Source organism: Arthrobacter stackebrandtii, from assembly GCF_017876675.1.
GTDB lineage: Bacteria > Actinomycetota > Actinomycetes > Actinomycetales > Micrococcaceae > Specibacter > Specibacter stackebrandtii.
In genome coordinates, this window is the sequence record NZ_JAGIOI010000001.1 from 802,354 (window position 1) to 860,024 (window position 57,671).

At 66.6% G+C, this 57,671-nt stretch carries 45 protein-coding genes, 1 tRNA gene, 1 pseudogene and 2 riboswitches (1 of these 49 running past the window's edge); of the genes and pseudogenes, 22 read left to right on the forward strand and 25 right to left on the reverse strand.

Features of this window, described 5'->3' with window-relative positions; genetic code table 11:
* From sucC to JOF48_RS03345, 4 genes are all read right to left on the reverse strand, one after another.
* Positions 1-713: the 5' portion of an ADP-forming succinate--CoA ligase subunit beta gene (gene sucC / locus JOF48_RS03330; protein WP_209677279.1), read on the reverse strand. 457 nt of this gene lie to the left of the window's left edge; only the first 713 of its 1,170 coding nucleotides appear in the window; it begins with the start codon at positions 711-713; its stop codon lies off the left edge, out of view.
* 486 nt (positions 714-1,199) lie between these two features.
* A complete protein-coding gene (locus JOF48_RS03335) occupies positions 1,200-5,327 on the reverse strand; it encodes a beta strand repeat-containing protein (RefSeq protein ID WP_209677281.1) in 4,128 nt (1,375 codons plus the stop codon).
* Positions 5,328-5,415: 88 nt separating this feature from the next.
* Entirely contained in the window at positions 5,416-7,965 is a 2,550-nt protein-coding gene (gene pcrA / locus JOF48_RS03340) for a DNA helicase PcrA (protein WP_245346385.1), read from the reverse strand.
* Between the two features lie 73 nt (positions 7,966-8,038).
* Positions 8,039-8,887 carry an inositol monophosphatase family protein gene (locus tag JOF48_RS03345; protein WP_209677283.1) on the reverse strand — a complete coding sequence of 283 codons (849 nt, stop codon included), beginning with the start codon at positions 8,885-8,887 and terminating at the stop codon, positions 8,039-8,041.
* A 32-nt stretch (positions 8,888-8,919) separates the two neighbouring features.
* Between JOF48_RS03345 and JOF48_RS03350 the strand changes: the two genes are divergently transcribed.
* The 3 genes from JOF48_RS03350 to rarD all read left to right on the forward strand — a co-directional run bounded on the left by JOF48_RS03350 (position 8,920) and on the right by rarD (position 10,721).
* On the forward strand, positions 8,920-9,546 hold the full coding sequence (locus JOF48_RS03350; protein WP_209677285.1) for a hypothetical protein: 627 nt from the start codon (positions 8,920-8,922) through the stop codon (positions 9,544-9,546).
* A gap of 50 nt (positions 9,547-9,596) precedes the next feature.
* A tRNA-Arg gene (locus JOF48_RS03355) sits at positions 9,597-9,668 on the forward strand.
* 135 nt (positions 9,669-9,803) lie between these two features.
* Positions 9,804-10,721: an EamA family transporter RarD gene (gene rarD, locus JOF48_RS03360; protein WP_209677287.1), complete on the forward strand. Its 918-nt coding sequence runs from the start codon at positions 9,804-9,806 to the stop codon at positions 10,719-10,721.
* On the opposite strand, the gene JOF48_RS03365 is transcribed toward rarD, so the two are convergent.
* Positions 10,702-11,466 (reverse strand): NUDIX hydrolase, encoded by a 765-nt coding sequence (locus tag JOF48_RS03365; RefSeq protein ID WP_209677288.1) that lies wholly within the window; start codon positions 11,464-11,466, stop codon positions 10,702-10,704. The genes rarD and JOF48_RS03365 overlap by 20 nt on opposite strands.
* Positions 11,467-11,568: 102 nt before the next feature.
* Here JOF48_RS03365 and JOF48_RS03370 point away from each other — a divergent pair, with 102 nt between their 5' ends.
* The 5 genes from JOF48_RS03370 to JOF48_RS03390 all read left to right on the forward strand — a co-directional run bounded on the left by JOF48_RS03370 (position 11,569) and on the right by JOF48_RS03390 (position 14,962).
* Positions 11,569-12,579 (forward strand): SPFH domain-containing protein, encoded by a 1,011-nt coding sequence (locus JOF48_RS03370; RefSeq protein WP_209677290.1) that lies wholly within the window; start codon positions 11,569-11,571, stop codon positions 12,577-12,579.
* 57 nt (positions 12,580-12,636) lie between these two features.
* On the forward strand, positions 12,637-13,515 hold the full coding sequence (locus JOF48_RS03375; RefSeq protein ID WP_209677292.1) for a diacylglycerol kinase catalytic domain-containing protein: 879 nt from the start codon (positions 12,637-12,639) through the stop codon (positions 13,513-13,515).
* Positions 13,516-13,602: 87 nt separating this feature from the next.
* Positions 13,603-13,938 (forward strand): YnfA family protein, encoded by a 336-nt coding sequence (locus JOF48_RS03380; RefSeq protein ID WP_209677294.1) that lies wholly within the window; start codon positions 13,603-13,605, stop codon positions 13,936-13,938.
* Positions 13,939-14,120: 182 nt separating this feature from the next.
* Positions 14,121-14,480 (forward strand): iron chaperone, encoded by a 360-nt coding sequence (locus tag JOF48_RS03385; RefSeq protein WP_209677296.1) that lies wholly within the window; start codon positions 14,121-14,123, stop codon positions 14,478-14,480.
* Positions 14,481-14,554: 74 nt separating this feature from the next.
* Positions 14,555-14,962, forward strand: coding sequence for an NUDIX hydrolase (locus tag JOF48_RS03390; protein WP_209677297.1), 408 nt, complete (start codon positions 14,555-14,557; stop codon positions 14,960-14,962).
* Here JOF48_RS03390 and JOF48_RS03395 read toward each other — a convergent pair.
* Together JOF48_RS03395 and JOF48_RS03400 are read right to left on the reverse strand one after the other, a co-directional pair.
* Positions 14,959-16,149: a M20 metallopeptidase family protein gene (locus tag JOF48_RS03395; RefSeq protein ID WP_209677299.1), complete on the reverse strand. Its 1,191-nt coding sequence runs from the start codon at positions 16,147-16,149 to the stop codon at positions 14,959-14,961. The genes JOF48_RS03390 and JOF48_RS03395 overlap by 4 nt on opposite strands.
* Positions 16,150-16,321: 172 nt before the next feature.
* Positions 16,322-18,223, reverse strand: a complete 1,902-nt coding sequence (locus tag JOF48_RS03400) for an ABC transporter ATP-binding protein (protein ID WP_209677301.1) — start codon at positions 18,221-18,223, stop codon at positions 16,322-16,324.
* Positions 18,224-18,541: 318 nt separating this feature from the next.
* Here JOF48_RS03400 and JOF48_RS03405 point away from each other — a divergent pair, with 318 nt between their 5' ends.
* Genes JOF48_RS03405 through JOF48_RS03415 form a run of 3 tightly spaced genes read left to right on the forward strand, consistent with a single transcriptional unit; the run spans position 18,542 to position 20,902 of the window.
* Positions 18,542-19,366, forward strand: coding sequence for an amino acid ABC transporter substrate-binding protein (locus JOF48_RS03405; RefSeq protein ID WP_209677303.1), 825 nt, complete (start codon positions 18,542-18,544; stop codon positions 19,364-19,366).
* Positions 19,367-19,413: 47 nt separating this feature from the next.
* Positions 19,414-20,073 carry an amino acid ABC transporter permease gene (locus JOF48_RS03410; RefSeq protein ID WP_209677311.1) on the forward strand — a complete coding sequence of 220 codons (660 nt, stop codon included), beginning with the start codon at positions 19,414-19,416 and terminating at the stop codon, positions 20,071-20,073.
* Positions 20,060-20,902, forward strand: a complete 843-nt coding sequence (locus JOF48_RS03415) for an amino acid ABC transporter ATP-binding protein (RefSeq protein ID WP_209677313.1) — start codon at positions 20,060-20,062, stop codon at positions 20,900-20,902. Before JOF48_RS03410 ends, JOF48_RS03415 begins: the two co-directional genes overlap by 14 nt.
* A gap of 168 nt (positions 20,903-21,070) precedes the next feature.
* Here JOF48_RS03415 and JOF48_RS03420 read toward each other — a convergent pair whose 3' ends face one another.
* Both JOF48_RS03420 and JOF48_RS03425 read right to left on the reverse strand, forming a co-directional pair.
* Positions 21,071-21,613 (reverse strand): TetR/AcrR family transcriptional regulator, encoded by a 543-nt coding sequence (locus JOF48_RS03420; protein WP_209677315.1) that lies wholly within the window; start codon positions 21,611-21,613, stop codon positions 21,071-21,073.
* Positions 21,614-21,717: 104 nt separating this feature from the next.
* On the reverse strand, positions 21,718-24,180 hold the full coding sequence (locus JOF48_RS03425; RefSeq protein WP_209677317.1) for a PEP/pyruvate-binding domain-containing protein: 2,463 nt from the start codon (positions 24,178-24,180) through the stop codon (positions 21,718-21,720).
* 227 nt (positions 24,181-24,407) lie between these two features.
* On the opposite strand from JOF48_RS03425, the gene JOF48_RS03430 reads away from it, so the two are divergent.
* A complete protein-coding gene (locus JOF48_RS03430) occupies positions 24,408-25,358 on the forward strand; it encodes a DUF559 domain-containing protein (protein ID WP_209677319.1) in 951 nt (316 codons plus the stop codon).
* A 101-nt stretch (positions 25,359-25,459) separates the two neighbouring features.
* On the opposite strand, the gene fdhD is transcribed toward JOF48_RS03430, so the two are convergent.
* Positions 25,460-26,293: a formate dehydrogenase accessory sulfurtransferase FdhD gene (gene fdhD, locus JOF48_RS03435; protein WP_209677321.1), complete on the reverse strand. Its 834-nt coding sequence runs from the start codon at positions 26,291-26,293 to the stop codon at positions 25,460-25,462.
* A gap of 65 nt (positions 26,294-26,358) precedes the next feature.
* Here fdhD and JOF48_RS03440 point away from each other — a divergent pair, with 65 nt between their 5' ends.
* On the forward strand, positions 26,359-28,689 hold the full coding sequence (locus JOF48_RS03440) for an FdhF/YdeP family oxidoreductase (RefSeq protein WP_209677323.1): 2,331 nt from the start codon (positions 26,359-26,361) through the stop codon (positions 28,687-28,689).
* 48 nt (positions 28,690-28,737) lie between these two features.
* Here the strand turns inward: JOF48_RS03440 and JOF48_RS03445 are convergent, their stop codons facing one another.
* Positions 28,738-29,409: a TetR/AcrR family transcriptional regulator gene (locus tag JOF48_RS03445; RefSeq protein ID WP_209677325.1), complete on the reverse strand. Its 672-nt coding sequence runs from the start codon at positions 29,407-29,409 to the stop codon at positions 28,738-28,740.
* Between the two features lie 91 nt (positions 29,410-29,500).
* Between JOF48_RS03445 and JOF48_RS03450 the strand changes: the two genes are divergently transcribed.
* Positions 29,501-31,036: an MFS transporter gene (locus JOF48_RS03450; RefSeq protein ID WP_209677327.1), complete on the forward strand. Its 1,536-nt coding sequence runs from the start codon at positions 29,501-29,503 to the stop codon at positions 31,034-31,036.
* A 338-nt stretch (positions 31,037-31,374) separates the two neighbouring features.
* Here the strand turns inward: JOF48_RS03450 and JOF48_RS03455 are convergent, their stop codons facing one another.
* From JOF48_RS03455 to JOF48_RS03465, 3 genes are read right to left on the reverse strand one after another with little or no spacing between them, the layout of a single operon-like run.
* Positions 31,375-32,250 (reverse strand): alpha/beta hydrolase family protein, encoded by an 876-nt coding sequence (locus JOF48_RS03455; RefSeq protein WP_209677329.1) that lies wholly within the window; start codon positions 32,248-32,250, stop codon positions 31,375-31,377.
* Positions 32,241-33,539 carry a molybdopterin molybdotransferase MoeA gene (locus JOF48_RS03460; protein ID WP_209677331.1) on the reverse strand — a complete coding sequence of 433 codons (1,299 nt, stop codon included), beginning with the start codon at positions 33,537-33,539 and terminating at the stop codon, positions 32,241-32,243. Before JOF48_RS03460 ends, JOF48_RS03455 begins: the two co-directional genes overlap by 10 nt.
* An 8-nt stretch (positions 33,540-33,547) precedes the next feature.
* A complete protein-coding gene (locus JOF48_RS03465; protein ID WP_209677333.1) occupies positions 33,548-34,573 on the reverse strand; it encodes an NTP transferase domain-containing protein in 1,026 nt (341 codons plus the stop codon).
* A 157-nt stretch (positions 34,574-34,730) separates the two neighbouring features.
* Between JOF48_RS03465 and JOF48_RS03470 the strand changes: the two genes are divergently transcribed.
* On the forward strand, positions 34,731-35,396 hold the full coding sequence (locus tag JOF48_RS03470) for a TetR/AcrR family transcriptional regulator (protein ID WP_209677335.1): 666 nt from the start codon (positions 34,731-34,733) through the stop codon (positions 35,394-35,396).
* Positions 35,397-35,539: 143 nt separating this feature from the next.
* The gene (locus JOF48_RS03475) at positions 35,540-37,282 is read left to right on the forward strand and encodes an MDR family MFS transporter (RefSeq protein WP_209677337.1); all 1,743 of its coding nucleotides are present in this window, start codon (positions 35,540-35,542) and stop codon (positions 37,280-37,282) included.
* A 179-nt stretch (positions 37,283-37,461) separates the two neighbouring features.
* Here the strand turns inward: JOF48_RS03475 and JOF48_RS03480 are convergent, their stop codons facing one another.
* The 3 genes from JOF48_RS03480 to JOF48_RS03490 all read right to left on the reverse strand — a co-directional run bounded on the left by JOF48_RS03480 (position 37,462) and on the right by JOF48_RS03490 (position 40,542).
* Positions 37,462-38,307, reverse strand: coding sequence for an NlpC/P60 family protein (locus JOF48_RS03480; RefSeq protein ID WP_245346386.1), 846 nt, complete (start codon positions 38,305-38,307; stop codon positions 37,462-37,464).
* Between the two features lie 4 nt (positions 38,308-38,311).
* A riboswitch (cyclic di-AMP (ydaO/yuaA leader) is annotated at positions 38,312-38,521 on the reverse strand.
* Between the two features lie 142 nt (positions 38,522-38,663).
* Positions 38,664-39,473, reverse strand: coding sequence for a M23 family metallopeptidase (locus tag JOF48_RS03485; protein WP_425353699.1), 810 nt, complete (start codon positions 39,471-39,473; stop codon positions 38,664-38,666).
* A 2-nt stretch (positions 39,474-39,475) separates the two neighbouring features.
* Positions 39,476-39,702: riboswitch (cyclic di-AMP (ydaO/yuaA leader) on the reverse strand.
* A 144-nt stretch (positions 39,703-39,846) separates the two neighbouring features.
* Positions 39,847-40,542, reverse strand: a complete 696-nt coding sequence (locus tag JOF48_RS03490) for an iron-dependent transcriptional repressor DtxR (RefSeq protein WP_209677343.1) — start codon at positions 40,540-40,542, stop codon at positions 39,847-39,849.
* A 230-nt stretch (positions 40,543-40,772) separates the two neighbouring features.
* Here JOF48_RS03490 and serC point away from each other — a divergent pair, with 230 nt between their 5' ends.
* Complete coding sequence (serC, locus tag JOF48_RS03495; protein WP_209677345.1) at positions 40,773-41,900, forward strand: phosphoserine transaminase; 1,128 nt, start codon at positions 40,773-40,775, stop codon at positions 41,898-41,900.
* A gap of 249 nt (positions 41,901-42,149) precedes the next feature.
* Here serC and JOF48_RS03500 read toward each other — a convergent pair whose 3' ends face one another.
* Entirely contained in the window at positions 42,150-42,695 is a 546-nt protein-coding gene (locus JOF48_RS03500; protein ID WP_209677347.1) for a DUF3027 domain-containing protein, read from the reverse strand.
* A gap of 11 nt (positions 42,696-42,706) precedes the next feature.
* A complete protein-coding gene (locus JOF48_RS03505; RefSeq protein WP_203312866.1) occupies positions 42,707-43,087 on the reverse strand; it encodes a cold-shock protein in 381 nt (126 codons plus the stop codon).
* Positions 43,088-43,300: 213 nt separating this feature from the next.
* On the opposite strand from JOF48_RS03505, the gene JOF48_RS03510 reads away from it, so the two are divergent.
* Together JOF48_RS03510 and JOF48_RS03515 are read left to right on the forward strand one after the other, a co-directional pair.
* On the forward strand, positions 43,301-43,540 hold the full coding sequence (locus tag JOF48_RS03510) for a hypothetical protein (RefSeq protein ID WP_209677349.1): 240 nt from the start codon (positions 43,301-43,303) through the stop codon (positions 43,538-43,540).
* A 145-nt stretch (positions 43,541-43,685) separates the two neighbouring features.
* Positions 43,686-44,477 (forward strand): class I SAM-dependent methyltransferase, encoded by a 792-nt coding sequence (locus JOF48_RS03515; protein ID WP_209677351.1) that lies wholly within the window; start codon positions 43,686-43,688, stop codon positions 44,475-44,477.
* A 104-nt stretch (positions 44,478-44,581) separates the two neighbouring features.
* Here JOF48_RS03515 and JOF48_RS03520 read toward each other — a convergent pair whose 3' ends face one another.
* From JOF48_RS03520 to JOF48_RS03535, 4 genes are all read right to left on the reverse strand, one after another.
* Positions 44,582-45,379, reverse strand: coding sequence for a maleylpyruvate isomerase family mycothiol-dependent enzyme (locus JOF48_RS03520; RefSeq protein WP_209677352.1), 798 nt, complete (start codon positions 45,377-45,379; stop codon positions 44,582-44,584).
* Positions 45,380-45,389: 10 nt separating this feature from the next.
* A complete protein-coding gene (locus JOF48_RS03525; RefSeq protein ID WP_209677354.1) occupies positions 45,390-46,019 on the reverse strand; it encodes a TetR/AcrR family transcriptional regulator in 630 nt (209 codons plus the stop codon).
* Positions 46,020-46,062: 43 nt separating this feature from the next.
* On the reverse strand, positions 46,063-47,481 hold the full coding sequence (locus JOF48_RS03530; protein ID WP_209677356.1) for a sulfatase family protein: 1,419 nt from the start codon (positions 47,479-47,481) through the stop codon (positions 46,063-46,065).
* A 117-nt stretch (positions 47,482-47,598) separates the two neighbouring features.
* Entirely contained in the window at positions 47,599-48,552 is a 954-nt protein-coding gene (locus JOF48_RS03535; RefSeq protein ID WP_209677358.1) for a sugar phosphate isomerase/epimerase family protein, read from the reverse strand.
* A 150-nt stretch (positions 48,553-48,702) separates the two neighbouring features.
* On the opposite strand from JOF48_RS03535, the gene JOF48_RS03540 reads away from it, so the two are divergent.
* Complete coding sequence (locus JOF48_RS03540) at positions 48,703-50,259, forward strand: sulfatase-like hydrolase/transferase (protein WP_209677360.1); 1,557 nt, start codon at positions 48,703-48,705, stop codon at positions 50,257-50,259.
* Positions 50,260-50,339: 80 nt separating this feature from the next.
* Here the strand turns inward: JOF48_RS03540 and JOF48_RS19980 are convergent, their stop codons facing one another.
* The gene (locus tag JOF48_RS19980; RefSeq protein ID WP_209677362.1) at positions 50,340-53,090 is read right to left on the reverse strand and encodes a chondroitinase family polysaccharide lyase; all 2,751 of its coding nucleotides are present in this window, start codon (positions 53,088-53,090) and stop codon (positions 50,340-50,342) included.
* Between the two features lie 295 nt (positions 53,091-53,385).
* On the opposite strand from JOF48_RS19980, the gene JOF48_RS03550 reads away from it, so the two are divergent.
* A complete protein-coding gene (locus JOF48_RS03550) occupies positions 53,386-54,474 on the forward strand; it encodes an IS110 family RNA-guided transposase (protein WP_209676708.1) in 1,089 nt (362 codons plus the stop codon).
* A gap of 87 nt (positions 54,475-54,561) precedes the next feature.
* Here the strand turns inward: JOF48_RS03550 and JOF48_RS20130 are convergent.
* Positions 54,562-54,972: pseudogene (locus tag JOF48_RS20130) on the reverse strand (chondroitinase family protein); the annotation flags it as partial.
* Positions 54,973-55,200: 228 nt separating this feature from the next.
* On the opposite strand from JOF48_RS20130, the gene JOF48_RS03560 reads away from it, so the two are divergent.
* Positions 55,201-57,570, forward strand: a complete 2,370-nt coding sequence (locus JOF48_RS03560; protein WP_209677364.1) for a polysaccharide lyase 8 family protein — start codon at positions 55,201-55,203, stop codon at positions 57,568-57,570.
* Positions 57,571-57,671 lie beyond the last annotated feature (101 nt).

Consider the following 57,671-nt stretch of genomic DNA (forward strand, 5'->3'; position numbering starts at 1 on the left):
TTGGCCTTGGCTTCCAGCGGGTCGGCAGCAGCGGCGTCTTCCAACGCGGCGTGGTGCGGGTTGCGGAAGTCGGCGTTCTCATCGATGGAGACCTTGCCGTCCAGGGCGACAATGTCGCCGGCGCCGGTGCGGACCAGCGGGTTGACCTCAACCAGGGTTGCGTCTTCCTTCTTGAAGACGTCCCACAGCTTGATGATGGTTGCAGCGACCTTCGGGGCCAGCTCGGCGCTGAAGCCTGCAGCGGCGACGATTTCGTCTGCCTTGGCTGCGTCGATGCCAACGGCCGGGTCAACGGCGATGCGTGCCAGGGCCTCGGGGCGCTCAACGGCCAGCTCTTCAATTTCCATGCCGCCTTCAACCGAGCACATGGCCAGGTAGTTGCGGTTTGCGCGGTCCAGCAGCACGGAGAAGTAGAACTCCTCGGCGATGTCGGCACCCTGGGCGATCATGACCGTGTTGACGGTGTGGCCCTTGATGTCCATGCCCAGGATGTCGGAGGCGTACTGGAACGCTTCGTCAGCGTTCTTGGCTACCTTGACGCCGCCGGCCTTGCCGCGGCCACCGACCTTTACCTGAGCCTTGACGACGGTGACGCCGCCAATCTTCTCGGCTGCTGCCTTTGCTTCTTCAGGGGTGTGCGCCACGATGCCGGCCAACACGGGAACGCCGTGAGCCTCAAACATGTCGCGCGCCTGGTATTCAAACAGGTCCACGGGTTTGTGTCCTTCTACGTCGAAGTAGTGATCTTGAGGGGCGTTGACCCCTTCCACACATTACCGTCTCACAGCTAAAGCACATATTTGGCCATTGCACCACAGTCACAACCGGTTATTCGCCTCACACTCTGCCCCTTTAGGCGCACGACGGCGTGACCTTCCTTGCATTTTCGGCACGCCTTGGGTGGGGCCTCGCCCCATGCGCACCCCGGCAGCCTGGCGCATGCCGGCACGCCGCCGCCCACCCGCGGAAGCCCGCGACCTTGCATATGCGCTTCACCGGGTGCCAGCGATGCGCATCTGTTCGAGTGGCGCAAGTTAGCATCCTTCGCAGGCGCATGCGCAAAGTCGACCGTGGACATGCGCCACCCACGGTATGGGAAATGCGCATGCCCACGGTCGGCCTGAGATTGCCACGGACATGCGCCGCCCAGTCCTTGAACTCGGCGCATGCCCCAGGCTCGGTGCGGTACCGGACCTATGTCAGTGGTTGGCGCGGCGCCGGGCAACTGACAGGACCACGAGACCTCCCAGGACGGCGATGCCTCCGAGCCCCAGCAGCCACATGGTGCCGACTGCGCCCGTCCGGGGCAGCCCTGCCTTGGCGGCTGGACTGGTTGTTGCCGTGGTGGCCGGCACCGAACTTGCCGTTTGCGTCGGGGAGGACGTTACCGTCTCCGTGGGGGTTTGCGTCGGGGCCGGTGATTCCGTGGGGGTTTCTGTCGGGGCCGGCGATTCCGTCGGGGTTTCCGTCGGGGCCGGTGATTCCGTCGGCGTTTCCGTCGGGGCCGGGGCAGCCGGGGCGACCACCAGGTTCAGCGACGTCGTGGCCCTGGATCCCTGTGCGTCGGTCACGGAGACGTCAAAGCTGGCACTGCCGTCGGTTTCCGGAGTTCCGGTCAACAGCCCGCTGGAGCTGAGCGAAAGTCCCCGCGGCAATTCTGAACCCGCCGCGAGGCTGAAGGTGTAGGGGCCGGTGCCGCCGCTGGCCTCGAGCTGCGAGGAGTAGGCCTTGCCCACCTGCCCTCCGGGCAGCCCGCCGTCAAACGACAGCACCGCCGACTGGACGTCGACCGTGTAGCTCTGGCTGGCCGTGACAGGTTCCACTGCCGCGAACAGGTCAGGGGCTGGGGCAGCCCCGGCAGCCCGGAACAGGGCAGGCCCGGTGGGACCGGTGGGACCAAAAACGCCGACCCCGGCGTCGCTGGTGGTGAGTGTGAAGCTGACGCTGCCCACCGCCGTCGGGGTTCCGGAAATCACGCCGGTGCCGCCGTCAAGGGTGAGCCCGGTGGGCAACTGACCGGCCGTGACTGCGAAGCTGAACGGCCCGACACCACCGGCCGGAGTCAGTTGCGCCGAATACGGTGTTCCGGCGGTGGGGACGGGAAGTTCAACCGGACCGAGAACCAGTGGCGCGGGCGCCACAAGCAGCGTGTAGCTCGTGGTTCCGGGGAAGCCGTCCGCATCGCTTGCCGTGACGGTGAAGGTGGAGCTGCCGTGGACGGTTGGCGTTCCGGTCAGCAGGCCGTCGGCGGAGAGTTCCATGCCGTCCGGAAGGGTCCCGGAGGTGACGGCAAATGTATACGGTGCGGTCCCGCCGTCGGCGCTCAGCTGCTGCTCATAGGCTGCGGCAACGGTGGCGTCAGGAATGGCTGCCGGGGCGATGCCGATGTTGGGCGCCACGGTGAGCTGTCCTGTGACGTTGCTGGAGGAGCCGTAGGCGTCGGTCACGGTCAGCAGGAGGTCAAAGGTGCCGGCCTCGTCCGGGGTGCCCGTGATCAAGCCGTTGCCGTCGAGCGACAGCCCGGTGGGCAACGTGGCGCCGGACTGCAAGGCAAAGATGTAGGGCCCGGTGCCGCCGGATCCGGCCAGCGCACCGGTGTAGGCGTCGCCAACATGGGCCTGCGGCAGCGTGCCGCCCAGCTCGAGCGGAACCGCCGGCACCACCAGGGTGTATTCCTGGCTGGCTGTTCCGTGGAACGCATCGACAGCGGAGTCAGCCACACCAACCGTGAACGTGTACCTGCCGACGGCTGTCGGTGTTCCGGAGATCAGGCCGCTGGCCGTGTCAAGGGACAGGCCCGGCGGCAGTTTGTCTGCCGGCACACTCCATGCATAGGGAGCAACACCGCCGGCGGCGGCCAGTTGCGCCGAATACGGTGTTCCGGCGGTGGGGACGGGAAGTTCAACCGGGCCAAGAACCAATGGCGCCGGCGCCACAAGCAGCGTGTAGCTCGTGGTTCCGGGGAAGCCGTCTGCGTCGCTTGCCGTGACGGTGAAGGCCGAGCTGCCGTGGACGGTTGGCGTTCCGGTCAGCAGGCCGTCGGCGGAGAGTTCCACGCCGCCTGGAAGGGTCCCGGCGGTGACGGCATATGTATATGGTGCGGTCCCGCCGTCGGCGCTCAGCTGCTGCTCATACGCGGCACCGGCAATGCCGTCCGGAAGTGCGATTGGGGAAATGCCGATGCTGGGCGCCACGGTCAGGTGCCCGGTGACATTGCTGGATGAGCCGTAGGCGTCGTTCAGGGTCAGCAGGAGGTCGAAGGTGGCAGCTGCTTCCGGGGTTCCGGTGATCAGGCCGTCGCCGTCAAGCGACAGCCCGGCGGGCATGGTGGCAGCGGGCTGCAAGGCAAAGGTGTAGGGGCCGGTGCTGCCGGATCCCGTCAGGGCGCCGGTATAGGCTTCGCCCTGGTGGGCCTGTGGCAGGGTGCCGCTTAGTTCCAGTGGAACAGACGGGACCGCCACGGTGTATTTCTGGCTGGCCATGCCCTGGAAGGGTTCGTCTCCGGCGTCGTTGACGGTGGCCGTGAACGTGTAGCTGCCGACCGCCGTCGGGGTTCCGGACAGCGCTCCCGTGGCGGAATTAAGTTCGAGCCCCGTTGGCAGGGATCCTGCGGAGACCGACCAGGTGTAGGCAGGAATTCCGCCGGCGGCGTTCAGCTGCCCTGTGTAGGCCGCGCCCGCGGTGGGCACCGGCAGGGTGGCCGGCAGGATGGTGAGCGGAACAGGCACGGTCCGGAGCGTGAATTCCTTCGCACCGGTAAAGCCGTTGGTGTCGGTGGCCGTGACGGTGAACGTGGAAGAGCCGTGGGCCGTCGGGGTTCCGGAGATCATACCGCCGGTGCTGAGCTGGAGCCCGGCGGGCAGGCTGCCTATGGAAACCGCGAAGGTATGGGGCGCCGCGCCGCCGCTTGCCGCCAGCTGGCTCGTGTAGCCCACGCCGGCGGTGGCGTCAGGCAGCGAGGGCGTGGTGAGAACAATGGCGGGCGGGGCTATGGAAAGGACGTAATTGGCAGCGCCTGTGCGTTGCACGGTCGGGCTGCTGTCCTGTGCCATGACAGTGATGGGGAAGGTGCCCGCCTCCGTGGGTGTACCTGATAGGACGCCGTCGGAGGACAGCGTCATGCCGGCCGGAAGTGTGCCGGATGGGAGGGAGTACGTGTAGGGCGCCGTGCCCCCGGACGCAAACAGTGCCTGCTGGTAGTCCACATAGGCGGTGCCGGCCGGCAGCGAAGCCAGGGAGATGGTCAGCGAGGGCGCGTCGCCGATGGTTCCGGAGTAGTACCGCGCGCTGCTGAACGGGGCGCTCTGGCCGGTGCTGGAATCCGTGGCCGTGATGTCGATGTTATATGGGCCGGGGGTGGTGGGCGTTCCTTCAAGCAGCCCGGCAGAGGTCAGCGTCAGTCCGGGCGGCAAGCCCGGCGATGAGAAGGAGTAGGGTGCGGTGCCGCCGCGGCCGGTTATTTGCACGGAATAGGGCGTTCCGGCCCGCATCAGCGGCAACGTGCTCGGGGCAATGCCCACGGAGGGCGCGGCGAATACCACCGAGTAGATCGGTGACGCGGCTGTTGCGCCGGCGCTGTCTGCCACCTGGATGCCAAAGCCGGACGTGCCTGCCTGGGTGGGTGTGCCGGAGATGACGCCGGTTGACGTATTGAGGGACAGCCCCGGGGGCAGGGGGCCAGCCAACATGTCGAAGGTGTAGGGCGGGGTGCCGCCGGTGACTGCCACCGTGCCGCTGTAGGCGGTCCCCACGGTGCCGTCGGGCAGATTCTGGGTGGTCATGCTCAGTGGAGCCGGTGCCGCCGGCACCGGCTCCAGCGCAACTGTGCCCTGGCTGGAGGTGATGGATACGCCGGCCGCGACGCCGTCACCCGGGGCGTCGCTTGCCAAAACCAGGTACCAGGGCGTCACAGGCAGCCCCACCACACCGGCATTAGAGTAGCCAAACGTGGTGTTCTTGGCTGCACCGCCGGGTTGGTTCCACCCGGTGATGTAGCAGTTGACCCCGGGGTTGTCCGGCAGGAAGGCTCCCTGATAGATCATGGCCGTGGTGGTGGCGGAGCTCTCAATGTTCAGCGAGAAGTCCACCTGGCCGGTGCCGCCGCTATAGTCGAAGGGGATTTTCACCACGGTGTAGTGGGCCATGGTTCCTGACGGCGTGCACGTGCCTGGGTTCAGGCGCAGCGCCGTGGGGGATGCCGAGGTGATCGACACTGTGATATCAGTGGCCGCCTGCGCGCGGGGCAGCACCGCCCCCACGGAGGCCAGGCTGAGCACGAGAGCCAGCAAGAGGCCCATGACAAATATGGCGCGAAGGCGTGAAACCATGACATCCCCCAGTGAATTGGATACGTATCGTCCAGACTATCCGGAAGCCAGGTAAAAGTCGTAAGTATTTTCTACGTATTTTTGACCGTTATTCTTCTTTCACCAGCGGCGCGTAGCGCAGCAGCAGCCGCTTCTCGCCGATTTCAAACTTCACCTTGGCCACGGACTTGTCCCCGGCACCGGTCACTTCCAGCACGGTGCCCGAGCCGAACATGGTGTGGTTGACCCGGTCGCCCACGCTGACGGAGACGACCTCCTTCTGCGGCTGCACCCTCCCGGCCGTGTTGCGCGTGGAAATGCTGGGCGGCAGCACGCCGGAATCGCGCCCGCCCACTGCAGTCCCGGCACCCCAGGAGGATCCCGAGTAGCGGCTGGTGCCAAAACCGCCGGCCGGCGGTGCCATGCGGGCGGTGCCTTCGCGCTTCCACTCGATGAGTTCCTCCGGGACCTCGTCGATGAACTGGCTGGCCGGGTTGTACTGGCTCTGCCCCCACATGCTGCGCACCTCGGAACGGGTGATGTATAGCCGCTCGCGCGCACGCGTCAGCCCCACATAGGCCAGGCGCCGTTCCTCCGCCAGTTCCTTGGGGTCGGTTGCGGAGCGTGAATGCGGGAACAGGCCCTGCTCCATGCCGGTGAGGAACACGGCCGGGAACTCCAGCCCCTTGGCCGTGTGCAGCGTCATGAGCGTCACCACGCCCAGGCGCTTTGCCTCCTCGACCGCCGCGGCGGCCTCGGCCTCCGAGCCGCCCGGCGCATCCGGAATCTGGTCGGCGTCGGCCACGAGCGAGACTTGTTCCAGGAATTCCCCCAGCGTCCCTTCCGGGTTTTCCTGCCCAAATTCGCGCACGACGGCGACCAGTTCCGCCAGGTTTTCCACGCGCGACTCATCCTGTGGGTCCGTCGAGGTACGCAGCGCCTCGAGGTAGCCGGACTGCTCCAGCACGGCTTCCAGTGCGGTCGCGGGGCTGGACGATGCGGCAATCTCGGCGAGGTCGCCCATCATCTTGGCAAAGGTGTTGACGGCATTGAGCGAACGGGAGGCGATCCCCGGGGCCTCGTCGGCGCGGGCCAGGGCGGCGGAGAAGGAGATCCGTTCCCGCTCGGCCAGGGCCGCGACGGCACCTTCGGCACGGTCGCCGATGCCACGCTTGGGTTCGTTCAGGATCCGCCGCAGGTTCACGTCGTCGTCCGGGTTGACCAGGGCGCGCAGGTAGGCGAGGGCGTCCTTGATTTCCTTGCGCTCGTAGAAGCGGGTGCCGCCCACCACGCGGTAGGGCAGGCCCACGCGGACCAGGATGTCCTCGATGGCGCGCGACTGGGCGTTGGTGCGGTAGAAAATGGCGACGTCGCCGGGGCGGATGTCGCTTTCGTCCTGCAGCCGGTCGATCTCCTTGGCGATGAAGCTGGCCTCGTCGTGTTCGGACTCGGCCACGTAGCCGATGATCTTTTCGCCGTCGCCCTCGGCCGTCCACAACCGCTTTTCGCGGCGGTTGGGGTTGCGGGAGATGACGGCGTTGGCGGCGCTGAGGATGTTTTGCGTGGAGCGGTAGTTCTGTTCCAGCTTGATGGTCTCGGCGCTGGGGTAGTCCTCCTCGAACTCCACGATGTTGCGGATGTCGGCACCGCGGAACGCATAAATGGACTGGTCGGAGTCGCCCACAACTGTCAGCTGGGCCGGCTGAACGCCGTCCTGTTCCTCAACCCCCACAATTTCCTTCACCAGCGCGTACTGGGCGTGGTTGGTGTCCTGGTACTCGTCCACCAGGACGTGGCGGAAGCGACGGCGGTAGTAGTCGGCCACGCCCGGGAAGGCCCGGAACATGTACACGGTCTGGGCGATGAGGTCGTCAAAGTCCATGGCATTGGCCTGGCGCAGCCGCTGCGTGTACCCCTTGTATACCTCGGCCACGGCGGCGGCGAAGGGGTCGTTGAAGTTGGTGTTCATGGAATTCTCATCGTCGTCGATGAGCTCATTCTTCAGCGAGGAGATCTTGTGCATGATGGACTTGGGAGTGAACTTCTTGGGGTCCAGGTCCAGGCCCTTGGCCACCAGCGTGATCAGGCGCAGCGAGTCCGCGGAATCGTAAATAGAGAAGTTGGAATTGAGCCCGATGACCTTCGCCTCGCGCCGCAGGATCCGCACGCACGAGGAGTGGAAGGTGGAAATCCACATGCTCTTGGCGGCGTCGCCGATCAACGCCTCGATGCGTTCGCGCATCTCCGCCGCGGCCTTGTTGGTGAAGGTGATGGCGAGGATCTGGCCCGGGTGGGCCTGACCGGTGGCCAGCAGGTAGGCGATCCGGTGGCTTAGGACACGCGTCTTTCCGGATCCGGCCCCGGCCACGATCAGCAGCGGCCCGCCCGTGTGGACCACGGCTGCCTCCTGCTGCGGGTTCATGCCCTGCAGCAGAGTGTCTGGATCCGGCCAGCGGCCGCCAGGGGCACTGCCGGCCCCGCCGAATGACGGGCCGGCCCCGTTGCCCATCTCCATCCCAAAGGCCGGCCCGCCGGAGACGTGCTCGGGCACGTCCTCGCCGGGATCCTCCTGCTCAAAGGGCTGCCACGGCGGCAATCCGGCGCCTGCGCTGAGCGTTGGCTTGGGTTTCTGGGGGTAAGGGTCAAACAACATATCCATGGTGCATCCAGTGTAGTTCGACCCGCTGACATTCCCCTGACTGCTGCCCACGGGGTCCGGGTTTGCCCAAGGCTCAGCCCAGGGCACCCGATTCCAGGGCCCCGGCCAACTGCGCCACAGCCCCGCGGGCACCTGCCACAAACCAGTCCAGCCCGTTGACGCGCACGACGGCGGTGTCCCCGCCTGCCGCTTCAACGATGCCCTTGCCGGGGAGCCAGTCCCAGGACGGCACGCTGTGCTGGAACCACACGCCCAGTTCGCCCTGCGCCACGCGGGCCAAATCACAGGATCCCGAGCCCAGCATGCGCAGCGTGGCCGGCAGTTCGGCGGCCCGCTGCCACGGCCCGGCAGCGCGGGGCTGCGAGAGCCAACCGGGGTGGATGTAGGTGCCGGCCGCGAGTGTGTCCACGGCGGCAGGCGCCAGGGGTGGCAGCAGCCGGCCGTTCAGCGACGCCTGTTCGGTGGTGCCGCCCAGCCACAGCTTGTCCTCCTCCGGCTGGTACACCGCGCCGAGAAGCACCTCAGCGTCGGCGGGCAGCTCCGCCGTCGTGCCTCCTTTGGTCAATCCGGCCGAAACGAGGGCGAGCGCCGTGCACCAGTAGGTGGATCCGGCGGCAAAGTTGAAGGTGCCGTCGACGGGGTCGATGACCCAGCAGCGGCCCGAGGTGCCGACGTGCCCGGCTCCCTCTTCGCCGAGGATGGAGTCGTCGGGGCGGGCGGCGCGCAGAGCGTTGAAGATGGCCTGCTCGGCGGCGAGGTCTGCGGCGGTGGCGAAGTCCGAGATGCCGCTTTTGACGTGGCGGCCGGCCATGAGTGCGGTGCGGCCTTCTGCGCGGATGGACCGGGCCAGGGCGCCGGCCTCGCGGAGGAGCGTCGCCGCCAATTCGGTGTCGGTGGGCGCTGGTGCTGGTGGGTGTGCCATGCCCCCAGCCTAATCTGGGCGATAATGGGGGCATGGCTAAAACTCCCGCCCAGCGTGCCGCCAAGCATGGTGCCGCTGCAACTCCGCCCAGCACACCCGTCGTCAACACGAGCACGCAGCGCAGCCCGCAAAAGGCGCAGGGCAACGCGAACCTGATCCTGATTGCCGGGGCTGTGGCGAGCCTGTTCCTGTTTTGGTACTTCCACCTGCTGACGCTGAACCAGATGACGGACCTGTCCGGCGGGCTGGCCATGCCGCAGTCGATCGTGTTTGGTTTTGACGTCCCGTACGTGGAGTCGCTGCGGGCCGCCATGGACGCCGACGCCCTGGGCCAGCTGAATTATGTGGGCAAGACGGCCGGAACCCTGTTCCCGCTGATCTTCGCCATCACGGCGCTGACGCTGATAGCCGCCAATGTGGGGAAGAAGGCACTTCGCTGGGCGCTGTGGATGCTGCCGCTGGCATTTGCCGGCATCTCCCTGTGGGCCAATGCCGCCGTTGACAACATGCTGGGCGCCGAAAAGCTGGACCCCGGCGCCGTGTCGCTGGCGTCAGGACTGGTCACGGCGTCATGGATGCTGCTGATCGCCTCGCTGCTGGCCATTGGCCTGGCACTGTTCCTCGGGCGCAGGAAGAAAACCCCGCCCGCGGAGGCCTGACCCGGCCGCGTTTTTTGCTTGGTTGCCAATTCCGTTAGGCTTGGTGACGCGCCTCTGTAGTCCAATGGATAAGACGGCCCTCTCCTAAAGGGCAAATCCGGGTTCGATCCCCGGCGGGGGCACTTTTCATGCCCGCATTCGGCGCATCCTGCACCACTTTCCCGCTCCACCAAAGCTCCATCACCTTCCGGGCCGATTCCGGCAACGCTCCGTCACTTTTCGGGCCGATTGCTGCTCTCGAGAAAGGGGGGCACCCCATGAATTCCGTTCCTCCCCCCGCACATGCCCACTCGGGCCGCGGAGTGGCTGTCATGCTCATCGGCGCCGTCCTCTTCGCCGTGATCTTCCTGATCGCGGGGCTGCTGCCGGCATGGGGGCCCGAGGAAATCTTCGGCTGGCGCGTGGTGCTGACCCTGCTGACGCTGGCCTGCATCCTGCCGTTCATGCCTGCTGCCCGCCGTGAGTCGAGGTCGCTCCTGCTGAGGGTCCGACGGCGGCCATCCCTCCTTCTGCCCGGGGTGCTCGCGGCCGGGATTGTGGGCGTGCAGCTGTGGCTGTTCATGTGGGCGCCGGTCAACAACATGGCCCTGGCGGTGTCTTTCGGCTACTTCCTGCTGCCGCTGACAATGGTGCTGGCGGGGCGGATCTTCTTTGCCGACAAGCTCAGCCCGCTGCGCAAGTGGGCTGTGGCTGCGGCCGCCGTGGGCGTGGCCCACCAGGCATTCTCGGCCGGCGGCCTGGACTGGCCCACCCTGCTGGTCTGCCTGGGCTATCCCGTGTACTTTGTGCTGCGCCGCCGCTTCCGCTTCGACAACCTCCCGGCCTTCGCCGCCGAACTCCTGTTCCTGCTCCCCGCGGGCGTGTTCTTCATCCTCACCGGCCCTCACGGCCCCGGATCCGGCGGCGGCACCGACGGCATCTGGGCGGCCTGGTCCATCGGGATCCTGGGCGGCGTGGCCATGGTGCTGTACCTGCTGGCGAGCAAGTGGCTGCCGCTGTCCCTGTTCGGCCTGCTGGGCTATGTGGAGCCGGTGCTGCTGGTGGGCGTTTCCGTCATCCTGGGCGAGGCACTGGGCTGGTCCGCACTGTTCACCTACGGCCCCATCCTGCTGGCACTGCTGTTCCTCTCGATCGACGGCCGGCGCGGCGCCCGCCCTAGCCTCGCGGGCGCATAAGCGGCGGGTTCAACACGGCCCGGACCGGCTCGCCGGCAACGAATCGGGACTCCGGGGCAAGCCGGAACAGGGCCGCCGGGCGCCCGGCCTCCCCCGCGCTCATGGCCCCGGTGTCCTCCAGGAACCCCGGCGTGCCTGTGGCCTTGCGGTGAAAGTTGCGGGGGTCCAGGCGGGTGCCCCACACGGCCTCGTAAACCGCCCGCAACTGGGCGACGGTGAATTCTTCACCGCAAAACGCAGCCCCGAGGGGCGAATACTCCAGTTTTGACCGGGCCCGTTCCACGGCGTCGGCAATGATCTGCCGATGGTCAAACGCCACATCCAGCACCCCGTCCAGCACGTCGGAAACGGGGTGCCAGCCGGCATGGGCGGCATCGCTCCCGGCGGCCAGCACGGGGAAGTCCGGCGCCAGCAGCAGGTGCGCCACGGTCAACACGTCCCCGCGCGGGTCCCTGCCCGCGGGCCCGTAGCTTTGCAGCTGCTCCAGGTGCCCCGGCAGCCGGGCCACCCCTGTTTCCTCAGCCAGCTCCCGCGCCGCGGCATCCCTCAGGCCTTCCCCCGGCAGCACAAACCCTCCCGGCAGGGCAAGACCCCCCTTGAATGGTTCAATCAGCCGGTTGATGAGCAGCACGCGAAGCTCCCCACCACCCACGGTGAGGGCAACGACGTCGACCGTCACCGGAAAGCGTGCGGGATGCAGATGGGCGTGGGGAGCGGGATCCGCATGGAGATGGGAATGTGGCATGCAGCCAGCCTAGACACTTATCGTCATGTTGACAATAAATGATTGCACCCCCTATGCTTTTGTTATCGTCACAATGACGATAACAATTGCGAGGAGAACACCATGGCCACGATCAAGCGCTTCCCCTGGATCAACCACTTCCTGGGCAGCCCCACTGGATACATCGTGCACCTGCAAAAGGGAAAGCTCAGCCACGAAGGCGTGGGGCAGGCGTTTTGGTTCCGTCCGGCGTCATCGGTCCTGAGCGAGGTCCCCGTGGATGACCAGGAACTGCCCATCATGTTCCACGCCATCACCCGCGACCACCAGGATGTGAGTGTCCAGGCCAACGTCACGTACCGCTTCAGCGATCCGGTCTCGGTGGCCGGCCGCCTTGATTTCGCCCTCCAGCCGGGAGGCGCGGGAACCACTGCCGGCCGGGAACAGGTGGCCACCATCATCGGCCAGTTGTGCCAGAGCCACGCGATCGACCAGATTGCCGCCACCACCCTCGCCCAGTCGCTGGAACGCGGCGTCAGCGAACTGCGCGGCCTGCTGGCCGGGGCGCTTCAGGCGGATGCCCGCCTGCAGTCGACCGGCATTGAAGTCCTGGGCGTGCAGGTCCTGGCCGTGCGGCCGGAGTCGGACGTGGAGCGGGCGCTACAGACGCCGGTCCGCGAGCAGCTCCAGGCCGAGGCCGACCGTGCCACCTATGAGCGCAGGGCGCTGGCGGTGGAACGCGAGCGGACCATTTCGGAGAACGAGATGGCCAGCAAGATCGAGCTGGCCGCACGCCGCGAACACCTCGTGTCGCAGGAGGGAACCAACGCCCGCCGCGAAGCCGAGGAAATGGCCGCCGCCGCACTCATCCGGGCCCAGGCCGAGGCCGAACGCCAGGGCATCAGCGCCAAGGCAGAGGCCAACCAGCTGGAGCTTGTCGGCGAGGCAACCGCAGCACGTGAAGCTGCAACGATGGCCGTCTACAAGGACATGGACCAGGCCACCTTGCTGGCCCTGGCCTTCCGCGAAGCCGCCGCCTCGCTGCCCAACATCAACAACCTGACCATCACCCCGGACCTGCTCAGCGGCGCGCTGGCAGGATTGTTCCAGACAACCACGCCTGCCGGGAAGTAGCCCGGCAGGCGCAGGCTCCGAAACAATCCAGCAGGAACCCACCCGAAAGGCAGCACCATGGGCACGCCCCGACTTGTGATCGTCCACCGTCGCACCGAATTCCAGGAGCTCCTGGACCGCCACGCCACCGCCGGCCAGGCCGAATTCTTCCTCCGGACCCGCGGCCGCTCACTGGCACCCGTACAGGAACAGCACGAGGTCATTGCAGCAGCCCTGGCCCGCGTGCGCGCAGCGGTCCCGGACGGCTGGCGCAGCGCCGAGGTGGAGCGCGGGGACCTCAGCCGGTTCATGTTCACCGCCGATGACGTCGTTGCCGTGGTGGGCCAGGACGGCCTTGTGGCCAACACCGCCAAATACCTCAACAGCCAACCCGTGCTGGGCATCAACCCCGACCCCGCACACAACCCCGGCATCCTGGTCCGCCACTCCCCCGGCGCGGCCGCCGCGCTCCTGGCCCGGGGCGCGTTCCGGTGCAGCGAGCTGTCCATGGTCACGGCCCGGCTCGACGACGGGCAGGAACTCTCCGCCCTCAACGAGATCTTTGTCGGGCACCCCTCACACCAGTCCGCCCGCTACCAAATTGCGACGCCGGACGGCCGGGTTGAGCGGCAGTCGTCCTCCGGGCTGATTGTCTCCACCGGGACGGGCGCCACCGGCTGGTGTGCCTCGATTGCCCTGGAGCGCGGGGGCCGGGCGCTGCCGGCGCCGACGGAACCGCGCCTGGCATGGTTCGTCCGGGAGGCCTGGCCGTCGCCGGCCACCGGGGCGTCGTTGACCGAGGGCCTGCTGGAAGCCGGCGAACCGCTGCGGATCACGGTGGCAGCGGACCAGCTCGTCATCTTTGGCGACGGCATGGAAGGCGACCGCCTGACGGCGTCGTGGGGGCAGGAACTCAGCATTGAACTGGCCCTCCGGCCGTTGCGCCTGGCACAGTAGCCGCCACAGCGGCGATGGTGCCGGGGCGAGCATGGTGCCGGGGCGGCGATGGTGCCGGGGCGAGCATGCGCAGGGGATGATGGACGCATGAACGTCACCAAAACCATCATCTTGTTCGCCCTGGCCGCCGTGGCCGAGATCGGCGGCGCCTGGCTCATCTGGCAGGCCGTGCGCGAAGACAGGGCGTGGTGGTGGGCGGGACTGGGCATCGTGGCACTCGGGGCCTACGGCTTCATTGCCGCCATGCAGTCCGACGCCAACTTCGGCCGGGTGCTGGCCGCCTACGGCGGCGTGTTCATTGCCGGCTCCCTGGTCTGGGGCATGATCGTCGACAAATTCTCGCCCGACCGCTGGGACGTCATCGGCGCACTCGTGGCCCTGGCCGGCGTCAGCATCATCATGTTCGCCCCGCGCGCCGCCTGACGCACCTGACGCTGTCGCAGCAACGGGCCTTTCCCACTGACGCCGGCGCATCAATGGCAGGTTTTTCACTGACCCCATCGCACCTCCGTACGGCCCGATCAAGCGCAGTCCGGACCCGGAAACGGCAACAGGTCCTTGGCCTGTGGAGTCTGGACGGGGCCGGCGCTAGGCTCGTGCCATGAGTGAAAAAGGCGAAGAGCGTCGACGAGTATCTCAGCGCGCTCAATCCTGAGAACCGGGCCGAACTTGAACGCATCCGCGCACTCGTCAAACAGCTCGTGCCGGGCACGGAAGAAACCATGAGCTACGGAATGCCGACGCTCAAATACAAAAACCGGGCGCTGGTGTATTTCACGGCGTCCAGGAAGCACATGAGCTTCTACCCCTCATCGTGGGCGATCGAGGAGCTGAAGGACCGGCTCACGGACTACAAGACCACCGAGCACTCGATCCAATTTACGCTCGACAACATCCTGCCCAGCGGCCTCATCGAAGACTTGGTCCGCGTGCATGTGCGCGAGATTGACGCCGAAAGGGAGTAGTCCGGCGGAAACGCGGACAGCCCGCCCCTGGGGCAGGGGCAGCGCCGCAGGTCCGGCCAGCTAGGATCGACTACGTGAAATCCGTGTTGAAAGTCTCCGCCGTCTGCCTCTACGACCAAAAAGGACGGCTCCTTACCGTCCGCAAGCAAGGCACCAGCAAGTTCATGCACCCCGGCGGCAAGCCGGAACCGGGCGAGACCGCGGCAGAAGCCGGATCACGCGAACTTTCCGAAGAGATCGGCCTGAGCATCGCCCCGGAAAAGCTGGACCTCATGGGCGTCTGGACCGGCACCGCCGCCAATGAGTCCAACACGGACATCGAGGCCACGGTCTTCACTGCTCCCGGCACGTGGGATCCCGCCGCAATCCACCCGGGCGCCGAAATTGCAGAGCTGCGCTGGCTGGACCCTTCACGGGCCTCCGGCCACGACGACCTCGCACCGCTTCTCACCGAATACGTCATTCCCCTCCTGCAGGCCTAGTCTTCCTGCGGGCCGAGGTGGCTCCAAGCCAATGAAGCCAGCGCCGCTGCCTGGTCGCCGAGGACGGCGTCGTCGAACAGTACGCGCGGCGAGTGGTTGAACTCTGCGGTGGCAGGATCCACGCCGTCGGGCGAGCAGTTGAGGAACACGAACGTCCCGGGGACTTCAGCCAGCACCAGTGAGAAGTCTTCCGAGCCCATCAGTGCCGTCTCCAGCGTGAGCACGCGGTCCGCACCAAAATGCCCGCGCAAAACGTCAAGCGTGGCGGCGGTGCTGGCGGCATCATTGGTGGTCACCGGGTAGGTGGTCACGAATTCCACGTCGGCGGTGCATCCGTGGGCCGCGGCAATGCCTTCGGCCAGCCGTTTGGACTCTACGGCGAACGTGTCCGTCGACGCCGCGGAGAGCGTCCGCACGGTGGCGCCCAGCCTGGCCGAATCGGGGATGACGTTCAGGCCCTCGCCGGCGGACAGCTGCGTCACGGAGACAACAACCGGGTCAAAGGCATCGAACTTCCGCGTCGCCATGACCTGCAGGGCCGTGCCGATTTCCAGCAGGGCCGGGACTGGATCCACGGCGGTGTGGGGCTGGGAGCCGTGGCCGCCGGAGCCGTTGACGGTGATGTGCAGTTCGTTGGCGCCGGCCAGGATCGGGCCCGGCTTCGTCATGAACACGCCCCGGGGCCCCGGCCCCACGTGGATGGCGTAGGCGGCGACGGGCTTCTCGCCGGTGGCGCCAAGGACGCCCTCGCCGATCATGACGCCGGCGCCGTTCCAGCCCTCCTCGCCCGGCTGGAACATGAAGACGACGTTGCCGGCGAGTTCATCGCGGCGGGCGGCCAGCAGCCGGGCGGCGCCGATGAGCCCGGCCGTGTGGAGGTCGTGCCCGCAGGCGTGCATGTAGTCGTTGGTCGAGGCGTAGTCCAAGCCTGTGAGCTCCTTGACGGGCAGCGCGTCCATGTCGCCGCGCAGCAGCACGGTGGGCCCCGGGGCGGCCCCGCGCAGCACCGCCACAACAGACGTGGTTTCCCTGCCGAGCGTGATGTCCAGGCCGAGGCCGTCGAGGGCGGCGAGCACCTTACCCTGGGTCCGCGGCAGGTCAAGGCCAACCTCCGGATGCCTGTGAAGATCGCGGCGGACGGCCACCAGGTCCTCGAGGATTGCTGCGCCGGCGTCAATGAACGGCATGATGCTCCTTCTCTCGTCGTGCGGGACGATGCGCCCCCACACCGAAGATACATCCAATGGCGCCCTGCCGGCCCAACATGTACGACGCCGGGCCCCGCCTTCCCAGCCGGCCGGCACCCTGGGTGCGGGAGCGGTTGGGGACGCGCCCGCCATGCTTCACAACTGGATGGTGCTAGCCGGCGTCCGGCGCCTCGGCATCCGCCACGGCGGCGACGGCCTGGGCGAACTGGGTGTCGTGCAGCTCGGCGTAGCGCCCGCCCCGGACAATGAGCTCGTCGTGCGTGCCGCGTTCCACAATGGTGCCGCCCTCCAGGACCAGGATCATGTCGGCGGAGCGGATCGTGGAGAGCCGGTGCGCAATGACCAGCGCAGTGCGCCCCTCGAGTGCCTCACCCAGGGCCGCCTGCACGGCGGCCTCGTTCGTGGAGTCCAGTGCCGCCGTTGCCTCGTCCAGGATCACGACGGCGGGCTGCACCAGCAGGAGCCGGGCAATGGTCAGGCGCTGGCGTTCGCCGCCGGAGAGCCGGTAGCCGCGCTCGCCCACCACGGTGTCCAGGCCGTCGGGCAGCGCCTCGGCAAACGCAGAGAGCCGGGCACGCTTGAGCACATCCCAAATTTCGGCGTCCGTGGCATCGGGCTTGGCCAGCTGGAGGTTGGAGCGGATGGACTCGTGGAACAGGTGCCCGTCCTGGGTGACCATGCCGACGCCGGCGCGCAGCCCGTCAAAGGACAGGTCCCGCACGTCCACGCCGCCGAGGCGCACGGTGCCGGAATCGACGTCGTACAGCCGGGACAAAAGCTGGGCAATGGTCGACTTGCCGGCGCCGGAGGAGCCCACGAGGGCCACGGTCTGGCCGGGCTCGGCGCGGAAGGAGATCCCGTGCAGGACCTCTTCGCCGCCGCGGGTGTCCAGCACGGCCACGTCCTCCAGGGACGCCAGCGAGACCTTGTCGGCCGAGGGGTAGCCGAAGCGGACGTCGCTGAACTCAACGGCGAGCGGCCCTGCCGGCACAGCCACCGTGGTCTCCTTCTCGGCGATGAGCGGCTTGAGGTCAAGGATCTCAAACACCCGGTCAAAGGAGACCAGCGCGCTCATGATGTCCACGCGGGCGTTGGCCAGGGCGGTGAGCGGGGCGTAAAGGCGGGTCAGCAGCAGTGCCAGCACCACGACGTCGCCCGCGTTGAGCGTCCCGCCGATGGCCAGTGCGCCGCCCAGGCCGTAGACCAGGGCCAGCGCCAGGGAGGAGACCAGCATGAGCGCCGTGAAGAACACGAACTGCATGATGGCCGTGCGCACGCCGATATCGCGGACGCGGCTGGCGCGGGCGGCAAATTCGCGGGATTCCTCGGCGGGGCGGCCAAACAGCTTGACCAGCGTGGCGCCCGGCGCGGAGAAGCGCTCGGTCATCTGGGTGCTCATGTCGGCGTTGAGGTCGGCGGCCTCGCGGCGCAGCCCGGCCAGCCGGCGGCCAAAGCGGCGGGCCGGCATGAGGAAGATCGGCAGCAGCACCAGCGCCAGCAGCGTCACGAGCCAGGAGGTGTTGAGCATGACAATGAGCGTCAGGACCAGCTGCACCGAGTTGGACACGATGCCGGAGAGCGTGCCGGAGAAGGCCTGCTGCGCGCCGATGACGTCGTTGTTCAGGCGGCTGACCAACGCGCCCGTGCGGGTGCGGGTGAAGAACGCGATCGGCATGCGCTGCACGTGGTCAAACACGGCCGTGCGCAGGTCCAGGATGACTCCCTCGCCCAGGTTCGCGGAAATCCAGCGAATCACCAGCGACAACCCGGCATCCAGCACGGCCACCAGGGCAATCAGCCCGGCCAGGCGCACCACCACGTCCAGGGCCGATTTCGCCACAATGGCATCAACCACCTGCCCGGCCAGCACCGGCGTTGCCACGGCGAGGGCTGCGGAGACCACGGACAGCACCACAAACACCAGCAGCTTGCGGCTGTAGGGCTTGGCAAAGCGGATCGTGCGGCGCAAGGTGTCCTTGGAGATGCCGCCGTTGGACTTGTCCGAGCGCATGGTGCTCCAAAGTGAGCTCCAGGCCGCGCCTTCCATACTCATGCGTGTGTTCCTTTAACTTAAGAGGGCAAGCTACCAGCCTAAACGCCGCGCACCGGCAGGGGAATTCCTTTGGGCCCAATTCCGCTGCTGGCCCAGCTTTTCGCCCTTTTCCATGGACGACGGCGCGCTGCCGCCACTCGCGCCGCTACGCCACACACGGGGCGTGAGTCAAATCACGCGCTTCATAATTGCGTAACAAAAGGAAATGTTCACTGAAGGATTCGGCCCCTGCGGTGGTAGCGTCCAGTCATGGGCCTCCCGCGGCCCCACCAATCCGCGGGCGCAGTTCACCAACTTTGAAGCAAAGGAATCCCCACCATGAAACGTCGCAGCCTCGGACTCGTTGGCATCCTCGCAGCAGCCACCCTGGCCCTGGCGGCCTGCGGCGGAACAGGCGGCGGCAGCGAAAGCGGCGGCAGCGCGCCGTCGGGCGGAGACACCTCCCTGAGCAGCGTGAAGTCCGCCGGCGAGATTGTCTTCGCCACGGAGGGCACGTACAAGCCGTTCAGCTACCACGAGGGCGGGGCCGGCGAGCTCACCGGCTACGACGTCGAGGTGGCCAGGGCCGTGGCGGACAAGCTGGGCGTGAAGGCCAAGTTTGAGGAAACCCAGTGGGACTCCATCTTTGCCGGGCTGGAAGCCAAGCGCTTTGACGCGGTCGCCAACCAGGTCACCGTCAACCCCACGCGCCAGGAGAAGTACGAGCTGTCCACGCCGTACACGGTGTCGCAGGGCGTCATCGTCACGCAGGACGGCACCACGGACATCACCTCCTTCGCCGACTTGAAGGGCAAGACCACGGCGCAGTCGCTCTCCAGCAACTGGTACACCCTGGCCAAGGACAGCGGCGCCAACGTCGAGGCCGTGGAAGGCTGGGCGCAGTCGGTGTCGCTGCTCAAGGACGGACGCGTGGACGCCATCGTCAACGACAAGCTCACCTTCCTCGACTACCAGCACACCAACCCGAAGTCGGGCCTGAAGATCGCCGCCACCACGAAGGACTCCTCCGAGTCGGCGTTCGCCTTCCGCAAGGGCTCCACCGCATTGACCGACGCCGTCGACAGCGCACTGAAGGACCTCGCCGCCGACGGCACCCTGGCCAAGCTCAGCGAGAAGTACTTCGGCGAGGACGTGTCCAAGTAGTGCGGGGCAACCCCCGGTTCGCGGCAGGCAGGGGCTAGAGTTCAGCCATGGACTTTGACTTGTTTTGGAGTTCCCTCGGGCCCCTACTGCTCGGAGCTGTGAAGGGCACCATCCCGCTGGCCCTGGCCTCGTTTGCGCTGGGCCTGCTGATCGCGCTGCTCATCGCTGTCATGCGCATCAGTTCCAACAAGCTGGCCAACGGGGTGGGCCGGGTGTACGTCTCCATCATCCGCGGCACTCCCCTGCTGGTGCAGCTGTTCGTGATCTTTTACGGGCTGCCCGCGGTGGGCGTGAAGATCGATCCCTGGCCCAGCGCCATCATCGCCTTCTCGCTCAACGTGGGCGGCTATGCGGCGGAGGTGATCCGCGCAGCGATCCTGTCGGTGCCGCAGGGCCAGTGGGAGGCGGGGCACATGATTGGCATGTCCCGCGGGCAGTCGCTGCGCCGGATCATCCTGCCGCAGGCCGCCCGCGTGTCCGTCCCGCCACTGTCCAACACGTTCATCTCGCTCGTGAAGGACACGTCCCTGGCGTCCCTGATCCTGGTCACCGAGATGTTCCGCGTGGCCCAGCAGGTGGCCGCGTTCAGCCAGGAATTCATGCTGCTCTATCTTGAGGCGGCGCTCATCTACTGGGTCATCTGCCTGATCCTGTCCACCGCCCAGACCCAGGTTGAAAAGAGGCTCGACCGCTATGTCGCCCACTAAGTCGGGTTCGCCCGCCGATTCCGGCATGGGCGGCGCCGCCGGCCCCGCCCTTGAAGTCCGCGGCCTGGCCAAGTCTTTCGGCACCAACCAGGTGTTGCGCGGGATCGACCTCACCGTGCCCCGCGGCAAGGTGGTGGCGCTGATCGGCCCCTCCGGCTCGGGCAAGACCACCGTGCTGCGCTCGCTCAACGGCTTGGAGACGCCCGACGCCGGAACCGTCACCGTGGGTGCCTCCGGCGTGTCCGGGCTGCCCGCCCTGACGGTCGATTTCAGTGATGCCGGGGTGCCGAAGAAGGCCCACTCCCGGCAGGTGGCGGAACTGCGGGACCGCAGCGCCATGGTGTTCCAGCACTACAACCTCTTCCCGCACATGACGGTGCTGCAAAACGTCATTGAGGGTCCGGTGCAGGTGCAGAAGCGCCCGCGCGCCGAGGCTGTTGCCGACGCCGAGGCCCTGCTGGCCCGGGTCGGCCTGGCCGACAAACGCGACGTCTACCCCTTTGAGCTTTCCGGCGGGCAGCAGCAGCGCGTGGGCATAGTCCGCGCCCTGGCGCTGAAGCCCCAGCTGCTGCTCTTCGACGAGCCCACGTCCGCCCTGGATCCCGAACTGGTGGACGACGTCCTGGCCGTGATCAAGGAACTGGCCGACGAAGGCTGGACCATGGTCATCGTCACCCACGAGCTTGCCTTTGCCCGGCAGACCGCGGACGAGGTGGTGTTCATGGCCGGCGGCGTCGTGGTGGAGCGCGGCCCGGCGGCGCAGGTGCTGCGCAATCCCCGGGAAGAACGCACCCAGGCCTTCGTCCGCCGGCTCCTCCACGAGCTCTAGCCCCCAACAAACCAACGCCGCATCAGATAAGCCGCCCTATTCCCCAACGCGGCATCACATAAACAGCCTTTTTGGCGAACGCCGCAAGCGCTACATAGCACGCGACATCTTCCGCCAACTCGAGAAGATATTCGCTTGACAACCAACATAAAAGGGTCACATCCGGAGTCACGGCGCGTGCAGCAGCGGCAGCACCACTTCGTCCACAAGTTCGACCAGGAACTCGTCGCCGATGCCGGACTTCATAAGCCATTCATGGCGGATCAGGTTGTGCCCGGCTTCAAGCCGCAGCTCGGAAATGGCCGCACTGGCGAGCTCCCCGCGATCTGCCGCCCGCTCGGCCAGCAAGCGCATGATGGCCAGGTTGCGGCCCCTGGCACGGTTGCTGAACTGTTCCGCCATGGCGGGGTCGCGCAAGGTGTCGCTGAGCATGCCCTTCAGTGCCTTGCCTGCAGGGCCGGAAAGGCCCACCACCAGCAGCCGGTAGTGGTTCAGGATGTCTCCGCGCAAAGTGCCGGTCTGGTGGGGCTCTCCCGGATCCAGCAGGCTCGATTTCACCGCATCGATGATCAGTTCAGCCTTGCCCGGCCAACGCCTGTAGAGGGAGGCCTTGCTGACCTGGGCGCGACTGGCAATGGACGCCATGCTCAACGGTGCGTACCCGGATTCGTCGAGTTCTGCCAATGCGGCGTCGAAGATGGCCGCCAGCAATTGTTCGCCCCTCCGGCGTGGTTTGCCCCGGTGGTCGGCCGCTGGGATTCCTTGGCGGTCGGCGGCCGCTGGATTGCCGCTCCGGGCGGCTGGGGGAACGTGGTTCATGCCAGATCAGCCCCCGACACCAGCCCCGTGGTGCCATCGACGGTCACGCGCTGCCCGTCGCGCAGGACCGAGGTTCCCGTTCCGGTTCCCATGATGGCCGAGAGTCCGTATTCCCGGGCGACTATGGCGGCGTGCGACGCCGCGCCACCCGTGTCGACGATGACACCGGCTGCTATCTGGAACAGCGGGGTCCAGCTGGGATTGGTGTAGGGACAGACCATGATTTCGCCCTGCAGGAGGCGCGAAAAATCACCAGGCCCGCGGATGATGCGCACTGCACCTGTGGCACGGCCTCCCCCGGCCGGCGTGCCGGAGACGAGGCTGCCACCCTTGTCACGGCCGGCCTTCAGCGTTAGAGGTGAGATGAGCGGGGCTCCGGCCAGCAGGGCACGCCGCCGCATCCGGTCCTCGACGAGGGCACGAAGATCGGCCTTTCGTCCCTGCGTGAGCGTGGCCGGTTCCTGGATTCCGGTGACTTCCTCGAGCCTCAAATGGAATACGGCGTCTGCCGACGGGAGAATTCCTGCATCCGTGAGCCTGGCCCCGGCTTCAAGCATGGCGTGGCGGATGGGCGGGACCAGGCGCATGGCGTGGAAGTGGCTGTCTTCACGGAATGCAATGCCGCTGCGCGTGCCCCGGGCCGCGGAAGCAATGGCGGCCCGGAGCCGGCCCGGCACACGCGTGCGGCCCGCCACCCGCAGCTCGGCGACCCCTGCCCGGTCTTCTTGCCCAACCGGTTCGGGCTGGTCAAGCATGGCCCGGACGGCGCCATAAAGCACGGCAGGGTCATCAACCCAGGTGGGCTCCGAAACGAGAAAGGCGCTGGTGGTTTCGCGGTGGCCGAATTCCGCCAGATAGCCGTCAATCTGCTGATGCAGGGGTGCGAACGCCGGGTCGGTGGCAATGAGGTCTCCCAGTTCCCCGGGTGAGTTGTCCAGGACCGCGGTGCGCCACTGCCTGTTGCCGGACACCGCCAGAGCCAGCCCTCGCAGCGCCCGGTTGGCGTCGCCGGTGCGCGTCGCCGTCACCGTTGACAGGGAGGAGAACTCCCGGCCCAGGCCCGTCAGCCCCAACAAGACCTTCAGCCGTGCCAGTTCAAAACCAACCCGGGGCAGGTAGTCGATGCGCAGCGTGATGAACCCGTCAAGGACTGCCATCGCCCTGCGCGGGACGTCCACGAGCTCGGCCCACGCCATTCCCGACACATCCAGCCGGGACAGCTCGGCGGCGTCGCTGTCGAAGGCAAGGAAGCGTGCGTCCTGCATCCAGTTCGAGGGTCGGAAGCGGCGAATTTTCGGCACCAGCCGGAACGGGGCAGTGAGCGTGTGCACGGTCGGGCGCGGGCGCGGCGGCACCATTTCCTGCACCACGCCGCGAGACTCCGGCAGGATGTCCTCGATGGACAGCTCAATTCCCGGAATCTCCGCCATCATCCGGGTCAGAATGCGGCCATGGCCGTGCACGGTCCAGCTGGACATGTCGAGGGGGTACGGACGCACGGGCAGCAGTTCGGCAATGATGCCTGTCATGAGTTTCCGCAGCGGGTTGACCTCCACCGGCGCAGGAGGGACGGCGGTGAGCGGGCGGGCCTGGACAATCCACAAACGGTCCCCGGCCATGGCCCACTCGATGTCCTGCGGGCCGCCAAAGTGTTGTTCGATGCGGGAGCAGACCTCGGCCAGCCGCAGCAGCGCCGACTCTCCCAGCGGGGGCGATTCGGTGCCGCCGCGCTGGGACTCGGTTCCGCCGTCGGGCTTGGACCGGATGACCACCTCGCGCAGGCCGGCCTGGCGGGAGAGGACCCGGCCGTCGCGGGAAAGCACGAACTGGTCGGGTGTCACCAGGCCGGACACCACCGCCTCGCCCAGGCCGGCGCTGGCGTTGACGACGATTTCGCTGCGCACGCCGGTGACCGGGTTGGCTGTGAAGGCAACCCCGGCGGTGTCGGCGTCGACCATGGCCTGGACGACGACGGCGATCTGCACCTGTGCGTGGTCGATGCCCGCCTTGTTGCGGTAGGCGACGGCGCGGTCGGTCCAAAGCGACGCCCAGCACCGGCGCACCGCATCGACGACTTCCGGCTCCCCCATGATGTTCAGGAAGCTGTCCTGCTGACCGGCGAACGTTGCACCGGGGAGGTCCTCGGCAGTGGCACTCGAGCGCACGGCCACGGGGCCGGATCCCAGCCTGCGGTAAGCGTCCAGGATGGCCGCGGCGACGTTGTCGGGGACCGGTGCGGCCGCGATGGCGCCGCGCAAGCCGCCGGCAGCCGTGCCGGTGGCGAGACCGGCCGCGTCGATGGCGGCGCGGTAGCTGGCGGTCAGGACGACGAAGCCGTCGGGCACGGCAAACCCGCCGCGGATCAGTTCACCGAGGTTGGCTGCCTTGCCTCCGGCCATGCCGAGGTCGCCGCGCCCGACCTGCGCGAGCCCCGCCACCAGTGCATCCTGTGTGCCCATGCCAACTCCCCGTTGTGTCCCGGCAGGTCAAACCCGCCAAATAGAGTACCACCAGTACTCTAATTCGCAGGCTTCGGCCCCGTCAATCCCTTCCCTCCCCCAACGCCGCATCAGATAATCCGCGTTTGTCCCCGATCCCGCACCACATAAACGCCTGTTTTCGCGGACCCCGCATCACCTGTGGATAACTTCTGCGGGGATTCCGGGATGGCGACACAATTTAACCCATGGATGCCAACGATGAACTACCCAGCGACAGCACACCCTTCACCCGCGATGAGGCCCTGGCCATGGGCCTCCCTCTGGGCCGGCTCAAGGGCAAACGGCTCAAACACGTCAGCCGGGGCATCTACCGTCCGCCCGATTGGGAATTCAACCTGCGGGAGGCGGCCCGGGCGCTTTCGGCAGCGTCTCCGGGCGGCTGGATCTCACATGCCACGGCGGCCAGGATCCATGGGCTCGTCCTGCCGCCCTGGCTGTCCGATTCCGACGAGCTCCACCTGAGCAAGCCCCGGGAACTGCCGCAGCTGCGCCGCAAGGGCATCACGTCGCACAACGTCACTGCGCGCCCGGGAGAAGTCGAATTCGACGACGGGATATGGATCAGCACCCGGGCCCGTACGTGGCTCGACCTGGCCCGCGTCCTGCCCCTGCGCGACTTGGTCTGCCTGGGCGACCAGCTCATCCGGATGCCCCGGCCGGAGTTCGAAGGCCGCGGCGATCCATTCACCACGCTCAAATTTCTGCGCAGCATGGTTGACTCGCACAAGAACCTGCAGGGGATTGTGCGCGCCCGCGAAGCCCTGGACCTGATGAGGGTGGGTGCCGATTCACCGCCCGAAACCCTGTTGCGCCTGGCCATGGCGGACGCCAACCTGCCCGAGCCAGAACTCCAGCTGAAACTCCGGGACAGCCGCAATTCGCCGTCGGCCGATGCGGGCTACCGTACACTCCGCATCGCCCTCCAGTACGACGGTGCCCATCACCTCAATGAGATCCAGCGCCTCAAGGACCACCACCGGGACAAGGCCTTCATGGCCGCCGGTTGGACGGTGCTGAAATTCACCGACCGTGACCTCAATGAGGGTTTCCAGGATGCCGTCCGGCGCATCAAGGGGGCGTTGCGGCAAGCCCATGTCGATCCCACCGTGGAATCGGGTTTTGCTTCGGGCAGCTGATGCGGCGTGCTGAAAAGCGGCCGTTTATCTGATGCCGCGTCGGGGAAAACAGCGACTTATCTGATGCGGCGTTGGAGCAGGGGTGGGGCGGGGGAAGCTGGTCAGCCGATGCGGCCGGGGTGCGTGTACACGTTCAGGGTCTCGCCGCGGCTGAACCCCACCAGCGTCACCCCGCTGCTTTGGGCCAGTTCAACAGCCAGGGACGACGGCGCACTCACCGCCGCGAGAACCGGCACCCCCACCATCGCCGCCTTTTGAACGAGCTCAAAGGAGGCGCGGCCGGAAACCTGCAGGACGGTCTCCGACAAGGGCAGTCGCCTTTCGCGGAATGAGGCACCCACCACCTTGTCCACGGCGTTGTGCCGGCCCACGTCCTCGCGCAGCATGAGCAGTTCGCCGTCGGGGGCAAACAGGCCCGCCGCGTGGACTCCCCCGGTTTTCTCAAACAGCTTCTGTTGTTCGCGCAGGGTTTCCGGCAGCGCCGCCAGCACATCCGCAGCGATAAGCACCTGGTCCACCGGTGCCGTGACGGCAAAGTGGGAGGACTTGTGGACGGCATCGATGGACGCCGTCCCGCAGATCCCGCAAGCACTGGAGGTCGTGACGTGGCGCTGGGCTGCCGGCAGCGGCATGGCCACATCGGGGCGCAACTGCGCCTCCACCACGTTGAAGGTCTGCTGCCCGTTCTCGTCCTCACCCGCACAGAAGCGCAGCGAAATGAGCTGGTCGGGGTCAAAGACGATGCCCTCGGACACCAGGAATCCCGCCACCAGGTCAAAGTCGTCACCCGGGGTGCGCATCGTCACCGTGAAGGACTCGTGCCCCAGCCGGATCTCCAGTGGCTCCTCCACGGCGAGCGCCTCCTCGCGGACAACACGGCGGTTGCCGCCCACATCGATCTTGGTGGCCTTGACCCTGCGAATAAGCCGTCCCATGAAAACCTCCCAAATACCAAACCGTCTATCATCAGACTAGATGCTCCACGATGAAGGGACCCATCATGGCTGGCAAAGCGCCCCGGGAAAACATTGACGAACAGCAAATCACGATTGGCAGTGCGCAAAAGAAAGCCGTGGGAATCCCCGGCATCCTGCACTCCATGGAGGTCTCGCTCAAGCAGATGGGCCCGGTCCGCACGGCCCAGACCCTGCTGAAAATCAACCAGAAGGACGGCTTCGACTGCCCCGGCTGCGCCTGGCCCGAACCGGACAAGCGGCACACCGCGGAGTTTTGCGAGAACGGGGCCAAGGCGGTCGCCGAGGAAGCCACCAAAAGGCGCGTGCCGCCGTCGTTCTTTGCAGAGCACAGCGTGCGCGAGCTGCGCGAATGGGACGACTACCGGCTGGGCCAGCAGGGCCGCCTGACCGACCCCATGTACCTGGCCGAGGGCGCCGAGCACTACGTTCCGGTGTCGTGGGAGCGGGCACTGGGGGTCCTGGCGGACGAGCTCAAGGCGCTCAAGAGCCCCGACGAGGCCATTTTCTACACGTCGGGCCGCACCTCCAACGAGGCCGCGTTCCTGTACCAGCTCATGGTCCGCGGGTTGGGCACCAACAACCTGCCGGACTGCTCCAACATGTGCCACGAGTCGAGCGGTTCCGCCCTGACGGAGACCATTGGGATCGGCAAGGGCTCGGTGTCCCTGGAGGACATCTACCAGTCGGAGCTGATCCTGATTGCCGGCCAGAACCCCGGCACCAACCACCCCCGCATGCTCACCGCGCTGGAGAAGGCGAAGAAGAACGGGGCGGTGATCGTCGCGATCAACCCGCTGCCCGAGGCCGGGCTGATGCGTTTTGAAAACCCGCAGACCATCCGCGGCCTGGTGGGCGGCGGCACCCCCCTGGCCGACGACTTCCTGCAGATCAAGCTCGGCGGCGACCAGGCGCTGTTCCAGGGGTTGGGCAAATTCCTGTTGGAAGAGCAGCGCCGCCCCGGCTCCCCCAACGCCGGCCGCATCTTCGACACCGCGTTCATAGACGACCACACCACGGGATTCGAAGAGTATTTGGCACAACTGAGCCACGTCAGTTGGGATGAGATCGTCACAGCCACCGGGCTCACCGAGGCGCAGATCCGCGCCACCGGCGAACGCCTCCTCGCGTCCAAGGCCACCGTGGTCTGCTGGGCCATGGGCCTGACACAGCACAAGCACTCGGTGGCCATGCTGCGCGACATCGTCAACGTGCTGCTCCTGCAGGGCAACATTGGCAAGCCCGGCGCCGGCGTGTGCCCGGTCCGCGGCCACTCCAACGTCCAGGGCGACCGCACCATGGGCATCTTCGAGCGCATGCCGGCCGCCTTCCACGACGCCCTGGACCGCGAATTCTCCTTCACCTCCCCGCGCCCCGACGGCTTCGACACCGTCGCCGCGATCGAGGCCATGCGCGACGGCCTGGCCGGCGTCTTCCTTGGCATGGGCGGCAACTTTGTCCGCGCCACACCGGACTCCGCCGTCACCGAGGCCGCACTGAACAAGCTCTCCCTGACGGCGCAGATCTCCACCAAGCTGAACAAGTCGCACCTCATCACGGGCCGCTCGGCCCTCATCCTGCCCACCCTCGGCCGCACCGAGCGCGACACCCAGGCCACCGGAGACCAGCGCGTCACGGTCGAGGATTCCATGAGCGCCGTGCACGCCTCGCGCGGGCGCCTTGCCCCGGCGTCGGACAACCTGCTCTCCGAGGTGGCCATCGTCTGCCGCCTCGCCAAGCTGCTGTTTTCCACGGACGACGGCGGCACCCGCCCGGGTGCGCCCCTCGCCGACTGGGACGCCCTGGCAGGCGACTACAGCCTGATCCGCACCCACATTGCGGCAGTGATCCCCGGCTTTGAGGACTTCGAGGCAAAGATTGACGTGCCCGGCGGCTTTGTTTTGCCACACGGCCCCCGCGACTCCAGGACATTCACCACCGAATCCGGGCTGGCCCATTTCACGGCCAACGAGCTCGAATACCCCAAGGTGCCGAAGGGGCGGCTGCTGCTGCAGACCCTGCGCTCCCACGACCAGTACAACACCACCATCTACGGCAAGGACGACAGGTACCGCGGCATCAAGAACGGGCGCCGCGTGGTGTTCGTAAACCAGAAGGACCTGGACGCGTTCGGCATCGCCGACGGCGCCATGGTTGACCTGGTCTCCGAGTGGAAGGACGGCGTGGACCGCCGCGCCCCCGACTTCCGCGTCGTGGCCTATTCAACGCCCGTGGGCTGCGCCGCCGCGTACTACCCGGAAACCAACGTCCTTGTGCCGCTGGACTCCAAGGCCGATGTCAGCGGAACACCAACCTCCAAGTCGGTGGTAATCCGCCTGGAGCCCGTCGCGTCCTGACGCGGCCCGGCGCCGGCCCGAGGGGCCCAGGCTTGTTTGGCGGGCGGATCAGGGCGGCGCGTCGTGGGCCAGGAGCAGTGGCAGCTTGACGCCCATGGTGCATTCGAGCAGTTCGGTCACGGAGGAGTCCTGGCCGTAGAGGTCCGTGAGGCGAAGGCTGATGAGGGTGTTCATGAGCATGCCGTGGGCCAGGAAGTCACGTGTCATCTCCTCACCCAGCCCGGCCTCATCCCGCACGAGGCGGTAGATGTCGACGAACCCTTCGCGGGCGCGCGCGCCGATGACGGGCTCGTGCCCGGAGATGAATGACTGCATCAACATGAGCAGGATGCCCCGGTCCTGGACCAGGTCCGCATAGGCCAGCGACATCAGCTGCTTGAGCTGAATCTCGCGGCTGTCTCCTTTGGCCGGGTCCAGCGCGGCCACCTTCTCGGCGAGCCGCCCGCCGTCGTAATCAGCAATGACGGAACGGAAGCTGCCCATCAGCTTGCCCATCGCACGGTCCAGCGCCTCCAGGAACAGCTTCTCCTTGGTGCCAAACATCCGCACCACGTAGGGCTGGCTGATGTTGGCGGCCTTGGCCACCTGGTCGGTGGTGGCCCCGACGTAACCGCGCTCGGCAAACACCGCGGTGGCGGCGGCGAGGATCAGCTCCCGGCGCTCGGCCGCCGGCATGCGCACGGCCCTCGCGTCGGGCTGCTGAACTTTTTTTGCACTCATGCTTGACATGTTATCAGTTGATTACTAACTTGGATCCATAAGTAATCATCCGATTACCTCAAGCTGTGCAAGCCTCCACGAATCGAAGACCATGAACCGCAAAATCCCCGTCTGGCTGGCGGTCGCCGCCGCCTCGCTGCCCGTCTTTATGGCCACCCTGGACAACCTTGTGGTCACCAACGCACTGCCCGTCATCCACGAAAAGTTGGGGGCCGGCGTGGAGGAACTGCAGTGGATCGTCAACGCCTATGCGCTGAGTTTCGCCACCTTCATGCTGCTGGCCGTGGGCCTGGGCGACCGCTTCGGCCGCCGCCGGGTCTTCCTGGCCGGCCTGGCCATCTTCACGCTCGCCTCGGCCGGCGCGGCGCTGAGCACCGACCCCACGGCGCTCATCACGGCCCGCGCCATCCAGGGCCTGGGCGCTGCGGCCATCATGCCGCTGTCGCTGACCCTGCTCGCCGGATCCGTCAGCCGCGAACGCCGGCCGCTCGCCATTGGCATCTGGGGCGGTGTCTCCGGGCTGGGCGTGGCGCTGGGCCCGCTGGTGGGCGGCGCCGTCGTCGAGGGCTGGAACTGGGAGGCCATCTTCTGGCTCAACGTCCCCCTCGGCATCATCGCCATCCCGCTGGTTCTCGCGGGCCTGCCCAACAGCTTCGGCGCCCGCGTCCGGGCCGACATCATCGGCCTGGCCCTCTCCGGACTGGGCCTGCTGGGTCTCGTGTTCGGGATCGTCCGCGGCAACGAGGCCGGCTGGGACAGCCCCCAGGTCCTCTTCGCCCTGATCGGCGGCGGCCTGCTCCTTGCAGCCTTCCTCCTGCGCGAAGCCCGCACCCCCGCCCCACTGCTGCCCCTGCGCCTGTTCCGCGACCGCAGCTTCACCGTCGCCAACATCGTGGGCCTGACGTTCAGCTTCGGCATCTTCGGCTCGGTCTTCATCCTGATCCAGTTCCTGCAGGTGGTCCAGGGCTACAGCCCGCTGGAGGCCGGCGTCCTGACCATGCCGTGGACCCTCGCACCCATGGTGGTGGCCCCGCTGGCAGGCCTCCTCGCTCCCCGCCTGGGCACCCGCACCCTCATGATCACGGGCCTGGCCCTGCTCGCGGCGGGCATGTTCTGGCTCGCGGCCAACCTCAGCGCCACCGTCAGCTACCCCCTGATGGTGCCCGGATTCGTCGCGGCCGGCATCGGCATGGGCCTGGTCTTCGCCCCCATGTCCACGGCGGTCCTCGCCAACATGCACACCAACGACCATGCCAAGGCCTCCGGCACCAACTCCACCCTCCGCGAGGTGGGCGTGGCCCTCGGCGTCGCCGTGCTGACCGCCGTGTTCACGGGTGCGGGCGGGCAGCTGACCCCCACCGGCTTCGTCGACGCCGCCATCCCGGCCGTTTATGTCGGAGCCGCGGTCCTGGTGCTCGCCTTTGCCGCAGCCTTCTGGCTCCCCTCGCGCGATCATGCCCGAACGCTCGCCGCCGCCGTCCCCGAGGATGACCCCGCCGCCCTGCCAGATGCCGGCATCGCAGCAACCCTTCCGCATGCCGCCCTTTCCCCGCACCTGCCGGATGCCGACCAAGACGCGCACGACGGCGGGACTTCCGTTGGGCATCCGGCTTCCGTTCGCGCCTGACTCACCCGGGCGCCGCCTGGTCCGGGACCCCGGCGGGCAATGGTGGACTCATGCGGCAGGCCGCCAGGCTTGCGGCGGCCCGGCTCCCTGCCTGGCCGGTTCCAAGCGTGGTGTTCTGCACAACGATTCCGGCCGACTGGACGCAACCATCTCGCCGCCGCCCTTATGCTTCGGCGCACCGTTCATGTTGGACCGTGCGCAACTACAAGAGCTGCGCACGGTTCCAGGGAAACCATACGCAGACGTGGCAGCCGCGGACCCTGCCATGGGGGCGTGACGTTAACCGGGCGTGGCGTCTACCGGGTCCGTGCGCAGAACAGGCGCCCGCACCGGGAGGACTACTCCCAGGGGTGGTGCCCCCAGCCGTCGCCGTTCAGCCAACCCAGTGTCTGTTCCCAAAAGGTGTGCCGGTAGCGGCTGTGGAACAAGGCGAAGTGCCCCAGCGATGTTTCGCCGTAGTCGGAGGGGTGCAGGTGGATGACGCGGGAGGGGCTGTTGGGTGTGTAGGCGACGGCACGCTCCATGGCGGGAATCGTGGCATAGGAGTCGTCGTCGGGGGCCAGGGCCAGGATCGGTGCCGTCACGGCCGCCTGGTGGGCGCGGAGGGACACGCGCTGGGAGCCGCGGGCCGCCGTCGTAAAGTCCTTGCGGGAACGGGCCCAGTCAAGGGCAACGCCAACCGGCAGGTCCTCCATGAGCCCCAGCCGCTTGGCCGGAAAGTAGCCGACGGTGGGCAGCAGCGGCAGCATGAGTGCGGCCCGCCCCCAGTGGCCCAGCTGGTGGCGGAGGGTGAGGTCTCGCCAGTAGGCGTGCTGGGCGCCCACGGTGAGGATCCGTCCGAGCCGGGCCGCGTTGGCTGCCAGCCCCACGCCGAACCCGCCAAAGCTGTGGCCCACATAGTGCACGGGTTTGCCGCCGCTGTGTGAGAGCGCCCAGTCCAGGACGGTGTCGATGTCCAGCGAACCCCACTGGTACCAGCGGACCTTCTGCCCGCGCAGGGACCCTCCCCGGGAATCGCCGATCCCGCGGTAGTCGAACGTGAGGGCGGTGTAGCCGGCGGCGGCCAGGAATGCGGCGTAGCGGTGGTAGTAGCCGGCCGTGACCGCGGTGGCTGAGCCGATCACGACCGTGCCCCGGTGCTCAACGCTGCAAGGCACCTCAAACAGTGTGCCGTGGATTTCGCGCCCGTCGTCGCAGGTGAAGGTCAGTTCCATGGCAGCGGCACCGCCGGCACGGATTCGCCCATCTTCACTCCGTGCGGCGGAACCACCATGAGACCGTCGGCCTGGGACAGCCCGCGCATCATGGCCGAATCCGTGTGGGCGCACGGCGAGGCCAGCCCGTACACCAGCCGGTAGGGCATGATCCGCGTGGGCCCGTGGTACGCCTTGACCGGGGATCCGCACACCACCGTCCCCACCGCCGGGCGGGGCAGGCTGCCAAGCCGTGCCAGCAGCGGCGCGCCAAGCGTCAGCAGCCCCACCATTGCGGCGAGGGGGTTTCCCGGCAGGCCAACGATGAAGCGCCCGTCGGGCAATTCGGCCAACAGCGTGGGGTGCCCGGGGCGCATGGCAATGTGCCGAACATGGAACGTGCCGCCCATGGACAGGATGGCTTCGCGCAGGAAATCAGCTGAGGAATGGCCGGTGGCACCCGTGGTGACCACGACGTCGGCCGGGTCGTCTCCGTCATCGGCCAGCGCATCCAGCGTGGACGCCAGATTGTCCGCGGCCCGCTGCAGCCCCACCACGGCACCTCCCAGCGATCCCACCACGGCGCCCAGTTGCGGGGAAAACGCGTCGCGCACAAATCCGGGGTCGGGGATGCCGGCAGGCACCACTTCGTCCCCCGTCAGGACAATCTTCACGGCGGGCCGGCCCAGGACGGAAAGCTCGTCGTGGCCGCCCAATGCCGCAAGCGAAATATGGGCCGGGTTCAGCGTGGTTCCGGCCTTGGCCAGCAGTTCCCCCGCTTCCGCTTCCTGGCCTGCAGGGCGGATGTGCTGGCCGTTCTTCGGCTCACCGGGCCGCGCCCCGCCGCCCAGGACCAGCACCGGCAGCCCCTCCGAATCCGTGGAAATCTGCCCCGATTCACTGCGCAGGACCGACTTGGCGCCCTTGGGAATCAACCCTCCGGTGACGATCGGCACGGCCTGTCCCGGCGACAGCGGCTCGCCCGGCCCGGCCAGGATCCACGGCGCGCTGCCCGCCACCGCCCAGCCGTCCATCGCGGACGAGGCATAGTGCGGCATCGCGTGCCGTGCGTGCAGGTCCGATGCGAGAATCCGGCCCAGCGCGGGGCCCAGCGGCACCGCGTGGGGCGGCAGCGGCTGCGCCACGGTCCAAGCCAGCTCCCGGGCCTCCTCCCAGCTGTGGGGAAGCACGACGGCGGGCACCTCTCCGGGCGCCCCTGCGGCACCTGGCGCCGGGGCAAGGTCGGGCACCGGTGAGGTGGCCGGGTCGGGCAATTCCCCGGGCGAGAACGGACTCTGCTGTTGGACCATGGTTGCCGCTATTCTGCGGCGGGCGCTTCGGCGGCGGCGGCACCCGTGGAACCGGGCGCCGGCGCCTCCGCGGCGGACAGCTTCTTCGCCAGCCCCAGCGCGGCCTTCATGGCCGTGGCCTCGTCGACCTGCCCGGATCCGGCAGCGAGCCCTGCAGCCATGCCAGCCACAAAGGTGGTCAGCGGCGCGGCCGGGCGCACGATCGAATGCGCGGCCACCCCCGCCAGGTTCAGCACGGCGTGGATGTCCACCTCAATGTCTGCGATCTCAAAAGCCTCAAGCAGTTTCTGCGTCCATGCCTGCAAGAGCTCGTCGTGGTTCTCCAACTGGTGTCCTTCCGCGGTGGGCGGCGCCACGGCAATGCCTTGCGCGCGGGCGTCGTCCCAGGTGTCAATGTCTGCCGCCAATCCGGTTGGCACGGCACATTCGATCATCTTCACACTAGCAATCAACGAGAAGACCGACGCATTCTCCAGCCGGTGCGCCACCCGCGCCCCGGCCACGGCAGCCCGAAGTTCCGGCAGCGGGTAGATCGCCGCCAGCGGCTGCCGCTTCCCGCCGGCCACGGCCATGATGCCCTCCCCGGGCGCGCACGCGGCCCATTCCGCCACCAGCCGCCGCGCCAGATCCCCCGCGCCCGGCATGTCGCAGGCCAGCACCAGCACGTGCCCGGACTCCCCCGCCAGGGCACCAATTCCGGCGGCAAGGCCCGCCGCGGGCCCGGCGAAGGGCGGGTCTTCCTGCACCGTCGCGACGCCCCCGGCGTGTTTGGCACCTGCCAGCCACTGCGGAATCCTGTCCCCGGGACCCACGACGACGACCACGGCCTGCGCTGTTTCGCCGGCCTCCGCCGTGGTTTCCCCGGGCGACGGGGCCGTGCCGGTTCTTACGACGCCTGCAGCAGCATCCACTGTCCGTGCCAGCAGCGTCTGCCCGTCCACCACCAGGCCGGCCTTCGGAACGCCGCCCAGGCGCCGGGACAACCCCCCGGCCAAAACCACTGCCTGCAGGGACCGGGGCGAATTCTCACTCATCCTGCCATCGTATCCGCCATTCCGGCCTGCCTCCGGGGACGGGCGTTCAGGGAAAATTAATTGTGCACTCACTGCATATTTGCAGGAACTGCAATTACCATTTTGTTTGTGCCCAACGGAACCGCGTGGCACACAGCGCACCTTTATTGGAGCCACCATGGGCATCGCATCAACGGAACCCCTGCCACGCGGGCTGCCGCCCCGGGACACCCTGCGCAGCAGGAAGCAGGCCGCCACCCGGCTGGCCATCCGCCGTGCAGCCATCGAGCTTGGCCTGGAACACGGTTACGACAACGTCACCGTCGACATGATCTGCACGGCCTGCGGCGTCTCCGCCCGCACCTTTTTCAACTACTTCGGCAGCAAGGAAGGCGTCTACACCAGCCCCCGGAAGCCGCTGCCCGGCAATGCCGCGCTGACGGCCTTCATTGAGGGAGGCAGCGCGGGAGTCTTCACCGGGCTCTTCGACCTCATCGCGGGAACCTTTGTTGAGGCGGAATCCAGCTTGGAACTGTTCCAGGCACGCCACCGGCTCATCCAGCAGACACCGGAACTGCTGGGCAAGGAAAAGGAGCGCATCAGCGAGACGGAGGAGATCTTCGTCGGCTATGTGATGGAGCGTTTCCGCCACGACGGCAGGACTGTCCAGGACACCCCGGACCTGGAGGATGAGGCCCGCATGGTGGTCGCCCTCGTCTCCGGAGCGCTGCGCTTTGCCCTGCAGAAGTGGGCTGCCGGAAACTTCACCGACGACCGCGCCCACCTTGTTGAATCGGCCTCCGCGCTGATCAAGCGCATCACAAGCAACGAGCACTGGCCCTAACCCGATACCGCGCCGCCGTCCGCCAGGCACCTTGCGCATGTGCCTGCGCCAACATCCGGAGCCGACGTCCGCCGTCGTGCCTCACACAGAAAACAACCGCAACAACCGCCGCCTGCCTGCCATCCGGCCGCTAGGAACCCATCATGAGCACACCCTCCCAGACCGTCCACCCGCCCACCGAAACTGACCGGCGCGGCATCCTGCTGGTGTTTGCCAGCCTCATGCTGACCATGCTGCTGGCGTCCCTGGACCAGACCATTTTCAGCACCGCGCTGCCCACCATAGTTGGCGAACTCCACGGCGTGAACGAGATGCTGTGGGTCATCACCATCTACATCCTCGCCTCGACCATCATGCTGCCCATTTACGGCAAGCTCGGGGACCTCATGGGCCGCAAGGGCCTGTTCATCGGCGCCATTTCGGTGTTCATCATCGGCTCGATCATTGGCGGCCTTGCCCAGGACATGACGTGGCTGATCATTGGCCGCGGCGTTCAGGGGCTGGGTGGCGGCGGCTTGATGCTGCTCTCGCAGGCCATCATCGCCGACGTGGTGCCGGCCCGTGAACGTGGCCGCTACATGGGGATCATGGGCGGCGTGTTTGCACTGTCGTCCGTGGCGGGGCCGCTGCTGGGCGGCTGGTTCACGGACGGGATCGGCTGGCGGTGGGGGCTGTGGATGAACATCCCGCTGGGACTGCTGGCAATAGCCTCCGCGGCCTTCTTCCTGCGGCTGCCGGAGCATCCGCGGGTGAAGGCCCGCGTGGACGTGGCCGGCATGGCGCTGCTGGGCCTCACCTCCACCCTGCTGGTGCTGGTCAGCACGTGGGGCGGCACCAAGTACCGCTGGGACTCGCCGCAGATCCTGCTGATGGGCGCCGGCACGCTGCTGGCCGCCGGACTGTTTGTGGCGGTGGAGCACCGGGCCGAGCAACCGATCATGTCGCTGCACCTGTTCAAGGACCGCAATTTCAACCTGACGACGGCGGCCGGGCTCATCACCGGGATTGCCATGTTCGGCACCTTGGCCTACATGCCCACGTTCCTGCAGATGGTGACCGGGGCCAACGCGACCCAGGCCGGCTTCCTCATGATCCCCATGATGGCCGGGGTACTGCTGACCTCGATCGCGTCCGGGCAGCTGGTGACGCGCACCGGACGGTACAAGTGGCTGCCCATCACCGGCATGTTCATTGTGGCCGGGGCGCTGGTGCTGCTGTCCACGATGTCTCCGGCCATGCCGGTGTGGGTCATTTGCAGCTACCTGGCCATCATGGGCATCGGGCTCGGCACGTCCATGCAGATCCTGGTGCTCATTGTGCAGAACCAGTTCCCCAACTCCCAGGTGGGCATGGCCACGGCCTCCAACAACTACTTCCGGCAGATCGGTGCCTCGCTGGGCTCGGCCGTGGTGGGCAGCCTGTTCGCCACCCGTCTGGCCTCGCTGCTGACCGAGCGCCTGCCCAGTTCGGGGGTGGGCGGTTCCGGGGACGGTGGCGGGATCAATGCGCTGACGCCGGCCCTGGTGCGGGCCATGCCGGAGCCGCTGCGCTCCATTGTAGTTGGATCCTACAGCGACGCCCTGACGCCAATCTTCGTGTACATGGTCCCGCTGCTGGTCCTGGCCGGGATCCTGCTGCTGTTCGTCAAGGAGATCCCGCTGGCCACCACCATTGACCGGAGCATGCCGGCCGACGCAACCGCCACGGGCGGGGAGGCCGGCGTCGGTCGTGAAGCGAAGGTGCATGCGGGCATCGCCGCCGGGGATGGCTCGAGAAGCGCGGTGGACGGCGGCCGGGCAACCGGGCTCGGAGCCAGGCACCTCGGCGACGGAAGCGGCGCCGGGCCTGGCAGAACCGACACCTCCAGGGGCGCTGAGCCAGCCTGACGGTTCCCGGGGACGGCGCAGGCTGACGGGCGGCTGCGGAGGCCGTCGTATTCCTCGGCAGCCGCCTTTGCTCCACGCGGGCAGGCACCGTGATCCGTGCGGCCGTTTCGGGATCACGGGAGCCGTTAAATCAATGAACCCCGTCCGTGGACGGGGTTCATTGGATGATGATGGTCTTTTTAGTGACCCATCGCAATGAAAACGGGACCCGAACCGACGTAGGCGGAGAAGACAGTGGTCGTGAAACCATTCCATCCACCATGTACGGCCTGGCCGTTGCCAATGTAAACAGCAATGTGGGCAAGGCCCGCGCCGCCGTCTGCGTAGTAAATCAGGTCACCGGGCTGAGCTTCAGCGGCGGAGACCGTCCGGCCAAGGCTCAGGTAGCCGGCAGGCCAGCCGTGGTAGTTGATGCCAGCTGCAGCCAAGGCGTTGGAGGCCAGCGCGGTGCAGTCCTGGGAAACGCCAACCTGGGCCAGTGCGGCGCTGGCGATGGTGGCGCCAATTCCGCTCTGGGCTACAGGAGCCGGAGCTTCTTCAGGGGTGGTGGTAGTGACGACAGGTGCCGCGGCAGGTGCTTCCACCGGTGCTTCCACGGGTGCTTCCACGGGTGCTGCCACCGGCGCCTCGACGGCTGCTGCAGGAGCGGCCGTGGTGTCGGCGACTGCGACAACGTCGTTGCTCTGTGCCTCTACAACTGCCGGTGCCTCAACAACAGGAGCCGGGGTGGAGGTGATTGCGGGAGTGGCGAATGAAATCTTCACCGTTGATGCTGCCGTGATGCCGGATGCGAGCTCCGACTTCAGGTTCAGCGTTGTTGCACCGTCAGATGCGCGCTCCACGGTGGGAGTTGCTGCATTTGCTGCGATGCCGGATGTCAAAACCAAGCCAGATGCTGCTGCTACAACAACGGCCTGACGACCAACCCCGCCGACGTTGGAGCTGACGGCTTTAGTAAGGGCGGAAATCGTGCCGGTTTTAACAACCTCGGCGCGGTGGCGCCCGAGGGCAGTATTTGAAGCCAAGAAGGATTCCTCTCCCAAAGCCTGCGAGGTAAGCTGTCGGATTCGGATGGGAGTCACCCGGCCGCTCCACGTTGGCACACTTCTGGAATAGTTTCCCATCCAGGTGGTTGAACGCTTCGCGGCTTCACCCCAAGGACTTTGCACATGGTGCAAGATCCAAATAATGGTTCCCCCGCCCCTGCCAGACGATTGATACGAACGGACCATGAGCAGTGGCAGAGCTAGGCAATCCACTCATGGGCGCCAACTTGATTCGAAGTTGGCGCGGTTACGACGTTACAACACATTTTTGGCTATGTCACGTTAAGGTCACGGTCCTGTGACTAACTCGTAACCCAAGACGGGCTGTGGAGGAGTTAAAGCCAGCCCATGGGATCGACAGTCTCGTCATCGACGATGACCTCAAAGTGCAGGTGGCAGCCGGTGGAGGCGCCTGTGGTGCCGCTGAGGCCCACGATGCCGCCGCGCGGGACTTCCTGGCCCACCGCAACGTTGATGCTGCTCATGTGGTTGTATGACGTGGAGAGGCCGTTGCCGTGGTCCACGACCACGCGGTTGCCTCCGCCATACTGGTGCCAGCCGGCAAAGGTGACAACCCCGCCTGCCGCTGCAAGCACACTGTTGCCGCAGCCAATGGCGAAGTCCTGGCCGGTATGCATCTCGCCGACCTGACCCGTGATGGGGCTGATGCGGCCGCCGAACGGGGAACTGGTGACCATGTTTGTCAGTGGTGCGGACAGGGTCCCCTTGGAGGCCTGCAGGGTGACATTGGAGGCCTGGACCTTCAGAGTCTCCTTCAGCTGGCCGTCCGGGTTCAGGGCACTGGCAACGTCTGGGGTTGCGAAACTAATGGGAACTTCGGCGCCTGCGGTGACGATGGTCTCGACGGAGGCGGACTGTTCCGGGGCTGCATGCAGCGTGTCCGGGGCCTGGGTGGACGGCAGGGTGACGGCCAGGACGAGGCCAGTTGCGGCCATGGCCACGCCAACCTTTTGTCCGGCACCGCTGGCGGCGCCTGCACGCAGCAACTGGGCCATGGAAACGCCTGAGGGTGCACTGGCGCGTTCTGCAGCAATGGCTTCACGGCGGCCTCCTGATGTGGAAGCAGGCACGTGAGTTACTGGCGACGACGCACGACGGCGCCCCCGCTGCTTAACATCTGACACAAAAAACCTCTCTATAATGCACCTGCGAAGTTAGCTGTCGGATTCGGATCAGAGAGTCGTGCTTTTGATCCGGCCCACGCTTTTGGCACAGCTCAAGCCATGGCGCAATCCAACGGAATGCGCCAGAAGAGAGTTGTGCTGTTTGTGGGCTTCACCCCAAGACAGGCTGGATTGCCTGTCAAAAGTGGTTCCCCCGCCCCTGCCTTACGGATTACTGTCCAGCCTGCGAAGGCAAGGTTCGGTGTCGCAGGATGGTAACGCTTTGGTTACGGCGTCAGATGATTACTATACGGTAAAACCGGTAAACGTAATAATTCCGTTACCTAGATCATCAATACCTGTGTGTCACCCGGTCGGACGACACTAGGAAACTCTAACTCATGGAGACGAAAACATGTGACGCAACTTCCGGCGGAAGCTCCAGCGCACCCTCGATCCCGGGCACCCGGACGGAGATGTACTCCCCTGCCCGTGCCAGCGAAATCTGGGCCCCGGGGCGCAATCCGCCCTCATCGAGCTGCTGCAGCAGCTCCGGCTCGACCTGGATCCGCTCAGACAACCTGTGAATAATCACTCGCTGGCCCGGCGCATAAGTACTCATGGCAGACAGCAGCGTCACGAGTCCGGCAGAAAACTCCGGCGCAACGGTCCCGCCAAGCTCTTCCAGCCCCGGGATGGGGTTCCCGTACGGAGACTCGTCGGGCTGGCCCAGCAGGTCAAACAACCGCTGCTCCACCCGCTCGCTCATGACATGCTCCCAGCGGCAGGCTTCCTCATGCACGTACGCCCAGTCCAGGCCGATGACGTCGGAGAGCAGGCGTTCTGCGAGGCGGTGCTTGCGCATGACCCGGGTCGCCTTGTCGCGTCCGGCAGGCGTCAGCTCCAGGTGGCGGTCGCCGGAGACGATCACGAGCCCGTCGCGTTCCATCCGGCCAATGGTCTGGGAGACGGTGGGCCCGGAGTGGTGCAGGCGCTCGGCGATGCGCGCCCGCAGGGCAACAATGTTCTCCTCTTCCAACTCCAGGATGGTTCGCAAGTACATTTCGGTCGTGTCAATTAGATCAGCCACGTCAGCATCCTCCTGTATATTGGGCAAGAATTTTGGGCAAAGACCACCGTCTCTACGTTAGCCTGAATGCCCTACCCGAAGGTAACTGCACCCGCCCAAGGCAACCTTCCGCCGTCGAACTATATTTCGGCAAGTCACGGATTTTTCCTCTCAGCGTAGTTCTGCGGCAGAATTGGCATCAGCCCTTAGGCAACTCAATGTCTTCCATCGCTTAAATTTTGGAGCAACTCGTGAGCGAATCCACGCCCCTCACCATTCCTGCCAACCTGCGCCCGGCCGACGGCCGATTCGGTGCCGGACCCTCCAAGGTCCGCCCCGAGCAGGTTGCCGCGCTCTCCGAAGCAGGGGCTTCCCTGTTGGGCACCTCCCACCGCCAGGCACCCGTCAAGAACCTGGTGGGCGACGTCCGCAGCGGCCTGAAGCAGTTCTTCAACGCCCCCGACGACTATGAAGTCATCCTCGGCGTGGGCGGCTCCACGGCGTTCTGGGATGTTGCAACGTTCGGCCTGGTGGAGAACAAGGCCCAGCACCTCTCCTTCGGCGAGTTCGGCTCCAAGTTTGCCGCCGCCACCAACAAGGCACCGTTCCTGGACGCCTCCTCCATCATCAAGGCCGAGCCGGGCACGCGCCCGCTGCCCGTCGCCGAGGCCGGCGTGGATGCCTACGCCTGGCCGCAGAACGAGACCTCCACCGGCGTTGCAGCCCCGGTCAAGCGCGTTGCCGGGGCAGATGAGGGAGCCCTCGTCCTGGTGGACGCCACCTCCGCTGCCGGCGGCCTGGCTGTGGATGTTCGCGAAAGCGATGTCTACTACTTTGCGCCGCAGAAGAACTTCGCGTCCGACGGCGGCCTGTGGCTTGGGCTGTTCTCCCCCGCTGCGATTGAGCGGGCCAGGCGCATCGGTGCCTCCGACCGCTGGGTGCCGGACTTCCTGAGCCTGACCACAGCCATTGACAACTCCCTGCTGAACCAGACGTACAACACGCCTGCGCTCTCCACCCTGGTCACGCTGAACAACCAGGTGCAGTGGCTGAACGCGAACGGCGGCATCGACTTCGCCTCCGCACGCACCGCCGACTCTGCAGGCCGCCTGTACACCTGGGCCGAGGAGTCAGCCGTCGCCAGCCCGTACGTGGTGAACCCGGAGGACCGCTCCAACGTCATCGTCACAATCGACTTTGACGAGTCCGTTGACGCCGCAGCCGTGGCCAAGGTGCTGCGCGCCAACGGCATCGTGGACACCGAGCCCTACCGCAAGCTGGGCCGCAACCAGCTGCGCATCGCCACCTTCGTGGCCATCGACCCCGAAGACATCACCGCACTGACCAAGTGCATCGACTACGTGATTGAAAACATCTAGCCAGCCGCACTGTATTAGCAGTTGCACTGTCTTAACAGTGACGTGCCACAAAAAGTGAGCCGACACAGTTCGGGCCGCTTCCACACTCTGGAAGCGGCCCGGGCTGTTTTTAGTTCACAGCTGCAGGGCCGCCACCGCCCGACGGCACCCACCCGCGCAGGCGCCACGGCGGCAATGAAGCGTTAAATGTTTGGGCCCCGCCATCAAGAATGGCGGGGCCCAAGCCGTGCGCGAACCTTGGTTCGCTATCTAGTTCTCTCCGTCCGCCTCTGTGGCGTCGTCCGCGGCGTCGTGGCCGTCCCCGTCGTGGTCGTGGCCTGCGTCGGTGACGTCGCCATCCCCGGTGGCGGAGTGCTCGCCGTCGTCGTGCCTCTGTTCAGCATGGGCGGCAGCCTCGGCCTCGGCAGCCGCCTGGTCTTCGGGACGCACACGCTCGGCCCACGGAACCCACTGTGGGGCCAGGACGGAGTCCTCGGTGGGCAGCATGCCAACCTCGTTGACGGTGGACTCCTTGCCGCGCGAGACGCGGGCCAGGGAGGCAAACCAGGTCCAGCCGCGGTAGCCGTCCTTCTTGGACTCAAACAGGTGCGTCACACAACGCACGCCCTCGCTCCGGGCGCCAAGGTGCGCACCGATCTCGGCGTCGGCTGCAATGCTCAGGATGGCGTTGCGGGCCGTGGCCACGTCGGCGGCGAGGAAGGCGTCGGGCTTGCCCACGCGCCACACGGGAACACCGGGACGCGGTGCTGCGCTCTCGCTGGCAGGGGCGGCGGAATCGCCGGGCAGTTCAGTCATGGTGGGCACCGTTACGCGTCAAAGTTGTCGGCAACCTTGCGCAGTGCGGCAGCGATCTTGCCCGCATCTCCGTCAGGATACTTGCCGTTGGTCAGGGATCCTACAGAACGTTCCAGCAGGGACACGAGGTCCTGGACGATGGGTGCCAGGTCCCGTGCGGGCATGCGCTTGGCCTTCGCCACCGACGGCGCACGGTCCAGGATGCGCGCGGCCATGGCCTGGGCGCCCTTGCGGCCGTCGGCCACGCCGAACTCCATGCGCATGCCGGGCTTGATGTCACCGGCGTCTGCCGGGAGGGCGTTGGCGCGCAGGAAGACTTCACGGCCGTCGTCGGCGGCAATGATGCCGAAGCCCTTTTCGTTGTCGTACCACTTCACTTTGCCGATAGGCACTTGCTTTACCCCTTAAAAGTCGTCGGTGTAAGCCGGGTTCCTTGCCAGTGCGGTTGCTCTTCGCCGTTCTCCGGCGGCCCATGATCGGGGGCGGGAATCTGGCGGGCGATGCCTGCAGTGACAGGTTGTACAGCTCTACTAGCTTCTAGATTACCGTGTCGGGGGAATTGCTGCGGCTTTGCCCTGTAACTGTCCGCTGTTAGCGTTATGGGCATGAGTCCGCTATATTCCGCACCGCAACCTGTCAGCCGCACTTGGCGGATCTTCAACTACACGGCCATGGGCTTCGCCGTGCTGGCGCTGCTGGCCCTCATTGTGGTCCTGGTCAGCAAGTGGGCCGGCGGCACGCCGTGGCCAGGCTTCAACTGGATCGCCATGATCGCGCTGCCCGTGGCGTTCCTCATGATGGGCGCCAGCGTCATGCGCGCCGCCGCCATCCGCCGCCGCCTCTAGCCCTCCTTCCTCCTGACTTCCGGTCCCCTTCTCCGGCCGGGAACTCCGCCCCAAAAACTGTCCCGTGCCTGCACCGGCCGCCGGGAGTAGGATCAGAAAATCGCAGGAACTCCGGCGGTCGGTTTGTGATTTTCTTGGAGGGGCCATGGGCTACGAGGAGGCAGTGTCCGCCCACTATGGACACGGCGGCATTGAGGAAAAGCTGCTGGGGATGATCACAGCCGACGGCGGGAATCCCGGGCATTTTGCCCCTGCGGATTTGCACGGCGCGGACCAGTTGCATGTCGGCGGGGCGTTGGCAACAACCCGAATCGCCGGCCGCGCAGGAATCAACGGAGGCAGCCATGTCCTGGACCTCGGCTCCGGCATGGGCGGGGTGTCCCGGCACCTGGCCCACGACTTTGGCGCCACGGTCCATGGCGTCGACCTGACCCCGGCCTTCGTGGACTTGGCCCGATCGCTGACCGAACGCACCGGGCTCTCCGGGCAGGTCACCTTCAGCCAGGGCAGCATCCTGGCCCTGCCGTTTGGGGACAACTCCTTTGACACCGCCCTCATGGTGCATGTGGGCATGAACATCCGCGACAAGGACAAGGTGTTCGCGGAAACGGCCCGCGTGCTGCGTCCGGGCAGCGTCTTTGCCGTCTACGAGGTCATGCTGCTGGGCGGGGACCTTGAGCAGTTCCCGCTGCCCTGGGCCGCCTCGGAGGAGACGTCGTTCGTGCAGCCGCCGCTGGCCTACAGCGATGCCCTGGCCCAGGCAGGTTTCGACGTGGACTACGAGGCCAAGCCATTGGCCGAGGGCATCGAGTTTCTGGAGCACGCCATCGCCGGCGAGGGCCCGGCGGGCGTAGACAAGGACGCGATCGTGAACCTGCTGGCCGCCTTCAAGGCTGGAATCCTGGCCCCGGTGGAAATCTACGCCCGGCTGGCCTGAACCCAACCACCCCACCCGCCCGCCCCACAATCCATGACGCAGTTGTTGTACGAAAAATACCCGGATAGCGCATTCCCAGTCCAACTACTGCGTCATGGATCCGGCTAGAACAGGATCCGCACCGCACCCAGCCTCTCGGCAAGGCCAGGGTCCCCGGACACCGTGGCGATTCCGGTTTCAGCCACCCGGCCCGACAGGCTGCGGCAGAGTTCGATCCCGTCTGCACGCAGCAGTGCCTGGGGATCACCATCCCCCAGTTGCCAGGTTCCGGACAGTTCCCCGGCCAGAACAAGTTCGACGGCGGGTCCGTCACCCCACGCCGTGGCCGTGTCGCGCATGATTTGCCCCAGCACCAGGGCATCGGCAGTCGTGGCCGCGCGTGGCTGCCCGGTCGCCCCGGCGAGGTCGAAGCCGTGCATCCAGGCATCCCGCAGGTAAATGACGTTGAACAGGCAGCCCAGCCGCAGCGGCACATTTCCGGGTGCCATGGTCTTGTCCACGGCAAGTCCGGCGAGGACCCGCGGAAAGGTCGCCACACGGCGGGCCACCTTGGCAATGTTGTCCCGGTACGCACTGCACAGCTCGGCGGCGGACAGCCCGGCGTGGTCGTCAACCTGCACCTGGTTGGCCGCGTCCAACAGCGAAAGGTGCGGGTACCGCCGTCGTCCCCTGACCCGGCGCCACAGCACCGTTGGCATGGCAAGGGCATCCTCCTGGGCACCCAACAGGTGTGCAGCCAGGTGGCGGACGGTCCATCCAGTGCACTCCGTGTCCAAGTCCCACTGCGCAGGGGTGAGGGCGTCGAAGGAGCCGGCCAGGGCGGTCATGACGGAGACGTAGGCATCGGCGGCAGCAGCCTTGCCGGTGGCCTCAACGGTGGAGGCATGGATGGCGGAATTCATGGTGCCCTCCTCAGGGCGTGTAGCGGGCCAGCCACATCTCCAGGGCGGGGTCCAGCAGCCGGGCGTACCGGCCTTCGCCGGGACCGGCGTGCGGCTCATTGGCCAATTGTTGGGAAACGACGCCGGCAATCACCGAGGTGAGCAGCAGCACGGCATCGTCGGTGGCGGCAGCCGGGGTGAGCCGGTTCCGCTCGACCGCAAGCGTCAGCAGCGCCCGCGTTTCAGCGACAATGGCGGCGCTTGGCGCGTAGGCCCCGGCCGACGGCTGGAAGCCCGGCACGGGGCGCCAGTTGAGCAGTTGGGCGCTGACGGGGTTGGCGAGAGACCAGTCCACGTAGGCGCGGGCACCGGCAAGGAGTGCGGCGACGGGATCGCCTGCGGGGATCGCCTGGTCTGCCGCGGCGCCTCTGACGGCAACCAGCAGCTCCGCGGCACCTTGTGCGAAGAGGGCGTCGTAGAGTGCCATCTTCGACGGGAAGTACACATACAGCGACGGCGGCTTCATGCCGACGGCCCGGGCCACGGCCGAGAGCGACATGCCGGCCACCCCGTCGCGCGCCATCAACTCGACGGCGGCGGCGAGGATTTCCTCGATAGTGGCCTGCCGGCGGGCGTGTCGCCTGCCCTGGAGTGCATCCATCTCCCCATTGTGTGCCTAATACCGTTAGGAAAACAAGGAGATGTTAGGAATCAGTTTTCGCCGCCGGCCCGGCCGCTGCCTCCCCCTGGCCCACGTCCGCGACCCAGGCCGCATGCAGGGCGGCGAGCTCGGCCGCGACTGTTGGTTCGGCGTCGTACAGGTTGGTGGTCTCGGCAGGATCCGCGGCGAGGTTGCACAGGAAGTAGCCGCTGCCGGGCTCGGCGTGCTCGACGTCCCGGATGGCCTCCGCGACGGGCGATCCGGGCTCGACCCAGTGCAGTTTCCAGTCGCCGCGGCGTACCGACCACTGCCAGCCGCAGTCCCAGTGCAGGGTCTCGTGGCCGTCGGTGGCGAGCAAATTGAGCCCGTCGCTGGTGGCGTAGGCGGCAGGATCTGCCCCGGCTGCGGCCATGGCGGTGGGCAGGATGTCCATGGAGCTGGTCAGCCCTTCGCGCACGGCGCCGGCAGGCACCCGGCCCGGCCAGCGCAGCAGGAACGGCACGCGCACTCCGCCTTCCCACAGCGTGTATTTCGTGCCGCGCAGGGGCAGGTTGACGCCATAGTTGCACGTGGAACCGCCGTTGTCCGTCAGGTAGACCACGATGGTGTCCTCGGCCAGGCCCAGCTCGTCGAGCTGGTCGAGGATGAGCCCGATCTGCGCGTCCATGAGTTCCAGCTGCGCCAGGTAGTAGGCGCGGCCGTTTTCCAAATGGGGGCTGATGGCGCCGTCGTACCAGTCGATGTACTGGCCCGCGCCTGGGTTCCAGTCCTCGTACGCGGGCAGTCCGCGTTTCTGCAGCTCCTCGGCAGGCAGCTGCCAGCAGAAGTTGTGCACCGCGTTGAACGCCACGGTGGCCAGGAACGGCTTGTCGGCGTGCTCCGCCACAAACTGGCGGGTCCTTTCGCCGATGGCGTCGGTCAGGAAGCCCTCCAGTTCCTGCGGCTCCTCTCCGTTCCACAACGGCTGGACGGCCATGGGGAACGCCGCCTCGCCGTATTCCTCCACGGCGTCCTCGGAGTGGTGGAGGTAGTTGAGCCGGCCCATGGATTCGCCGGCCAGCCCGTAGAAGGACTCGTCATAGCCGTGCTGCGGCGGGGTTCCACGGTCGCCGTGGTGTTCGGTGCCGTAATGGACCTTCCCGAAGTAGCCGGTGGTGTAGCCTTCGCCGCGGAGCAGTTCCGCCATGGTGGGCACGCTCTCGGGACCGATCTCCGAGTCCGTGAACCAGCGCGCACCCCACCGCTGCTGGTACTGCCCAGCCGCCAGCCCTGCCCGCGACGGCGAGCAGATCGGCGCGGTCACGTACGCGTTCGTGTAGGACGCACCCTCCTGCGCCAGCCGGTCCAGGCAGGGGGTTTGCACATCGTCCTGCACGCCCAGGATGGACCTGTCGGCATAGCCGTGGTCATCCGAGACAATGACGATGATGTTCGGCTGTCGCGTCGTTGCGGTGGTCGGCATAACTTCTCCTATATATAAGGGTGTATTTCGGGTGTGATGCCCGGGTTCCCGGCGTGCGGCGGCCCGGCGGCAGGCAAGTGGCGGCCCGTCACAAGGGCGGCGTGCCGGCAGGAACGATCAGGCGTCCAGGCCCAGGACGGCCTTGAGCGATTCCAGCGCGTCCGCGACCGGTGGCAGCTGCGGGTGCCAGGCACGCTCCCATTCCAGCGAAATCCACGGATCTGTGACACCATGCGCTTCAGATATGCCAGCCACCAGTTCGCGCATTTGCGCAAGCGGCAGTTCCCCGTCGCCCGGCAGCGTAAGCGTGACCGTGTTGCCGCCCGGGTTCCGCACGCCGTCCTTGTACTGGGCATAGGCCAGCGAATCCGCCAGCAGCTGCGCCGTCCGCTCGGGCGCCTCGTCATGGCGCCACGGGTGCATCAGGTCCCAAATCACCTTGACCGGCGCATCCGCGTCAACGTGCTGCAAAAGCCGCGCAATGTCGGAGGCCCGCGGGTGTGAATCGTGCGTCTCCAGCAGCATCGTCACGCCCAGCTCCCGCGCCCGCGCCGCCGCCGCGTTCAGCCGGTCCGCACCCAGCCGGTCCGCCGCCTTGTGTGCCGCCGACGCCGCCTGGCCCATTTTGCACGGCTCAATCCCGGCCCCAGGGAACACGCGCACCTGTGCGGGCGCCCCGGCATTTCCCCGGGAGAGGTCTGCGGCAAGTTCGACGGCGGCCAGCAAGTCCGAGAGCACCGGATCGGCTGCGCCGTGCGCGCCGTGGGCAGCGCCGTCCCCTGCAGGGGCACCCGCGGCGGCGTCCGCGGCACCCGGGGTGGGCAATGCGCCGTCGGACTTCTCCAGGGGTGCGCACACCTTGACGTAGCTGGCCAGCGTCACAAGCTCGAGACCGGCGGCGCACAGTGCCGCAGCGATGGCGGCGCGCTCGGCGGCGTCCATGCCGGGATGGGCGAACTCGCCGTCGGCCACGCGGATCTCGAGTCCTGTGGCACCAGCGGCCCGCGCGGTGTCAATAACCTGCGCAAGTGAGTCCCCGGGACAGCCCAGGGTGGAGAACGCCAACGGCATGGTGGCCCTTTCATCGGCAATGATGTTTTCCGTACCAGACTAGCCGGGCAACCGCTTTCCATCAATGCTCCGCCAGGGAGCAAGTACTCCTTTATTCCTCCCGTGGCACACTGGTATCTCTGGTGGTTCACCCCCTTTCAAGGAGCATCGATGGCCAGCCCGGCACGCCCAAGCAGCACGTCCACCCAGCCCCGCGAACTGCCCAACATTGTGTTTTTCCTCAGCGACGACCAGGGCCCGTGGGCGCTGGGCTGCGCCGGCAACGAGGACATCCGCACGCCGGTGCTGGACGGGCTGGCGGAGGAGGGCACCCGGCTGGAGAACTTTTTCTGCGTCTCTCCCGTCTGCTCCCCGGCCCGGGCCAGCCTGATGACGGGACAGGTCCCGTCGCGCCACGGCGTCCACGACTACCTGACGGGCACCGAGGTGGGCGCAGGGGCCCCCGATTACCTGGCCGGGCAGGCGATTTTCACCGACGTGCTGGCGGAGAACGGCTACCGCATGGGGCTCTCCGGCAAGTGGCACATGGGCGCCAACGACGCCCCGCGCAAGGGATTCGTGCACTGGTACGGATTGGAGGGCGGCGGCAGCCCCTACACAAAGGCCACCATGTACCGCAACGGCGAGCGCGAGGAAACCACCACGTACCTGACGGACGCCATCACCGAGGATGCGCAGGCGTTCCTGTCCCGGGAAGCCGCACGGCAGGCGCCCCCAACACACGATGGTGCCGGCGCCAAAACAGGAACCGAGCCGTTCTTCCTGGCCGTGAACTACACGGCCCCGCACAAGCCGTGGAAGGGCCAGCACCCGAAGGAGTTCGAGGACCTCTACAAGGACTGTACTTTCGACAGCTGCCCGCAGGAGGAGCCGCACCCCTGGCAGCCCACCGTTGACGGCGTCGCCATCGGCGGCGAACCGGACGTCCGGGCTGCGCTCGTCGGCTATTTCGCGGCGGTTAGCGCCATGGATGCCGCGATCGGCCGGATCATGGACCAGCTGGAGGAATTGGGCCTGCAGCAGAACACGCTGGTCATCTTCAGCTCGGACAACGGCTTCAATTGCGGCCACCATGGCGTGTGGGGCAAGGGCAACGGCACGTTCCCGCAAAACATGTACGACTCCTCCGTGAAGGTCCCCGCCATCTTCCACTGGCCGGGCCGCATCGCCGCGGACCAGGTCCGCCACGAGCTGCTCTCCGCCTACGACGTCGCCGCCACCATTCTGGACCTCGCCGGCCTGGACCCCGCCCCCTTCGAGACCGGCCCCGGCGCCTCGTTCGCACCTCTGCTGCGCCACGCTGACGGCGGCCCCGCCGCAACTGAACGGGCGGACGGGGCCGTGGTGGTTTATGACGAATACGGGCCCGTCCGCATGATCCGCACGCACGAACACAAGTACGTGCACCGCCATCCGCACGGTCCGCATGAACTGTATGACCTGGTGGCGGATCCCGGCGAGCGCGTGAATCTGATGCACGACGCCGTTCCCCACCCCGCGCTGCCGGGTCTCCGCGTGCAGTTGGCCGGCTGGTTTGCGCGGCATGGGGTGCCGGAATTCGATGGTGCCGCGCTGCCGGTTGCCGGTGCCGGGCAGCATCTGCCGGTGGGTTCCTGGAATGTTCCGGCCACCGGGGGGCCGGCAGTTCCATCGGTGGGTTCGGACCCGCTGGGTGCATTCACCGGCCCCAATTGGGATGGCGTGTAGCCGGGCAATGCAGTGGCCCGCCCTGCGCCGCGCCGGCCGAACGGGCCGGCCGGCGCGGTCTCTCGTGCCCCTGTGCCTGCCTAGGACCTCGTCAGCCGCAGTTCACTGCTCAGGCCGTCCGCGCAAGGCACGATGATTTTTGTGGTGCGGCGCCCGGCGCGCACCGTCACACCCTGCTCCTGGGTGTCCCACGCACCTTCCAGCTCCACCGTGATGAGGCTTCCCTGGCTGGGCGAGCGGCGCCACGGCGCTCCATACGGGGAGAGCAACGGATCGGATTTGTCCTTTCCGTTGTAGAAGCGGAGGTCAGGGTCGGTCACAGAGAGAATCAGGTCCTCGCCGTCAGGCTGGACCAGCACCACGGAGGGAGCGTCGACTGCCATGACCACACCGTCGGTGAGTTTCTTGGCGGCCTCAAACACGGCCAAGGCAGTGATTCCAGTGTCCCGGTCGTGCACCACATGCGCTGTGTCATCATGCCGGATCACCTGGTACGGGGCGCCGTTCCGCCCACCCATCTCGGCTGAGAAGGACGTCATGGCCTCCGCTGTTGTGCCCACCACCATGGCGTACTCATATTTTCCGCGCTTGGGCTTGGTGCCGTGGTCAAGGACTGCTGTCGCATACGGCAAGGCGCCCTCGGCCTTGCCGCTCTGGTCCGGCGCCGTCTGAACTGACCGGGATACTTCCAGCCGCTGACCCCGCGGTATGTAGTAGCCGACATTTTGCGGGTCCAGGAGCCAAACAGAATCCGTGAGATTTGCGCCCTTGCTATAGGGAAGGGCTGTAACCGCGCCCTCCCGCGAATCTTGCGTCGGCACGGACACATCGGCCAGGTGGCATTGGAACAGCGTGGTTTGGGTGGTGTTGGTGCGGTCGCGGTTCTCGATCCCACTGCCTAGAGCCACCACCCTGTTGTCAAAGAGGAACACCGACTTGCGGGCATAAAACGAGCCGTCATGGACCTCGCTTTCATGCAGGCTCATAAGGAACGCCCCGTTCCTGCCGCCGATCGCACCGCCACCGCCCAAACGCTGGTCTGTCAGCAGCATCTCCTCACCCAAGGGGTGGATTGCGGCGGCCAACCGCTCAAAGGGGAGCTGGATAGCGGTGGTCCCCGGGAACCTGTTCCAGTCCCAGCCAGGTTGGACAAAGCCCGATCCTGCATTGCTCACCGGATCACCGCCGCCCATCACCTGCACCTGGCCATAGGTGATGTAGCGGCCGTACTCGTTGGAACCGCCATAAATCTCGGCGGACCAGAGGTGCCGGTTGTGCCCGCGGACGGAAACCAGCCAGCTGTCCCGCCGCTGCGATACCAGCGCGGCATGGTTCATCACCTGGCACCCGCTCGGATCCGGTTCCGCAACTACGCCTGCTGCCGCCAGCTGCTCCGCCAAGGCTCGTTGCGCCGAAGAGGGCTTTGCCGGCAGAAGCCGCAGGAACGCAGCACCCATGACCGGATCCAAGGCCAGGTTGCCGTCCGGGCTTCCGGCCAGAGTCATCATCTCGTAGCCGCCCAGCTTCAGCGATTCGCCGCCCTTGGGGTGCCTGCCGGAAAGGCTGATTGGAAAGTTGCTCTTGTTGGAGTAGAAACGCATCGACAGCAGGGCCCGGTTCCAGCGCTCGTGCGATTCCGGGGAGATTGCAAAGCTGGTGCCGGAGAGCACGGCAAGCGTTGTTGAGCCGCCCGTGAGCCCGTCCCGCGCGTAGGCCGGATAGTGGCCCATGTGGTGGAAGGTTGCGGAGTCCGGCTTGAACCCGCTCTGGATCCCCGGCGAAGGAACAATGGCATTGTTCAGCCACTGCTGCAACAAGCTCAGGTGGGCCACTTGGGATGCCTCACCCTCGGTGATCAAGACACTGCCAAGCAAGGGATGCAACGTCGTGTTGAGGATGTCGAAAATGCCGTTGTACAACACCTCGGCGTGCTCCTCCCCCATCCGAATCCTGCCCAAGCCCGCCATCCAGTGCAGGGTTCCACGGACTTCGTCGAGCCTGCCCCGCGATGCCAGCAACTCCCGCATCAACCACACCGAATCGTAGAAGCCACGGTTCTGGTAGCCAAGATGGTGGATGGTCCCCTGGACGCTCCCTTCGGTCCAACCTTGGTCGTGGAAGTAGTCAAGCAACCGGAGATACAACTCGGCCAAACTGCCCTGCAGATCGGGGTCTTTTGTCGAGTCATAGGCCGAGGCCACCTCAAACATTTGGTTGGTAAAGTCCTTCAACGCAATCGTCGGTGCGAGCCTGTTGATGTCAGCCGCGATGGCCGGCGGGTAGATGGTGGTCTGGTAGCCATTGATCGGCTTTCCGCCACCCAGAACACCTGACTGCGGCACTCCCAGTGCGTCGACCTTCACCACGAGCACCTCAACGGAGGGTGCCGTGACTTTTACTTGCTTGCGGACAGACTGGCCATAGGCTTCCTTGACCGCGGCGAGGTCGGCCAGCTGCCCGGCAGTGGGTTCCGGCGCAGGCAGCTGTTGGGCGGCCAGCCGGGAGAACCAGAGCAGGTCCTGCCAATGCTGGTTCGCATCCGTGTGGACCCCGGGGTTGACGAACGGCGCCTGCCTGTCCGGGCTGGGAAAGTTTGAACGCAGCGGCCGGTTGACGATTAGTTGGTCGAGGTGAAGGGTTCCGGCATCGGACGGGGCAATGAAACGGAGTGTGTCCATGTCTGCATGCACCTTCCCATCCATGTCCTCGTAGCGGATCCATGCCGTCCGCCAGCCGGTGAAGTCCAGGCTCATCTCGCACCAGGCATCCGTGCGCTGCCCTCGTCCGGCTTCGATGCGCAGCTTCCCGGGCGACGCCGTGGACTGGTACACCTGTGAGACTTGTTTTAGCTGGTCTGGGACTGGCTGGCAGGATAGTTACCGGCCGCTCCACACTGCAGGCGTGACCCTTGGTACAACTGACCCTCATGGTGTCCTTTTGTGGACTTGTCCGTCTACCAGGATGGTTCGGCCGGTACCCGTCCGGCCCACCACGGTAGCTTGATTAGAAGATTGTCCACCCTCACGGGCGTGACCCCTCACAGTTCTGTTCCGTAGTGATTCCTACCCGGACTTGTACCGGCCGTCAACGGCCACCAACCAAGTCCATCACAAAAGGAAAAGCACGGTGACCGCTCTGTCTATCGTCTCTCATTGCCACCCATTTGTCGTGGGTGTCGACACTCACGCACGCAACCACGTCTACGCCATCCTTGACGCCACCAATGGCGCACTGCTGGATACGCAGTCTTTCCCGACTACCGCGGCCGGTATCAACCGCGCCATCAAATGGGTCGCACGCCGCACCAACGCCGACGCCGATACCCTCTGGGTTATCGAGGGAGCCGCGTCCTACGGAGCGATCCTCGCCGGTACCGTAGCCGCCCATGGATTCCCCGTTACCGAGGCTCCTCGTATGGATGCCAAGAAGAACCGCGGTGTCGGTAAAACCGATGCCTTGGACGCCCACCGGATGGGCATGGCCGTGCTGTCGTTGCCGGTCGAGAAACTGCGCTGCCCCCGCTTGAATGAAGGGATCCGCCAAGGCTTGCGGATCCTGGTCACCGCCCGCGAGTCCATGACCAAGGGCCGTACCCGTTCGATCAACGCATTGAACGCTTTGGTACGAAGTAACAATCTCGGCATTGATGCCCGCAGGAAGCTCACCCCAGTCCAGATCGAGGAGATCTCACGCTGGCGTGAACGCGTGGAAGAACTGGCTTTGAGTATCGCCCGCTCCGAGGCGGTCCGCCTCGCCAAACACATCCTGGACCTCGGTGAGCAGTTGGAGTCCAACGAGCAAAAGCTGGACGAGCTGGTCAAGGTCAGCGAAGCCGCGCCCCTGCTTGAGGAGAAGGGATTCCAGGCGGTCGCCGCGGCGAAATGTCTGGTGGCGTGGTCGCACGAGGGACGGGTCCGTAGCGAGGCTGCCTTCTCCTGTCTGGCCGGCGTGAATCCCATCCCCGCATCGTCCGGGAACACCGTTCGGCATCGGCTGAACCGTGGAGGCGATAGAAGGCTCAACAGTGCTCTTCACATGGCCGCGATCACCAGGATGACCTACGACTCTGAAACCTGCGACTACGTCGAGAAACGACGTGCCGAAGGTAAGACCGACAAAGAAATCCGACGTTGCATCAAGCGCTATCTGGCCCGTCGGGTGTTCAGGATTCTGACTGCCGCGGCTCAGGCGACAAAGGTGCAGGAAGCGGCTTGACAGATATAGAAGAGTCCAGAAAGCCAGGGTATTGACGTCAAGACCAATGTCCGCACCGTTTCCTCCAGAGGCAGCCGAGGGCGGCACAATCCCAAGGGGCGCCTGAACTGTGAGCACGGCTTGGGATTCGTAATCCCACCGCAAGCTCGAGTTGCCAGTGTGGTTGACCTCGGACACAATGCCCAGTTGCGACTTGCCGGAGGTACTGAACTGTGTGGGAACTGCCGTTTCCAACAGGAATACCGGCGGTTTTAGCATCATTGCCTTGGCTTCCAGCTCCGCCAGCGTTGCAGGTGGCACGGCGGGGATGTCCGCGACTGGCTCCGACGGCGGGCTCTCGGCACCGGCTGGCGACAAGGGTGCAACCGCCACCGTGGCCGCGCCGGCAGTTGCAGCGGCAAGCAGGCCGCGTCGGCTGATATTCGTGAATGGACCGGGCATAAGGATCGTCCTCCTGAGGGGAACACTGGGGAAAAGCAAATGTGATCCACAGTACATATGCCCGTGAAGCGATGATTCAAGAAGGACCTCGCCACCACATGAACAATGGCCCAGGCCGCACCGATTTTCACTGCTTGAGGGCTTCCGCACGGTGCCGGAGGACTGTCCGAAAGGTCCAATCCCGGAAGTACTCCTTTATTCCTTCCGCAGGCCTGCGCTTGACTGCCAGGTACCTCAGCGTCCCGGCACCAAGAACCGGGGCCGGATCAACAAAGGAAATATGCAATGACGCATGGACTCTCCCGCCGCCACCTCCTGCAGGGCGCCGGTGCCCTGACATTTGCCGGACTGCTGGCGGGCGGTTTCGCACCGCTGGCCCAGGCCGTGGAACAAGCCAGCCCGGATGACATGCATGCCCTGCGCGAGCGGTGGGCGGACCAGGTCACCGGCCGCAGGCTGGTCTCGGCAGGCGACGCAGACTATGCCGGGTCCCTGGCCGCACTGGACGCCGCGGTCAGCGAATCCCTCGCCAGGCTGCTGCCGGAAGGCGCCCGGCCGCAGGTCTTCAGCGACAACCCCTTCACCTCCGACGTCCACATGGTCACCACGTTCAAGCGGCTGGCACAGATGGCCGCGGCGTGGACCACCCCCGGCTCGCAGCACGAGGGCAGCGCCACCCTGCTGTCCCACGCCCTCGCGGGGCTGGAGGACAGCAACCGGCTCATCTACAACAAGGACCAGCAGGAGTTCGGCAACTGGTGGAACTGGGAAATCGGCGTCCCGCGCCCGCTGGGCGAGGCACTGGCCATCCTCGGCAGCCACGTGCCGGAGGACCTGCTGGGACGGTACATGGCCGCCGTCGACCACTTCATCCCGGAACCCACCATGCAGTTCTCGGATGAGCGCGGCAAGATCATTTCCGAAGGCGCCAACCGCGTGGACATCTGCCAGGGCATCATTGTCCGCTCCATCGTGGGCAACGACCCCGTGCGGCTCGCGGCGGCGGTCAATGCGCTGAGCGACGTGTGGCAGTACGTCACGAGCGGCAACGGATTCTTCACCGACGGCTCGTTCGTCCAGCACTCCACCATTGCCTACACGGGGACCTACGGCCTGGTGCTGCTCAGCGGCCTGGCCAAGCTGTTCTCCCTTCTCGGCGAATCGGAGCATGCCGTCTCGGACCCGAGCCGCGACATCCTGTTCAAGACCGTCGAGGACTCCTTCGCCCCGTTCCTGCACAACGGCCAGATGATGGACTCGGTGCGCGGGCGCGCCATTTCCCGCACGCAGGAGCGCAGCTACGACAACGGCAACATGGCCATCGAGTCCGTGCTGCTGCTCGCCCGCGCCGTCGACCCGGCCACCGCGGCGCGCTGGCGCGGACTGTGCCGGGGCTGGATGGACCGCAACAGCTACCGCAGCCCGCTGCAGGGTGCGTCCATCCCGCGCACAGCGCTGCTGAAGGAGCTCGCCGGCTCCGGCTCCGCCGCCATGGCGGAAACGCCGGGCCACAGCTTCTTCGCCGGCATGGACCGTTCCGTGTACCGCGGCAACGGCTGGGCCGCGGCGCTGGGCCTGTGCAGCAACCGCATCGCCTGGTACGAATGCGGCAACGGCGAAAATGACCTCGGCGCCCAGACCGGTTCCGGCATGACCTACCTCTACACCGGCAAGCCGGACCACTACGACGACGGCTTCTGGCCCACCGCGAATCTCGCAAAGCTGCCCGGCACCACGGTGGACACCACTCCCCTGCCGCCCAGGGTGGAGGGCCAGTGGGGTGCCGTCACGCCCAAAAACGAGTGGACGGGAGGTGCCACGCTCGGCGAAAACGGCGTGGCCGGCATGCACCTCATCGCCCCGGGCAAGACCGGCATGTCTGCCCGCAAGGCCTGGTTCTACAGCCCCGACATGGTGGTGGCCCTCGGCGCAGACATCCACACCACGAGCGGCGCCACGGTGGAAACCATCGTGGAGCACCGCAACCTCGGCGCCGAAGGCGGTGCAGCCATGACGGTCGACGGCGCACCCCACACCGCGCCTGCCGGCACCTCCGCGGTGCACCAGGGTGCAACGTGGGCGCACGTGGACGGCACGGGCGGCTACCTGCTGCTGGGTGCGGAGCCGCTGACGGTGCTGCGGGAGCGGCGCGAAGGTTCCTGGAAGAAAGTCAACACCGGAGGCCCGGCGGACCCGCTCGAGCGCGAGTACGCCACCTTGCTGATCGACCACGGCACCGGACCCGACGCCGGCTACGCCTATGCGCTGCTCCCCGGAGCCACCGCCAAGAAGACGGAGCAGGCCGCGCGCAAGGCCCCGTCGGTGCTCCGCAACGACGCCGTCGGGCAGGGCGTGTCGTTCGGCAACAAGGACTCGGCCGCCGTGTTCTGGCAGGACGGAACCGTCGGTGACATCAGCGCCGACAGGGCCGCCTGTGTCATGTTTGACGGCAATCCGGGCCACGGCCGGCTCGCGGTCTCCGACCCCACCCAGGCGGCGGACTCCATCACCGTGACGCTGGCCGGCACAGCCTACCGCCGTGTCACGTCCGGCACTGGCGCCACCCTGGCCCTGGACGGCGGCGGAAACACGGTGGTCACGGTCAGCACGGCCGGGCTGATGGGCCGGACGGTGGAGCTGGCCTTGCACCGCTGATCCCGCGCACCCACCCACAGCACGACGGCGGGAGGCCACCTTTGGCAAACTAAGGTGGCCTCCCGCCGTCGTGCTTTTTGCGATGAAATGCGAACCGGCCG

What these genes read in the sequence shown, in the direction of transcription:
- JOF48_RS03465 (WP_209677333.1), bottom strand. Translation starts at nt 34,573, where the DNA reads ATGAGTGAGAATTCGCCCCGGTCCCTGCAGGCAGTGGTTTTGGCCGGG.
- JOF48_RS03410 (WP_209677311.1), top strand. Translation starts at nt 19,414, where the DNA reads ATGGACTTTGACTTGTTTTGGAGTTCCCTCGGGCCCCTACTGCTCGGA.
- JOF48_RS03470 (WP_209677335.1), top strand. Translation starts at nt 34,731, where the DNA reads ATGGGCATCGCATCAACGGAACCCCTGCCACGCGGGCTGCCGCCCCGG.
- JOF48_RS03415 (WP_209677313.1), top strand. Translation starts at nt 20,060, where the DNA reads ATGTCGCCCACTAAGTCGGGTTCGCCCGCCGATTCCGGCATGGGCGGC.
- JOF48_RS03475 (WP_209677337.1), top strand. Translation starts at nt 35,540, where the DNA reads ATGAGCACACCCTCCCAGACCGTCCACCCGCCCACCGAAACTGACCGG.
- JOF48_RS03500 (WP_209677347.1), bottom strand. Translation starts at nt 42,695, where the DNA reads ATGACTGAACTGCCCGGCGATTCCGCCGCCCCTGCCAGCGAGAGCGCA.
- JOF48_RS03440 (WP_209677323.1), top strand. Translation starts at nt 26,359, where the DNA reads ATGGCTGGCAAAGCGCCCCGGGAAAACATTGACGAACAGCAAATCACG.
- JOF48_RS03350 (WP_209677285.1), top strand. Translation starts at nt 8,920, where the DNA reads ATGGCTAAAACTCCCGCCCAGCGTGCCGCCAAGCATGGTGCCGCTGCA.
- JOF48_RS03450 (WP_209677327.1), top strand. Translation starts at nt 29,501, where the DNA reads ATGAACCGCAAAATCCCCGTCTGGCTGGCGGTCGCCGCCGCCTCGCTG.
- JOF48_RS03535 (WP_209677358.1), bottom strand. Translation starts at nt 48,552, where the DNA reads ATGCCGTTGGCGTTCTCCACCCTGGGCTGTCCCGGGGACTCACTTGCG.
- fdhD (WP_209677321.1), bottom strand. Translation starts at nt 26,293, where the DNA reads ATGGGACGGCTTATTCGCAGGGTCAAGGCCACCAAGATCGATGTGGGC.
- JOF48_RS03445 (WP_209677325.1), bottom strand. Translation starts at nt 29,409, where the DNA reads ATGAGTGCAAAAAAAGTTCAGCAGCCCGACGCGAGGGCCGTGCGCATG.
- pcrA (WP_245346385.1), bottom strand. Translation starts at nt 7,965, where the DNA reads ATGGATATGTTGTTTGACCCTTACCCCCAGAAACCCAAGCCAACGCTC.
- rarD (WP_209677287.1), top strand. Translation starts at nt 9,804, where the DNA reads ATGAATTCCGTTCCTCCCCCCGCACATGCCCACTCGGGCCGCGGAGTG.
- JOF48_RS03430 (WP_209677319.1), top strand. Translation starts at nt 24,408, where the DNA reads ATGGATGCCAACGATGAACTACCCAGCGACAGCACACCCTTCACCCGC.
- JOF48_RS03400 (WP_209677301.1), bottom strand. Translation starts at nt 18,223, where the DNA reads ATGAGTATGGAAGGCGCGGCCTGGAGCTCACTTTGGAGCACCATGCGC.
- JOF48_RS03370 (WP_209677290.1), top strand. Translation starts at nt 11,569, where the DNA reads ATGGCCACGATCAAGCGCTTCCCCTGGATCAACCACTTCCTGGGCAGC.
- JOF48_RS03515 (WP_209677351.1), top strand. Translation starts at nt 43,686, where the DNA reads ATGGGCTACGAGGAGGCAGTGTCCGCCCACTATGGACACGGCGGCATT.
- JOF48_RS03375 (WP_209677292.1), top strand. Translation starts at nt 12,637, where the DNA reads ATGGGCACGCCCCGACTTGTGATCGTCCACCGTCGCACCGAATTCCAG.
- JOF48_RS03455 (WP_209677329.1), bottom strand. Translation starts at nt 32,250, where the DNA reads ATGGAACTGACCTTCACCTGCGACGACGGGCGCGAAATCCACGGCACA.
- JOF48_RS03405 (WP_209677303.1), top strand. Translation starts at nt 18,542, where the DNA reads ATGAAACGTCGCAGCCTCGGACTCGTTGGCATCCTCGCAGCAGCCACC.
- JOF48_RS03425 (WP_209677317.1), bottom strand. Translation starts at nt 24,180, where the DNA reads ATGGGCACACAGGATGCACTGGTGGCGGGGCTCGCGCAGGTCGGGCGC.
- JOF48_RS03560 (WP_209677364.1), top strand. Translation starts at nt 55,201, where the DNA reads ATGACGCATGGACTCTCCCGCCGCCACCTCCTGCAGGGCGCCGGTGCC.
- JOF48_RS03530 (WP_209677356.1), bottom strand. Translation starts at nt 47,481, where the DNA reads ATGCCGACCACCGCAACGACGCGACAGCCGAACATCATCGTCATTGTC.
- JOF48_RS03380 (WP_209677294.1), top strand. Translation starts at nt 13,603, where the DNA reads ATGAACGTCACCAAAACCATCATCTTGTTCGCCCTGGCCGCCGTGGCC.
- JOF48_RS03365 (WP_209677288.1), bottom strand. Translation starts at nt 11,466, where the DNA reads ATGCCACATTCCCATCTCCATGCGGATCCCGCTCCCCACGCCCATCTG.
- JOF48_RS03395 (WP_209677299.1), bottom strand. Translation starts at nt 16,149, where the DNA reads ATGCCGTTCATTGACGCCGGCGCAGCAATCCTCGAGGACCTGGTGGCC.
- JOF48_RS03460 (WP_209677331.1), bottom strand. Translation starts at nt 33,539, where the DNA reads ATGGTCCAACAGCAGAGTCCGTTCTCGCCCGGGGAATTGCCCGACCCG.
- JOF48_RS03520 (WP_209677352.1), bottom strand. Translation starts at nt 45,379, where the DNA reads ATGAATTCCGCCATCCATGCCTCCACCGTTGAGGCCACCGGCAAGGCT.
- JOF48_RS03345 (WP_209677283.1), bottom strand. Translation starts at nt 8,887, where the DNA reads ATGGCACACCCACCAGCACCAGCGCCCACCGACACCGAATTGGCGGCG.
- JOF48_RS03335 (WP_209677281.1), bottom strand. Translation starts at nt 5,327, where the DNA reads ATGGTTTCACGCCTTCGCGCCATATTTGTCATGGGCCTCTTGCTGGCT.
- JOF48_RS03540 (WP_209677360.1), top strand. Translation starts at nt 48,703, where the DNA reads ATGGCCAGCCCGGCACGCCCAAGCAGCACGTCCACCCAGCCCCGCGAA.
- JOF48_RS03510 (WP_209677349.1), top strand. Translation starts at nt 43,301, where the DNA reads ATGAGTCCGCTATATTCCGCACCGCAACCTGTCAGCCGCACTTGGCGG.
- JOF48_RS03525 (WP_209677354.1), bottom strand. Translation starts at nt 46,019, where the DNA reads ATGGATGCACTCCAGGGCAGGCGACACGCCCGCCGGCAGGCCACTATC.